The sequence below is a fragment of the Arthrobacter sp. efr-133-TYG-104 genome, from assembly GCF_030208915.1.
In the GTDB taxonomy this organism is placed as follows: domain Bacteria; phylum Actinomycetota; class Actinomycetes; order Actinomycetales; family Micrococcaceae; genus Arthrobacter.
In genome coordinates, this window is the sequence record NZ_JARVTA010000012.1 from 1 (window position 1) to 56,356 (window position 56,356).

The 56,356-nt window shown below is 62.6% G+C and carries 54 protein-coding genes and 1 pseudogene (1 of these 55 cut by a window edge); 31 read left to right on the top strand and 24 right to left on the bottom strand.

The genetic code is table 11. The features are described from left to right. The 6 genes from QRN04_RS10185 to QRN04_RS10210 form a co-directional block, all read right to left on the bottom strand. A partial coding sequence (locus tag QRN04_RS10185) for a SipW-dependent-type signal peptide-containing protein (RefSeq protein ID WP_284975911.1) occupies positions 1-231 on the bottom strand: 231 nt, incomplete at its 3' end. A gap of 142 nt (positions 232-373) precedes the next feature. Next, a complete protein-coding gene (locus QRN04_RS10190) occupies positions 374-1,375 on the bottom strand; it encodes an NAD-dependent epimerase/dehydratase family protein (protein ID WP_284975912.1) in 1,002 nt (333 codons plus the stop codon). Further along, positions 1,372-4,089: an alpha/beta fold hydrolase gene (locus QRN04_RS10195; protein ID WP_284975913.1), complete on the bottom strand. Its 2,718-nt coding sequence runs from the start codon at positions 4,087-4,089 to the stop codon at positions 1,372-1,374. The genes QRN04_RS10190 and QRN04_RS10195 overlap by 4 nt, the downstream gene beginning before the upstream one ends. Next, on the bottom strand, positions 4,083-5,105 hold the full coding sequence (locus QRN04_RS10200) for a 3-oxoacyl-ACP synthase III (protein ID WP_284975914.1): 1,023 nt from the start codon (positions 5,103-5,105) through the stop codon (positions 4,083-4,085). The genes QRN04_RS10195 and QRN04_RS10200 overlap by 7 nt, the downstream gene beginning before the upstream one ends. Positions 5,106-5,395: 290 nt before the next feature. Further along, positions 5,396-6,676 (bottom strand): ABC transporter permease, encoded by a 1,281-nt coding sequence (locus QRN04_RS10205; protein ID WP_284975915.1) that lies wholly within the window; start codon positions 6,674-6,676, stop codon positions 5,396-5,398. Between the two features lies 1 nt (position 6,677). Then, positions 6,678-7,619 (bottom strand): ABC transporter ATP-binding protein, encoded by a 942-nt coding sequence (locus QRN04_RS10210; RefSeq protein ID WP_284975916.1) that lies wholly within the window; start codon positions 7,617-7,619, stop codon positions 6,678-6,680. 206 nt (positions 7,620-7,825) lie between these two features. Between QRN04_RS10210 and QRN04_RS10215 the strand changes: the two genes are divergently transcribed. The 5 genes from QRN04_RS10215 to crcB are packed head-to-tail and all read left to right on the top strand — an operon-like array spanning position 7,826 to position 11,436. After that, positions 7,826-8,362 (top strand): PadR family transcriptional regulator, encoded by a 537-nt coding sequence (locus tag QRN04_RS10215; RefSeq protein ID WP_284975917.1) that lies wholly within the window; start codon positions 7,826-7,828, stop codon positions 8,360-8,362. Positions 8,363-8,365: 3 nt separating this feature from the next. Next, entirely contained in the window at positions 8,366-10,078 is a 1,713-nt protein-coding gene (locus tag QRN04_RS10220; protein WP_284975918.1) for an ABC1 kinase family protein, read from the top strand. Between the two features lie 47 nt (positions 10,079-10,125). Beyond that, the gene (locus tag QRN04_RS10225; RefSeq protein WP_284975919.1) at positions 10,126-10,638 is read left to right on the top strand and encodes a universal stress protein; all 513 of its coding nucleotides are present in this window, start codon (positions 10,126-10,128) and stop codon (positions 10,636-10,638) included. After that, on the top strand, positions 10,628-11,068 hold the full coding sequence (locus QRN04_RS10230; RefSeq protein ID WP_284975920.1) for a fluoride efflux transporter FluC: 441 nt from the start codon (positions 10,628-10,630) through the stop codon (positions 11,066-11,068). The genes QRN04_RS10225 and QRN04_RS10230 overlap by 11 nt, the downstream gene beginning before the upstream one ends. Next, entirely contained in the window at positions 11,065-11,436 is a 372-nt protein-coding gene (gene crcB, locus QRN04_RS10235) for a fluoride efflux transporter CrcB (RefSeq protein WP_284975921.1), read from the top strand. Before QRN04_RS10230 ends, crcB begins: the two co-directional genes overlap by 4 nt. Before the next feature lie 40 nt (positions 11,437-11,476). Here the strand turns inward: crcB and corA are convergent, their stop codons facing one another. Together corA and QRN04_RS10245 are read right to left on the bottom strand one after the other, a co-directional pair. After that, the gene (gene corA / locus QRN04_RS10240) at positions 11,477-12,472 is read right to left on the bottom strand and encodes a magnesium/cobalt transporter CorA (RefSeq protein WP_284975922.1); all 996 of its coding nucleotides are present in this window, start codon (positions 12,470-12,472) and stop codon (positions 11,477-11,479) included. Between the two features lie 32 nt (positions 12,473-12,504). Beyond that, the gene (locus tag QRN04_RS10245; protein ID WP_284975923.1) at positions 12,505-13,008 is read right to left on the bottom strand and encodes an Lrp/AsnC family transcriptional regulator; all 504 of its coding nucleotides are present in this window, start codon (positions 13,006-13,008) and stop codon (positions 12,505-12,507) included. Positions 13,009-13,161: 153 nt separating this feature from the next. On the opposite strand from QRN04_RS10245, the gene QRN04_RS10250 reads away from it, so the two are divergent. After that, positions 13,162-14,397 (top strand): MFS transporter, encoded by a 1,236-nt coding sequence (locus QRN04_RS10250; RefSeq protein WP_284975924.1) that lies wholly within the window; start codon positions 13,162-13,164, stop codon positions 14,395-14,397. 16 nt (positions 14,398-14,413) lie between these two features. Here QRN04_RS10250 and QRN04_RS10255 read toward each other — a convergent pair whose 3' ends face one another. Both QRN04_RS10255 and QRN04_RS10260 read right to left on the bottom strand, forming a co-directional pair. After that, on the bottom strand, positions 14,414-14,920 hold the full coding sequence (locus tag QRN04_RS10255) for an Lrp/AsnC family transcriptional regulator (protein WP_284975925.1): 507 nt from the start codon (positions 14,918-14,920) through the stop codon (positions 14,414-14,416). 68 nt (positions 14,921-14,988) lie between these two features. Further along, positions 14,989-16,242 (bottom strand): MFS transporter, encoded by a 1,254-nt coding sequence (locus tag QRN04_RS10260; RefSeq protein ID WP_284976014.1) that lies wholly within the window; start codon positions 16,240-16,242, stop codon positions 14,989-14,991. 129 nt (positions 16,243-16,371) lie between these two features. Between QRN04_RS10260 and QRN04_RS10265 the strand changes: the two genes are divergently transcribed. Then, entirely contained in the window at positions 16,372-17,346 is a 975-nt protein-coding gene (locus QRN04_RS10265) for a LysR family transcriptional regulator (RefSeq protein ID WP_284976015.1), read from the top strand. Here QRN04_RS10265 and QRN04_RS10270 read toward each other — a convergent pair. Beyond that, the gene (locus QRN04_RS10270; RefSeq protein ID WP_284975926.1) at positions 17,321-18,361 is read right to left on the bottom strand and encodes a nitronate monooxygenase; all 1,041 of its coding nucleotides are present in this window, start codon (positions 18,359-18,361) and stop codon (positions 17,321-17,323) included. The two genes, QRN04_RS10265 and QRN04_RS10270, sit on opposite strands and share 26 nt — an antisense overlap. A 40-nt stretch (positions 18,362-18,401) precedes the next feature. On the opposite strand from QRN04_RS10270, the gene QRN04_RS10275 reads away from it, so the two are divergent. Then, positions 18,402-19,349, top strand: coding sequence for an N-acetylglucosamine kinase (locus QRN04_RS10275; RefSeq protein ID WP_502868785.1), 948 nt, complete (start codon positions 18,402-18,404; stop codon positions 19,347-19,349). A 30-nt stretch (positions 19,350-19,379) separates the two neighbouring features. Here the strand turns inward: QRN04_RS10275 and QRN04_RS10280 are convergent, their stop codons facing one another. Next, positions 19,380-20,411: a pirin family protein gene (locus tag QRN04_RS10280; protein ID WP_284975927.1), complete on the bottom strand. Its 1,032-nt coding sequence runs from the start codon at positions 20,409-20,411 to the stop codon at positions 19,380-19,382. Positions 20,412-20,460: 49 nt separating this feature from the next. Between QRN04_RS10280 and QRN04_RS10285 the strand changes: the two are divergent. From QRN04_RS10285 to QRN04_RS10320, 8 genes and pseudogenes are all read left to right on the top strand, one after another. Further along, a pseudogene (locus QRN04_RS10285) lies at positions 20,461-20,625 on the top strand (beta-galactosidase); the annotation flags it as partial. A 59-nt stretch (positions 20,626-20,684) separates the two neighbouring features. Then, positions 20,685-21,137 (top strand): NUDIX hydrolase, encoded by a 453-nt coding sequence (locus tag QRN04_RS10290; RefSeq protein ID WP_284975929.1) that lies wholly within the window; start codon positions 20,685-20,687, stop codon positions 21,135-21,137. A 183-nt stretch (positions 21,138-21,320) separates the two neighbouring features. After that, positions 21,321-22,415, top strand: a complete 1,095-nt coding sequence (locus QRN04_RS10295; protein ID WP_284975930.1) for an ABC transporter ATP-binding protein — start codon at positions 21,321-21,323, stop codon at positions 22,413-22,415. After that, a complete protein-coding gene (locus QRN04_RS10300; protein ID WP_284975931.1) occupies positions 22,415-23,092 on the top strand; it encodes an ABC transporter permease in 678 nt (225 codons plus the stop codon). Before QRN04_RS10295 ends, QRN04_RS10300 begins: the two co-directional genes overlap by 1 nt. After that, positions 23,089-23,832, top strand: a complete 744-nt coding sequence (locus tag QRN04_RS10305) for an ABC transporter permease (RefSeq protein ID WP_284975932.1) — start codon at positions 23,089-23,091, stop codon at positions 23,830-23,832. Before QRN04_RS10300 ends, QRN04_RS10305 begins: the two co-directional genes overlap by 4 nt. Then, entirely contained in the window at positions 23,829-24,785 is a 957-nt protein-coding gene (locus QRN04_RS10310) for an ABC transporter substrate-binding protein (RefSeq protein ID WP_284975933.1), read from the top strand. The genes QRN04_RS10305 and QRN04_RS10310 overlap by 4 nt, the downstream gene beginning before the upstream one ends. A 121-nt stretch (positions 24,786-24,906) precedes the next feature. After that, entirely contained in the window at positions 24,907-26,127 is a 1,221-nt protein-coding gene (locus QRN04_RS10315) for a pyridoxal phosphate-dependent aminotransferase (RefSeq protein WP_284975934.1), read from the top strand. A gap of 50 nt (positions 26,128-26,177) precedes the next feature. After that, positions 26,178-27,032: a polyphosphate kinase 2 family protein gene (locus QRN04_RS10320; RefSeq protein WP_284975935.1), complete on the top strand. Its 855-nt coding sequence runs from the start codon at positions 26,178-26,180 to the stop codon at positions 27,030-27,032. Here the strand turns inward: QRN04_RS10320 and QRN04_RS10325 are convergent. Both QRN04_RS10325 and xseA read right to left on the bottom strand, forming a co-directional pair. Beyond that, a complete protein-coding gene (locus QRN04_RS10325) occupies positions 27,029-27,292 on the bottom strand; it encodes an exodeoxyribonuclease VII small subunit (RefSeq protein WP_284975936.1) in 264 nt (87 codons plus the stop codon). The two genes, QRN04_RS10320 and QRN04_RS10325, sit on opposite strands and share 4 nt — an antisense overlap. Before the next feature lie 29 nt (positions 27,293-27,321). Further along, positions 27,322-28,599: an exodeoxyribonuclease VII large subunit gene (gene xseA / locus QRN04_RS10330; protein ID WP_284975937.1), complete on the bottom strand. Its 1,278-nt coding sequence runs from the start codon at positions 28,597-28,599 to the stop codon at positions 27,322-27,324. 226 nt (positions 28,600-28,825) lie between these two features. Between xseA and QRN04_RS10335 the strand changes: the two genes are divergently transcribed. Continuing rightward, on the top strand, positions 28,826-29,686 hold the full coding sequence (locus QRN04_RS10335) for a hypothetical protein (RefSeq protein ID WP_284975938.1): 861 nt from the start codon (positions 28,826-28,828) through the stop codon (positions 29,684-29,686). A 27-nt stretch (positions 29,687-29,713) separates the two neighbouring features. Next, positions 29,714-30,799 (top strand): 4-hydroxy-3-methylbut-2-enyl diphosphate reductase, encoded by a 1,086-nt coding sequence (locus QRN04_RS10340; RefSeq protein WP_284975939.1) that lies wholly within the window; start codon positions 29,714-29,716, stop codon positions 30,797-30,799. Positions 30,800-30,902: 103 nt separating this feature from the next. On the opposite strand, the gene QRN04_RS10345 is transcribed toward QRN04_RS10340, so the two are convergent. Beyond that, positions 30,903-32,147 (bottom strand): DNA recombination protein RmuC, encoded by a 1,245-nt coding sequence (locus tag QRN04_RS10345; protein WP_284975940.1) that lies wholly within the window; start codon positions 32,145-32,147, stop codon positions 30,903-30,905. 136 nt (positions 32,148-32,283) lie between these two features. Between QRN04_RS10345 and ychF the strand changes: the two genes are divergently transcribed. Further along, positions 32,284-33,369 carry a redox-regulated ATPase YchF gene (gene ychF, locus QRN04_RS10350; RefSeq protein WP_284975941.1) on the top strand — a complete coding sequence of 362 codons (1,086 nt, stop codon included), beginning with the start codon at positions 32,284-32,286 and terminating at the stop codon, positions 33,367-33,369. A 44-nt stretch (positions 33,370-33,413) separates the two neighbouring features. Here the strand turns inward: ychF and QRN04_RS10355 are convergent, their stop codons facing one another. Together QRN04_RS10355 and QRN04_RS10360 are read right to left on the bottom strand one after the other, a co-directional pair. Then, on the bottom strand, positions 33,414-33,815 hold the full coding sequence (locus tag QRN04_RS10355; RefSeq protein WP_284975942.1) for a (R)-mandelonitrile lyase: 402 nt from the start codon (positions 33,813-33,815) through the stop codon (positions 33,414-33,416). 75 nt (positions 33,816-33,890) lie between these two features. After that, a complete protein-coding gene (locus QRN04_RS10360) occupies positions 33,891-35,108 on the bottom strand; it encodes an MFS transporter (RefSeq protein WP_284975943.1) in 1,218 nt (405 codons plus the stop codon). A gap of 135 nt (positions 35,109-35,243) precedes the next feature. Here QRN04_RS10360 and QRN04_RS10365 point away from each other — a divergent pair, with 135 nt between their 5' ends. Beyond that, positions 35,244-36,143 (top strand): helix-turn-helix transcriptional regulator, encoded by a 900-nt coding sequence (locus tag QRN04_RS10365; RefSeq protein WP_284975944.1) that lies wholly within the window; start codon positions 35,244-35,246, stop codon positions 36,141-36,143. Between the two features lie 22 nt (positions 36,144-36,165). Here the strand turns inward: QRN04_RS10365 and QRN04_RS10370 are convergent, their stop codons facing one another. Then, positions 36,166-37,230, bottom strand: coding sequence for an LLM class flavin-dependent oxidoreductase (locus tag QRN04_RS10370; RefSeq protein WP_284975945.1), 1,065 nt, complete (start codon positions 37,228-37,230; stop codon positions 36,166-36,168). A gap of 119 nt (positions 37,231-37,349) precedes the next feature. After that, positions 37,350-38,375: a DUF6454 family protein gene (locus QRN04_RS10375; RefSeq protein ID WP_284975946.1), complete on the bottom strand. Its 1,026-nt coding sequence runs from the start codon at positions 38,373-38,375 to the stop codon at positions 37,350-37,352. Positions 38,376-38,721: 346 nt separating this feature from the next. Between QRN04_RS10375 and QRN04_RS10380 the strand changes: the two genes are divergently transcribed. From QRN04_RS10380 to QRN04_RS10395, 4 genes are all read left to right on the top strand, one after another. Beyond that, a complete protein-coding gene (locus tag QRN04_RS10380; protein ID WP_284975947.1) occupies positions 38,722-40,359 on the top strand; it encodes a peptide ABC transporter substrate-binding protein in 1,638 nt (545 codons plus the stop codon). A gap of 212 nt (positions 40,360-40,571) precedes the next feature. Further along, a complete protein-coding gene (locus tag QRN04_RS10385; protein ID WP_284975948.1) occupies positions 40,572-41,501 on the top strand; it encodes an ABC transporter permease in 930 nt (309 codons plus the stop codon). Then, positions 41,491-42,474: an ABC transporter permease gene (locus tag QRN04_RS10390; RefSeq protein ID WP_284975949.1), complete on the top strand. Its 984-nt coding sequence runs from the start codon at positions 41,491-41,493 to the stop codon at positions 42,472-42,474. Before QRN04_RS10385 ends, QRN04_RS10390 begins: the two co-directional genes overlap by 11 nt. Positions 42,475-42,485: 11 nt before the next feature. Continuing rightward, on the top strand, positions 42,486-44,201 hold the full coding sequence (locus QRN04_RS10395) for a dipeptide ABC transporter ATP-binding protein (protein WP_284975950.1): 1,716 nt from the start codon (positions 42,486-42,488) through the stop codon (positions 44,199-44,201). A gap of 93 nt (positions 44,202-44,294) precedes the next feature. Here QRN04_RS10395 and QRN04_RS10400 read toward each other — a convergent pair whose 3' ends face one another. Then, positions 44,295-45,170, bottom strand: a complete 876-nt coding sequence (locus QRN04_RS10400) for an SGNH/GDSL hydrolase family protein (protein WP_284975951.1) — start codon at positions 45,168-45,170, stop codon at positions 44,295-44,297. A 247-nt stretch (positions 45,171-45,417) separates the two neighbouring features. Here QRN04_RS10400 and typA point away from each other — a divergent pair, with 247 nt between their 5' ends. Then, positions 45,418-47,334: a translational GTPase TypA gene (gene typA / locus QRN04_RS10405; RefSeq protein ID WP_284975952.1), complete on the top strand. Its 1,917-nt coding sequence runs from the start codon at positions 45,418-45,420 to the stop codon at positions 47,332-47,334. 77 nt (positions 47,335-47,411) lie between these two features. On the opposite strand, the gene QRN04_RS10410 is transcribed toward typA, so the two are convergent. Further along, a complete protein-coding gene (locus QRN04_RS10410) occupies positions 47,412-47,648 on the bottom strand; it encodes a putative acetyltransferase (protein ID WP_284975953.1) in 237 nt (78 codons plus the stop codon). A gap of 134 nt (positions 47,649-47,782) precedes the next feature. Here QRN04_RS10410 and fdxA point away from each other — a divergent pair, with 134 nt between their 5' ends. The 3 genes from fdxA (at position 47,783) to QRN04_RS10425 (ending at position 50,787) form a co-directional block, all read left to right on the top strand. Continuing rightward, complete coding sequence (fdxA, locus tag QRN04_RS10415) at positions 47,783-48,109, top strand: ferredoxin (RefSeq protein WP_144648485.1); 327 nt, start codon at positions 47,783-47,785, stop codon at positions 48,107-48,109. Between the two features lie 14 nt (positions 48,110-48,123). Beyond that, a complete protein-coding gene (gene dapC, locus QRN04_RS10420) occupies positions 48,124-49,272 on the top strand; it encodes a succinyldiaminopimelate transaminase (RefSeq protein ID WP_284975954.1) in 1,149 nt (382 codons plus the stop codon). Positions 49,273-49,503: 231 nt separating this feature from the next. Beyond that, on the top strand, positions 49,504-50,787 hold the full coding sequence (locus QRN04_RS10425) for a citrate synthase (protein WP_284975955.1): 1,284 nt from the start codon (positions 49,504-49,506) through the stop codon (positions 50,785-50,787). Between the two features lie 69 nt (positions 50,788-50,856). Here QRN04_RS10425 and galE read toward each other — a convergent pair whose 3' ends face one another. Continuing rightward, complete coding sequence (gene galE / locus QRN04_RS10430) at positions 50,857-51,900, bottom strand: UDP-glucose 4-epimerase GalE (RefSeq protein ID WP_284975956.1); 1,044 nt, start codon at positions 51,898-51,900, stop codon at positions 50,857-50,859. Between the two features lie 83 nt (positions 51,901-51,983). On the opposite strand from galE, the gene QRN04_RS10435 reads away from it, so the two are divergent. Both QRN04_RS10435 and QRN04_RS10440 read left to right on the top strand, forming a co-directional pair. Next, positions 51,984-52,625, top strand: coding sequence for a TetR/AcrR family transcriptional regulator (locus QRN04_RS10435; RefSeq protein WP_284975957.1), 642 nt, complete (start codon positions 51,984-51,986; stop codon positions 52,623-52,625). A gap of 118 nt (positions 52,626-52,743) precedes the next feature. Then, complete coding sequence (locus QRN04_RS10440) at positions 52,744-53,355, top strand: hypothetical protein (RefSeq protein ID WP_284975958.1); 612 nt, start codon at positions 52,744-52,746, stop codon at positions 53,353-53,355. A 34-nt stretch (positions 53,356-53,389) separates the two neighbouring features. Here the strand turns inward: QRN04_RS10440 and QRN04_RS10445 are convergent, their stop codons facing one another. Beyond that, the gene (locus tag QRN04_RS10445) at positions 53,390-54,232 is read right to left on the bottom strand and encodes a hypothetical protein (protein ID WP_284975959.1); all 843 of its coding nucleotides are present in this window, start codon (positions 54,230-54,232) and stop codon (positions 53,390-53,392) included. Between the two features lie 13 nt (positions 54,233-54,245). Continuing rightward, complete coding sequence (gene dapD / locus QRN04_RS10450; protein WP_284975960.1) at positions 54,246-55,271, bottom strand: 2,3,4,5-tetrahydropyridine-2,6-dicarboxylate N-succinyltransferase; 1,026 nt, start codon at positions 55,269-55,271, stop codon at positions 54,246-54,248. Positions 55,272-55,367: 96 nt separating this feature from the next. Here dapD and dapE point away from each other — a divergent pair, with 96 nt between their 5' ends. After that, positions 55,368-56,356, top strand: partial view of a succinyl-diaminopimelate desuccinylase gene (gene dapE / locus QRN04_RS10455; RefSeq protein WP_284975961.1) — the 5' portion only. It continues 136 nt past the right edge of the window; only the first 989 of its 1,125 coding nucleotides appear in the window; it begins with the start codon at positions 55,368-55,370; its stop codon lies beyond the right edge, outside the window.

Genomic DNA, 56,356 nt, shown 5'->3' on the forward strand with positions numbered 1-56,356 from the left:
TTTTTCGACTTTGTCTCCGGGGAGCAGTCCTGCGACGGGGACGTTCAGGGTGTTGTTTACTCCGGGGGCGCCCAGGGCGATGGTGATTGTTCCGGCGGTGACGGCTTGGCTTGCCGTGGTTGAGGAGGTGAACGCGCCGTAGGTTCCCATGCCTGCGACGGCGGCTGCGGTGCCGACCAGTGCGACGGAGGCGAGGATTTTGCCGGAGGTGGTTTTGAGGCTGATGGCCATGGGAATCAGTGTCCTTTCGGGAGGCCACCGTTTTCGGGCCGGCCATTGATCTCATCCAGCCTCTCTGGCTGATAAGAACTACTGTGCCGGGCCACCATCAAGAACCACTCAGGTGTTCGATCAGGACATGATCAGGAAAAGCTCAAGAAACCCACGACCCAGGCAACCCACCCGGCGAAGCGCGGTAGTAGTCCGCCAGCCGGGCCAACCCTTCATCGAGGGTGACGGCGGGCTTCCAGTCCAGGAGCTCGTGCGTTTGGCGCTGGTCGAACCAGTGGGCAGTGGAAAGCTGCTCAGCGAGGAACTGCGTCATGGGTGGTTCTTCTTGGCGTCCGGCCCAGGTCCAGGCTTTTTCCACCAGTTTTCCTGCCGTACGTGCCAGCTGCCCAGGAACAGCCCAAGCAGGGGCGGGGACACCGCCCGCGGCACATATGCCGGCCAGCAGCTCGCCGATGGGGCGGGGCTCGGCGTTGGTTACCACCAAGGCCTTGCCGTGAACGTAGTCCATGCGGCCGAGGGCTGCGACGATCGCTGCCGCCGCGTTGTCGATGTAGATGGTGTCGATCAGGGCCGCCCCGGCGTCCAGAAGCGGCAGACGACGGCGGCTGGCCCGGTCAAGAACCCGTTCGACCAGTTGGGTGTCACCCGGGCCCCAGACGATATGCGGACGCAACGCCGTCACACGGAATCCTGGGGCGTCAGCAGCCAAGGCCAACAGTTCCGCCTGTGCTTTGGTCCGTGAGTACTCACCGTGGGCATGCACGGGGTCAGCCGGCTCCGCGCCCAGCCCGGCGATCGCAGCTCCTGAGTTCGCCACGGAAGGGGAGGAGATAAAAACGAGGTCGCTCGCCCCTGCCCGTCGGGCGTGGTGGATCAACCGGCTCGTGCCTTGGACGTTGATGGCATCGAACTCTGCGGCCTTGCCGGTGAAGGAGACCTTCGCAGCGAGGTGGATGATCCCTTCTGCGCCTTGGACGGCTTCCCGGACCGCTTCATCGTCCGTGACGGACCCGCGCACGTCAGTAACGCCGTCGACTCCGGAGGCCCTGCGTTGAAAGGTCGTGACGTCGTGCCCATGAGCCACGAGCAATCGGGCCACTTCCCGGCCCAGCAGCCCGCTCGCTCCGGTGACCAGGACCCTCATGGCTTTCCGGGGCGGCCGCCGGCAAGTACGCGCGTAGCCCACCGCGACAGCCGGCTCCGGTCGATCTTGGCGTTGTGCCTGATGTCCGTGGGAAGGGTGGGAACCATCAGGACAGCGGACACAGCGACTCCCGCCTCGCGGGCCGCAGCACGAACCCGCTGTGCGAGTTGGGGCGTGGCGGGACCAGCGGTGCGGCTGGCCGGCTCAGTTTCGACGACGGCGACGACGACTTGGGTCCCTGCGGGCCCGACGCCACCTATGGCTGCCGCCTTGATGCCGTCCAAGCGTTCGATGCATTGCTCGGAGCCCACCGGCGTGACCACAGCGTCCGGCGCGGTAACCACATGTGCCAGGCGACCCTCAACCCACAGGCGTCCTGCCCCGTCGAAGTGTCCAACATCGCCGGTGCGATGCCACCCGGGGACGTCGGTGCTTCCTTGCTGGGTCAGCCAAAGCCGGTCGTACGAGTCCTTCACGTGCGCTGCGCTGACCAGGATTTCTCCCGTCACTCCCGCATCCGTCACGGGTGTGGAGGCGGGAGCGCTGCCGTCGTTGGCCAAAGGCACGATTGCCACCCGGGCGCCGTGAACGGGCCAGCCGACGCACACGCCGTTACCGGCGCCTACGACGGTGCCTGCCGAGGCGTCCGAGGCCGCGGCTTGGATCTGCTCAAGAGTGATGTCGGCGACAGGCAAGGCCTCGGTCATCCCGTAAGGGGTCCGCAGAGACGCCGCGGGCAGCAAGCGCTGGACTTCTGCCAAGAGCGGCTCGGGGATCGGAGCACCGGCAGAGAGCAACAGGTCCACGCCGGCCAGTCCTTTCCGGTCTGCCTCCCGCAGCCCGTCCTGTGTTGCCAGCACGTTGCGCAACGCTGCGGGCGAGGCAAAAACGACGGTCGCGTTGACGGCAGCAATGGCGTCGGCCAATGCTCGTGCCGTCAGTGTGCGGGGGGAGGTGACGTCCATGGCGGGCGTAACGGAGACGGCACCAAGCGCGGGTCCCAACAACGCGAAGGGCGCGAATCCAGCCACCAGCCGCGCACCCGCACGGATTCCGAAGGTCGCGGCCAGCGTGTCCCGGGTCGCGGCCAACTGCTGGTGCGTGTAGACCACGCCTTTCGCCGGGCCGGTGGAACCGGAGGTAAAGAGGACCGCGGCCGGAGCTGTGGGGTCGACGACGGCCGGAGGAGTTTGCCCGTCACGTCCAGCTGAAGGCCTGCCCAGGGAGGTGAGCGAGGTGCGCACCCCGAGGAGCCGACGCCGGGCGGATGGAAGGTCCTTAACGCTGATCCGCTCACCGGGCCAGCCCAAGGCCGAGGCTGCAGCAAGCGCCTTATCGATGCCAATGAGGAAGTCGGGTGTGGCACCTTTCACAGCACGGCTGAGGCCCTTGGTTCCCAGACCGGCGTCGGCAACGATCACGACGGCACCCAACCGCAGGCACGCGTACAGGGCAACTGTCAGATCCACGCCTGGCGGAACCATCAGGCTCACCCGGCTGCCAGGGCCCACTCCGGCTCCAGCGAGTCCGGCAGCGAGATCCAGGACGTTCCGCCGCAGTTGTTCCCGACTTAGGGAGCGGGCGGTGGAACCGTCCGCGGCCATTTCCACGACGGCGGTTTCGCCACCGCCGGGCGACAAAGCCTGCTTGTCCAGGAGGTCCCACAGGGGTCGGAAGCCTTCGGGGTTGGTTGCGCCTGCCAAGCCTGCATCTTCAGCGCCTGCTTCTTCGGGGCCTGCATCTTCAGCGCCTGCATATCCGGCTGCGCCGGGGGATCCCGCGACGGCCTCGTTGGCGGCGAGCCACTGGAAGATTGGTCCGGCAATATCCCGGTCTTCGGCTACAAGGTGCCCTGCACCTTCGAAGCGGTGCACGTCCGCGTGGGGCAGGCGGTTGATCAGGTCCTTGAGGTACCGGTCCGAGAAGATGGGGTCTCGCGGGCCCCAGAGCATGAGGGCGGGGACATCCAAGGTGCGCAGGCCTTCGGCGATGTCCTGCAGCGCCGGAAAACTCGGATGGGACGGGGCGCGCGGAATATCTTCCACGAAGTTCCCCACGCCGGCCCTGCGGTGCCGTCCCCGGTACGGCGCCATGTATGCCTTCCGGACATCGGCGGGCAGCGGCGGGTGGGCCAAAGAGTGTGTCACTCGCAGGAAGGCGTCCGACGTCGTCGTTCCCCATTGGTGCACGGCCGGATGCAGGGCGAGCCGCAGCGCAGCGGGGAGCGGGCTCGTAGCGGGCTGATGCACTGCCGTGTTGGTCAGGACCACGCCCGTCACCAGCTCAGGATGGGCCAATGCCCAGCCCAGGCTGATCACGCCGCCCCAGTCGTGGCCAACCGTTACAACCGGTCCGTCCACACCGAGCGCAGCGGTCAGGTCTCCAAGATCATTGACCCGGTCTGGCAAGCGCCGAAAAGTGTTGGTGCGCGCTGAATAGCCCATGTCCAGTTGGTCCACGGCAATGACGCGCCACGGATGCGCGGGATCGGAACCGGCGGCCAGCAGGGTTCGCCACAAATAGGACCAGGTGGGGTTGCCATGCACACAGAGCAGCGTGCCGACAGGAACCAGGCCACGGCGGGAGAGCTGGGCCTCGTTGTCGAGCAGGTGCCACCGCCGGACTGTGCCCGGAGCATCAACAGCTGTTGTGGATCTTACGGAGACGGTCCGGGACCATTCCGGATCAACGCCTGGCCAATGGGCGGCTACCATACGATTTCCAGCATGCCCGCATTCAGTCCTGAGCCGACACCCATGCACAGGACACGGTCCCCGGCGCTCAGTGATTGGGCCTCCGCAGCCAGTGTCATCGGCAGGGACGCCGGGCCCACGTTGCCCCAGTGGGGGAACGTGATGGGGACCCTGTCCGGGTCCAAGCTGATGGCATTGATGATGGCCTGCGTGTAGGCGTTGCTGACCTGATGGGTGACATAACGGTCCATAGTTGCCCAGTCCCATTCGGGCTGCGCTTCGTGCCACGCGTCGACCACCAGTTGCAGGCCGCCGTCGAGCAAGCCCTTGGTATCGGTGGTCATGCCATCGATGCCGCCGACGCATAGTTCGTGGTGCTCGGTGCCGGCACGCATGACACCGCCCACCAGCCGGTGCCCGCCCTGGTGTTCGTCCGCCGGGCCGAGAACTGCTGCAGCGGCGCCGGATCCAAGCGTGAGGGTGGCAAACTCCCGGCTGAAGTCTTCACGGGTGGTCTCGGGCCTTTGGAGTCGCGCCAAGGTGGCCTCTTGGGTGAGCTGGGAGTCCTCGCCGTTGACGATGATGGCGTACCTGATCTGGCCGGAGTCGATCATGTTGGCTGCCAGGATCAGGCCGTTCACGAAACCGAGGCAGGCGTTGGCCAAGTCAAAGTTCATGGCCGAGGACGGGAGCCCGAGCTCGTGGTGGATCTTCACTGCCACGGACGGTTCGAGGTTGCGCCGGGTCACGGAGGTATTGATCAACAGGCCGATCTCGGAGGCTTCGACGCCGGATTCAGCCAAGGCTTTGGCGCCTGCTTCCACCGCGGCGTCGTCGAAGGACGTGCCGTCGGCCCACCAGCGCCGGTGGGTAACGCCGGCCACCCGCTCCAGTAGGCGGGGAGGGAACTTCAGTCGTCGCAGTGTCGGGGCAAGTTTGTGGTCGAAATCCTTGGAACTCACGATCCTCGGAGCTTCGATGCTGCTGATAGAGAGCAGCGCGGTGTTGCTGTGCCGGAAGGTTGCGTTCCCTGCCAATTCAAGCCCCTGTTCATTTCCGTCCTGCAGTCTTGCGGTGACTGTACCCCGTAAGACTGAGCCCAAGCCCATTGCATGTGGTGCTTTTGGTGGGTGCCCCATCCTCGGCGCAGCCTAGGCAGCCGTTAAGAGCGCCAAGCGGCGTTAACACGCCCAGCGCTTTAACACACCCATCGGCCTTAATGCACCAATCGGCCTTAACGCACCATGCAGGCTTTTAATCATGACAGACAACCGGAGCAGTTCTGACCGGCCGTGTTGGTGGACAGTGCCGGGGACAGTGCCAGCGTCTACTTCCCTGCGAGTTCGGCAGGCCGCCGTCGGAGGGTTTTGGTGATGGAGAGCTTGGAGCCGTACTGGATGGAGCCGTAGCGGAAAAGGTGCACAGCAAGGCGCAGGATGACTATTCCCAAGAGGAAAAGCATGGCGATGACCACTATGGCTTCACCGGTGCTGAGTGTCCCGAACCCGTTCCGGAGCATGGCCGTCACCGGGGCGGAGAGCGGGAAGAAAGTAAAGACCCGGACGATAGGCGCGGAGGGATCGGACAAGATCAGGCTAATGGCGTAAAACGGCACAAAGATCAGGGCCATGAGGGGGCCAAAGACCACTGCCGCCTCCTTGGCTGTGGGCATGACCGCGCCGATCGCCACCAGTACGGCGGTGAAGAGGGTGAAACCGCTGATCAGTAACAGCGCCCCGACGATCATGGGACCGGGTTCGAACGTCAGCGAGGACAAATCCACGTCCGGGAGTGCAAGCCGGTCACGGAAAAAGAGATAACCGATCACGATCGGAGCCAGGAAAACGGTGACTTGGACCAGCCCTACCAAGAACAGGGAGATGATCTTTCCCACGATCAGTGTTGTGGGGTTCAGGGTGGTCAAGATCATCTCGGTGACCCTGTTTTCCTTCTCTTCAAGGGTGCTGTTCAGCATCTGGTTGGAGAGCAGGATGATGACTACATAGAACAGCAGCAGGAACATCAACGGCGGGAGGGCCGCCCCCAACCCTCCTGATGGTTGGCCTTCCCGGAAGGTCTCAGTGTCCACACGGACATCGCCCCCGGTAGCTGCGGTGAGTGTGGGAGAGCCGATCTTTTCCTGGGCCGCGATGGCCAGGACTTGTTTGGCGACTGCCTCGTAGGTGTTGTTGGCGAAGACGCCTTTGTCCACGCCGTACACCTTGACAGGGTCCTTGGCCGGATTCGCCGGGTAGGCAAAGTAGGCCTCGCTGGTGCCGCTTTTTACGGCGGCCAAGGCCGTGGCCGGGTCCTGTGCCTTCCTTCCGCCCATGGCTCCGGCGAGGGATTCAGGGATGATGCCGGAAGCATCGGTGTACATGAAACTCAGCGCCGCGTTCTTCTGCGCCTGGGTGGTTGCACGGGTTGATGAGTTACTGGCAAAGACCAAGACGAAAATGACGGCCATGACCACGGGGATGGCCAACGTGGCGATCCAGAACCGCCTTTTCTTGATGGTGCGGGTGAATTCGAAGCCCACCACTGTCCCCAGGTTGTGGTGCGCTTTTGTGGTTCGCCGTGCACGGGCAAGTCTGGGTGCCGGTGTCATGTCAGGCCTCCGTTAAGGTGTTCTGGTCGCCGTACACGCGGATGAAAATCTCCTCCATCGAGACCCGTTCCGTAGTGAAACGCTTGACCTCGACGCCGGCTTGGATGAGTTCACGAACGACGGCGGCTTCGGTGGCCCCGTGCAACGGAACCAGATCGGCTGTGCCGCTGCTGGTGGATGTGACTCCGGTGGCGCGATACAACGTCGACGGCGGGAGGTCGCCGTCGTACGCCACGCGGTAGACGGTGCCGCCGAACTGTTCCTGAACGGCAGAAATGGTGCCGTACGCCTTGGCGGTTCCGTCTTTGAGGAGGATCACGCGGTCGCAGAGCCGCTCCACCTCTTCCATCTGGTGGGTAACCATGATGACCGTAGCGCCGGCGCGTTTGTGCTCTTCGATGATGTCCATCAATAGGCGGCGGTTGACGGGGTCGAAGCCTTTGGTGGGTTCGTCAAGGATGAGCAGTTCGGGGTTATTCATGATGGTGACGCCAAGCTGGATCTTTTGCTGTTGGCCGCCGGAGAGTTTGTCGATATTCACCGCGGCCTTGTCCGCCAGTTGCACACGTTCGAGGTATTCCAGGGACCAGTTGCGTGCTGCGGCCTTGCCCAGGCCTTTGAGCCGGCCGAAGTAGACCATGACGTCCAGGACGCGCTCCTTCTTATACAGCCCGCGCTCCTCGGGCAGGTAGCCCAAGCGTGCCCCGTCCCGTGGTTCAAACACTTTGCCGGCGAAATGCAACGTGCCGGCAGTGGGCTGGTAGATGCCCAGGAGTGCCCTCAAGGTGGTGGTCTTTCCGGAGCCGTTGCTGCCAAGGAAGCCAAACGTTTCGCCTGCGTAGACGTCGAAGGAGAGGTCCTTGATGACCGTTGTGTCTCCAAAGTCCATCCGGAAATTCTCGATGTGCACCAACGGCTCTTTGGCGCTGCCCCCTGCAGTCATAAACTCACTGTATAAGTTCTTGAAATTTTTGCGTCACGATTCGATGCTGAAGTGCACTGTTCCTTTAAGCATGTTGCATCCGTCGGCACCATCTCTTCCTTGCACTGGGGTGTTTGACGTTTTCCTGACCTTGCTGTGGCTCTTCCCGTTGGGTATGTCGTTGGCTATCGTTGAGTATCGTTATCGATCAAATTGAGGTGGGCGCGATGCGTGATTCATTCCCTGGCACCGGTTTCATTGGAAGCAACCTGGACGGCATGTGGCAGGCGGTCGAAGAGTTCCGTTCAAGGTTCGAAAAGAGGTCGGGTACACGTGCCGGGCGGGGCGAACTGCGCACAGCAGTACTGGCGCTGCTGGCCGAACGTCCCATGCACGGGTACCAGATCATTCGCGAGATCGAGGAGCGTAGCGGTGGCAACTGGAAGCCCAGTGCGGGCTCCGTCTACCCGACGCTCCAGCTGCTCTCGGATGAGGGCTTGGTCAGTTCCGAGGAGTCCAACGGCAGGAAGATCTACTCACTGACGGAGGCAGGACGTGAGGACGTTGCTGGCGCCGAAACGTCGTCGCCCTGGGAGTCCGCGGCCAGTGGACCCGGGTTTGCAGCGTTGCCCAAGGCCGGCGTGGAGCTTGCCCAAGCGGCGGCCCAAGTAGGCCGCACCGGAACGCCGAAGCAGGTGCAGGAGGCAGTGGGAGTGCTCGAGGACGCCCGGCGACGGTTGTACGCAATCCTCGCCCAGGACTGACGGTTGGCGTCGGTTCACCACGCTCGGGCAGATCCGGACACCCGTGCCGGAAACACCCGTGCCCGTTACCGTCGGATTCTGCGCTTCGCGGCCTGGCACCTCGCAGTGGCGTGGTGGTTCGAACTTTTCCTTCCCCGGATCGGCCTGCGCCATGTTGCGGATCGGAACCGGTCCGAGCGGATGCTGCGGTTTGCACGGCGATTCCGCAACCTCGCGGTGGATCTGGGCGGCTTGATGATCAAGGTCGGCCAGTTCATGTCCTCCCGGTTGGACGTGCTCCCGCCGCAGATCACCGCTGAGTTGGAGGGCCTCCAGGATGAGGTCCCGCCTGTGCCCTTCCCGGCAATCCGGGCCCTGGCCGAGGCGGAACTCGGTGCACCACTGGAGGCGGTGTTTGCCTTCGTGGAGGAGAAACCCATGGCCGCCGCGTCCCTTGGCCAGGCGCACCGGGCGCACCTCCTCCCCGGCAACGCCGCAGACACCGGACTTGGAAGCGTTGTGGTTAAGGTGCAACGCCCGGGGATCGCCGCAATTGTCGACGTCGACCTCGCCGCCCTCCGCAAGGTGGGCCGCTGGCTTAGCCGAATCCGCGCGGTAGCCAACCGCGCCGACGTGCCGGCGCTGGTGGAGGAATTCGCGCAGACCAGCCTGGAAGAAATCGACTACCTCAACGAGGCCGCTAATTCGGAACGCTTCGCCGCCGACTTCGCCCACGATGAGCGGGTGACCGTTCCAGAGGTCGTCTGGGAGCGGACCACCCGGCGGGTTCTGACACTGGAAGACGTCACGGCAATCAAGATCACTGATGCCGCGGCCCTCCGCGCGGCCGGCATCGACCCCGCGGAAGTGGCCCCGGTGTTTGCCGCCGTCATGTTCGACCAGCTGTTCACCAACGGCTTCTTTCATGCGGACCCCCACCCGGGGAACATGTTCATTACCCCCGTGGCCGGGTCCACGTCGGGGCATCCATGGAAGCTGACGTTCATCGACTTCGGCATGATGGGGGTAGTGCCGCCACAGACCAGGGCGGGGCTGCGGAAACTGTTGATTGCTGCGGCCGCACGCGATGGCAAGGGACTGGTCGCGGCGATCCGCGACGTCGGCGTGCTGGTTCCGTCCGCGGATCCTGCCGGGCTCGAGCGGGCCATGACCCAGCTTTTCGCCCGCTTCGGCGGAATGGGCTTTGCTGAACTGCGCGACGTCGACCCCGGGGAGTTCCGTGACTTTGCAGCCGAATTCGGAGATGTGGTCCGTTCACTGCCGTTCCAGCTACCGGAGAACTTCCTGCTGATCATCCGGGCAATGTCCTTGACCTCCGGAGTGTGCAGTTCCTTGAATGCACGCTTCAATCTCTGGGACTCGGTGGAACCGTATGCCGCCCAGTTGTTGCGCGAGGAGCGCGGAAATCTGGTCAGGGACGTCGCTGCCCAAACAGTTGACACCGTCTCGCTCGCTTTGCGCATGCCCCAACGCCTCGACAGCGTCCTCAGCCGGATCGACGAAGGCTCGGTGGAAGTGGCCATCCCCAGGCTCGAACGGCAGGTTTCGCTGCTGGTGCGCATGGGTCAACGGGTTGCCTATGCTTTGGTCTTTGGAGCACTGTTGCTGGCTGGCGCTGTGATCCGGGTCAACGATACGGCGCTGAGCAACGTGCTCATGGTCGGCTCCGTGATCCCGCTGCTCTTCGGGCTGGTGCTGGGACGTCGCCGGCCGTAGACCAGCGGAATCCCGAAGGACAGCCAGCGTTCATGAAAGGATGTGCCATGACCGAACCCCCGGCTTCGAGCTCCCCGACCCTCAACGGGCCCATCGTGGTGGGCGTCATGCCCGGGCAGTGGCCCGCCGTCGTCGAACAGGCTGCCAGGCTGGCGGCCAGTGCGGGACTGGCGCTGGTGTTCGCCTATGCGGATGTGACCGTCTATCCGGTGGACGGTACTTTGGGCGGACCTGCAGCCCCGATTGATCCCGACGGCGTTGATGACGTCGCAGCAGGCTTTCCCGAGTCCTTGGCAGATGACCTCAGGCGGCAGTTGGCGCCCTTCGGTGTTCCTTGGTCCACCGTGCTCCTGGCCGGCGAACCCGCTCACGCCTTGGCGCGGGAAGCAGCAAACGTTGGAGCGTCGATGATCGTGGTGGGCACGCGCGGGCACCGGTTATCGGCGACCCTGAAGGACTTGGCGGGCTCGGTGGCACGTCAATTGCTTCGGCGCCAGGACAGGCCGGTGCTTGTTGTACCCGTCGATTCCCGGGGCGCGGACCGTCACGATGAGCACTAAGCCCAGACGCCCGGTCCATCTTCACTGGGGCTTTATAGGAATCGTGGGGCTAGGGGGCATTGGGGGAGCGCTGGTGCGGTATGGCTTGGGCCTGGTGCTTCCAGCGCCCGGTGGTTGGCCGCTACCTACGCTGTTGATCAACCTCACCGGGGCGTTGGCGCTCGGCGCCCTTCTGGAAGGGCTTTCCCTTAGAGGGCCCGACGTCGGACGCCGCCAGGTCCTGCGGCTCGCCTTGGGGACGGGCTTCTTGGGGGCGTACACAACGTACAGCACCCTGTCATTGGACGCCGTGCATTTGTTCGCTGCCGGGGCTGCTCCGGCAGCAGCGGGCTACGTTGCCGCCAGCTTGCTTGGTGGCGTCGCCGCCACCACTACAGGCATTTGGCTCGGCGCCTGGCAGCACAGGCGTGTCCTTGGCCGGGTCCGATGACGGTGGTGCTGCTGGCCCTGGCCGGGGGACTCGGTGCCATCGCACGGTTCGTGGTGGATGGGCTCCTCCGGGCCAAAGTGCGCACAGCCCTCCCGTGGCCCACCATCCTGATCAACATCTCAGGCTCGGCGCTCCTTGGCTTTCTCGCCGGACTGGTGATGCGCGGGGCCGCGCCCCAGTCGCTGCAACTGGTCCTCGGGACGGGTCTTATGGGCGGCTACACAACGTTCAGCACGGCGAGTCTGGAAACCGTTCGCTTGGTGCAAAGCGGGCGGATGGGGCTCGCCTTGGTGAACGCGCTGGGGTCGATGATTGCCGGCGTCTTGGCAGCTGCCTTGGGCCTTGGGGCGGCGCTGATGTTGCCCTGACTCTCCTTAACTGAGGTTGCCCTGACCACTCCGCGGGAAGTTACAACCAGCCCTTGCGCTTGAAGATCAGGAACATCACCAACGCGGCGCCGATCATCATCCCGATCGCCATGGGATACCCGTACGCCCAGTGCAGTTCCGGCATGATATCGAAGTTCATCCCATACACCCCGGCCACAAAGGAGGGGGCAAAGAAGATCGCGGCCCAGGACGAGATCTTTTTGACCTGCTCGTTTTGCGCGGCGCTGGCCTCGTTCTGCCGATTTGCCGTGAGCGTACCGTCAAGGGTCAATGCGTTTTGGAGCAGGTCCCTGAAGGCGTTCGCCCTGGAGATGAGGTGCTGGACGTGGTCCTCCACGTCGCGCAGGGAGCGTTGGAGTTCGATGTCCACCCCATATTTTTGGAAGCCCCCCTCAAGGAGGCCGATAATGCCCGGAATTGGCTGGATGGCCCGCTGGAACTGGATGACCTCGCGGGCGAGCTCGTAGATTCGCCGGGAAACGGTTGAATCTCCGGCGAAGAGCTGGTCTTCAATCTCGTCAATGTCATTTTCGAGCCCGGCGACAACCGGCCCGTAGTCGTCCACCACCTGGTCAAGGAGGGCATACAGAACGGCCTCAGGACCGTGGCACAGAAGGTCCGGACGTTGTTCCAAGCGATGGCGTACTTGGGCGACGCCAGGGGTTTCCGCGTGCCGGATGGTGACCACGAAGTTCGGGCCGGTAAATACGTGCAATTCACCAAATTCGACCGTCTCCGCTTCATCCACGTACCTCGCTGGCCTCAGGACGGTGAAGAGGTTGTTGTCGTAGCGTTCCAACTTGGGTCGCTGGTGTGCGGAGATGGCATCCTCCACGGCGAGTGCGTGGAGCCCGAACTCTGCGGCTACTCCGGCCATCTCCTCTTGGGTGGGCCGGTAGAGCCCGATCCACGCCATGCCTCCGTGCCGGGCAAGGGTCTCGAATGTTTGCTCGAGGCTATCCGGGGTGGCTGTCCGTACACCGTCTACATAGACGGCATTGTCGATAATGGTCACGGAAGAACGCTACTGCATCACTGGGGGCGGTATCACTGGGGCCGGACCGCCCCGGCAGCCATCCGGCCGATCAGCGGCTCGGTCCTGTAAGGGATGTGGGTGTGCAGCGCCAACACGGTTTCAGTCCGGATGACGCCTTTGGTGCGGAGAACCGAGCGCAAGGCCGATTGCAGGTTGTGGGTGTCCGTTGCCACCACCCGGCACCACAAGTCTCCGCGACCGGAGATTTCGTGCACTTCCAGTACCTGCGGTATCAGGCGGAGGGCGCCGATCACGCCGTCGAGCTCCCGGTGCGTCACTTCGATGGTGACGAAAGCGACGACGTCGTATCCCACCTTCTCAAGGTCAACTTCCCGACCCGCTGCGTGCAGCACACCGGAACGAAGCAGTCGCTTCAGGCGGCTCTGCGCTGTGTTGCGGGCAATCCCCAACGCGTCGCTGAGCTCGGCGATCTGGATTCGCGGGTCCTTGATGAGTTCCAAAAGGATCTTCAGGTCCATCGGGTCAAGGGTGTTCAAATGATCACTCCAGCTCATTGGTGAGGCACGTCTTTGCTTCTTTTGATCAATCTTCGCACCTCATTCGTTCTTGCCGCGCAGTGATGCGGCATTCTGTTGCCACCAATACACTGCTGCCCGGAACGTCCCACAAGGACGGAGCCGGTTGCCGATCAGCCCGAGGACATGGAAATGACTGTCTTAAGCGAACTCCGCATGCGTCCGGCCACCGCCGGGCGTGGGGGATGGGACGCGTCCACCACTGCCAGGCTGGTGCTGGCCGGCGTCGTGATCTTCACGTTGCTGGTGGGCGCCAACCTCGCCACGCCCCTGTATCCCTTGCTGCAGGCCAGGCTGGGCATGTCCTCGCTGGATGTGACGGTCGCTTTCTCCAGCTATGTGCTGGCACTCGTGGGCGTCCTCATGGTGGCAGGACACTGGTCGGACCACATTGGCCGGCGAGCTGCCTTGGTGTTGGCCGTGTTGGTGGGCCTTGCAGGTGGCATGATCTTTGCCGGCGCCCACAGCCTGGTGGAACTTTGCCTTGGACGCGCGCTGCAGGGCGTGGCTGTTGCGCTCGCAACAGGAGCCAGCTCAGCTGCTTTGCGCGAGTTACTCCCGCAACGGCCTGACTGGGCTTCCCGGTTTACACTGCTTTCCTCGGCCGGGGGAGTGGCCGCTGGCCCGGCGATCGGCGGCGTGTTGTCGCTTCTTCCCGATCCCACACGGACGCCGTACTACATTCACTCGGCAGTGCTGCTCGCTGCCCTGGTTCCCTTATGGATGCTGAAGGCCAGGCCCGCCATTGCGCCCGCCCCGGCGACCAAGGCGTTCAAAGTCCTGGCGCCACGAAAGCCATCGGTCTCCCGGGACGCCCGCGGAGCCTTTTGGATGGCGGCCTCCACAGGCTTCCTCAGCTTTGCCGTTTTCGGATTCTGCTTGTCCTTGGCACCGGGCTACTTCGCCGTCGTGGTGCATGCAGACTCCCGGCCATTGATCGGTGTGCTGGCCGGAGTCACGCTGGGCTCGTCGGCCCTCAGCCAACTGCTCGGCGTCCGCGGCCGATTGGTTGTTCCGGTCAGCTTGCTGGTGCTCGGAGTGTCCGTTGTCCTGGTTGGCGCTGCAGCAGCCTGGTCCAGTCCTTGGCTGCTGGTGCTGTCAAGCATCACCGCCGGCATGGGCCAGGGAATTGCCTTCCGCCAGGTTTTCAACGAGGTGGCCGGAAAAGTGGAGGCGGCACGGCACGCACAAGTCATCAGCACGGTCTATGTGATCACCTACCTGGGAAGTGCTGTTCCGGTGATCGGCCTCGGCGTGGCCGTTTCCACGGTAGGGCTCCAAGCCGCCGTCGTCGGATTCACGGTGCTCTGCGGTGCGGCAGCGCTGCTGCTTGCCGCTGTCTCCTTCCGGCAAACAGCACGCGCCTAAGCGGCCCTCAACCAAACTATTCCGGCAGCGGGCCTCGGTTGCCGGGGATGTGCTGGAAGACCATGGTGGTTTCCGTGTGGCCCACCACGGGGTCGGTGGCCAGGTTGTCCAGCAACCAGTTGCGCAGGTCATCGGTGTTTGCGACGGCGATGTGCAGCAGGTAGTCCACGGAACCCGTTGTGTGGAAGGTCGAGATGACGGCGGGAAGTTTGGGCACCCGGGCCGTGAAACGATCAATCTGGTCACGGTCGTGAGCCCGGAGGCGCACCGCGATCAGCGCCTGCACGGAACGGCCGATCGCCGGAAGGCTGAGCACCGCCTCGAAGCCTTCAATAATGCCGCGTTCCGACAACGCCCTGGTCCGCATCAGCGCTGTGGACGGCGCGATCCCCACCAGCTCGGCGAGTTGTTTGTTGGAGATGCGGGCATCATCCACCAAGGCTGCCAGGATCCGTTCGTCGATAGCGTCCAGCGGTTCTGCAGCGCCCGTGTTGGGGCGAATATTCTTCGCGGGGTTGCTCACGAATCCTCCTGAAAGTGCGTTTGATTCATCCTAGTGGCTCATTTCAGGCAATCGTCCCACCGGGCGGATCAGGTGGCGCGGCGTCCCGGGCGGTGCACTACCCAGATGACTGCCGCCGTCGTGCAGGAAAGGACGATGACGCCGCCCGCCAGGGCCTGCCAACCAAAGGCTTGGAATGCCAGTCCGCCTGCCCAGCCGATGACACTGGAGCCAAGGTAATAGGACAAGTTGTACAGCGAAGCTGCCTGCGCGCGCCCGGTCGTAGCAATGGCTCCGGTCCAGCCTGAGCCGACGCTGTGGGCGGCGAAGAACCCGCCAGTGAAGATCACCAGCCCGGCCAGGATGGCTGGCAGGTGGCCGGCCAGCGTCAGGGCCAAGCCTGCTGACATGATCACGATCCCGCTGACCAGGACGTTACGGCGTCCGTAGCGCGTGGTCAGTCCCGCGGCCCATCGGGAGCTCAGGGTCCCGGAAAGGTAGGCCACGAAGATGAGGCTGACAAGGGAAGCAGGAAGGGCGAACGGTTCTGCATGGAGTCGGAAGCCGAGGTAGTTGTACACGGCAACGAAACCGCCCATGAGGAGGAACGCCTGCAGGTAGAGGGACAAAAGCCGGGGGTTGCGGGCATGGCCTGCCAGAGTCCGTAGCGCTCCGCGAAATCCCATCGCCGCTACCGGGCTGAACCGGCGTTGCTTGGGGACAAGCACCAGGAACAGGATGGCCGAGATGGTTGCGAGCACCGAGACGGCCTGGGTGGCCGCACGCCAGCCCCACAATTCGCCCACCGGGCCGGCCACCAAGCGGCCGGCAAGGCCGCCAAGGGTGGTCCCGGCTACGTAACTCCCTGCGGCGAGGGCCGTGTGCATTTTGGTGACTTCCTCGTTGAGGTAGGCAATGGCAATTGCCGGGATCCCTCCCAACGCCATGCCTTCCAAGGTCCTGATCGCCAGCAGCAGGGGCAAGCTGGGGGCTAACGGAACCAGCAGGCCAAGCAACGTTGCCGCCGCGATGCCGATAGCCATGGCACGGACCCGTCCAATCCGGTCCGCTACGAAGGACCACGGCAGTACGGCGATGGCCAGGCCGACGGTTGCCAGGGAGATGCTGAGAGCGGCCTCGGCCGCAGTGATCCGGAGATCGCTCGCCATGATCGGCAGGATCGCTTGCGTGGAATACAACTGCGCGAATGTCGCCACACCGGCCAAGGCCAACGCAATCAGAACCCGGCGATACCCGGAGGAGCCTTTTGCATGGCCGTCCCACTTATCGACGCCGGTTTCTGCTGTACGGGCCTCTGCTGTGCCGACCTCTGCTGTCCTGATCCCGGCTGCACCGAACTCTGCTCTACCCACCCAACAAGGCTAGGCGGGGCCGAATCTGCTTTCCAATGCATGAGTTGCCTAGAATTGATGCTCTAATGCATGAATAATTTCAGTTGGCAGGGGAGCCTCATGGAACCGGATCATCAACAGCTCGTACAACTCCTACCCCTCATGCCCTTACTGGCCGAGCTCGGGCGCACGGAGCACATGACGGAAACCGCGGAGGCCCTGGGAGTTCCACAATCGACCGTCAGCCGGGCGGTGTCCCGTGCCAGCGCGATCATCGGCATGGACCTGCTGGTCAGGGACGGACGGGGAATTCGCCTTACTCCCGCGGCAAAAACACTGTTGCCCTATATCGAAGCAGCGCTGGAGGACTTCCAAGCCGGGCTGGACAGGGTCCGACAGGAATCGGACGTAGTGCGGGGACGCATTGGAGTCTCCTTCCAACACACCTTCGGTGAGGCAACGCTCCCACTGCTTATCAGTGCGTATCGCAGTGACCATCCGCAGACCCTTTTCGAACTGCGGCAAGGGCCCCGGGATGATTGCCTGAAGGAACTGGCCGCGGGCGAAACGGACTTTGCCCTCACTGCACCCATTGCCGCCGAAGGTAAGGGCGTCCGCTCGCTGCCGCTTTACCGTGAGCCGTTGCGGGTAGTCCTGCACTACCGCCATCCTTTGGCGGAGCGGTCCAGCATCCACCTTTCTGAACTGCGGCACGAGCCCTACGTGACACTCCCGGTGGGCGTGGGCCTGCGGTCATTGGGTGAAGCGCTCTTAAGGGAGGCCGGCTTCCGTCCCCGCATCGCTTTCGAAGTCCAGGAGTCCACCTCTGCGCGGGGCTTGGTTTCAGCCGGGCTGGGATTCAGCATCCTGCCACCCGCTGGCCCTGGTTACGGGACCGGCCAGTTCTTGCCCAAAGCGGAACTCGGCCTCGTTGAAGTAGCTATTGAATCCGACATGGCGTTCCGGCAAATCGGCATTGCGTGGCGCGAACGGAGCTTCGAGCCGGAAGCGGTCCGCCTGTTCCGCCAATTGGTGGCCACGCGGGGTGAAGCCTTGTTGTCAGAGTTGGTCAGAGCCCGCTCAGGAACTCACTGACAACCACCCGGGCAGGTCGTGTACCGGCACTCCGCCAGCCAGTCCCGGCCCAGAGGTTCAAACGGTGCGGATCGCCTGCCGCGGACGCCGCGGCGCGGATCGAAGATGTCAGGTGATGTATAGCCGGGTAGCCCTCCGGCGCATCCTCATGGTCACGCACGAAGTCGTTGACCAACGCACGCGCCCAGCGCCCGGTGAAGGCCCGGGTCATGGTTGTCTGCGTGAAAGCAGGATCACCCAGCGCGTCCTTATGCAGCTGTCTGGCACCACTTTCCGGGGTCCGAACCAACGCAGTTCCTATTTGCCCGGCCACGGCTCCCGCTGCCAGCACCTTGCTCAGGTCAGAGCCGCCCATGATCGAACCCGCCGCTATCAGCGGAAGTCCGACGGCGGCACGCACTTGGGCGACCAGTTCCGCCGTCGTGCCGGCAGCCTGCGAAACCGCAGATCTGTCCGCCGCAAGGAAAGCTGCGGAGTGCGCGCCCGCAGAGGCGTGCTGCACAACGAGGGCGTCAGGATCCTCCTCCGCAGCAGCCAATGCCTCGGCCACACTTGTGACGCTGGATATGACGCGGGAACCTGCTTTCTGCAACGCGCGGACCACGTCCCTGCCTGGCAGTCCGAAAGTGAAGCTCACAGCTTCCACAGGGTCTTCCAAGAGGGCGTGGATCTTATCGCGCCAAGCGTCGTCATCATCGAAGCGGAGAGCGGGTAGAGGCACCCCGAACCTGGCGGCCTCAGGCTCGAGCATGGCCCGGTAGGCTGCAAGCCGGGCCTTGGTTTCGCTCGACGGGGCAAGTTGGACCATATCCGGCACGAACACATTCATGCCAAACCGGATGCCCAGCGCCTTGGCCGCGGCGATGTCCGCCGTCATCGCCGTCGGACTCTTGTAGCCGGCGGCAAGGAAACCGAACCCGCCGCCGTCGTGAACTGCCTGGACCAACGCGGCGGTGGAGGTTCCACCTGCCATGGGCGCTCCAATGAAGGGCGTATCAAACAAGGAATCAGACATGGCGGTTTCTCCTCCGGGCGCTCCACGCTAGTCTTTCACGGTGAACAATCCTGACTCCTCAACGCATTCCCGCACCCAGCCGGACTCTACCGACACCTCGGTAGGCAGCACGGTCATCGGACTCGACATCGGTGGCACCAAAACCCGCGGAGTGCGGTTCGAACACGGCACAGCGGTGCGGGATGAGAGCGCCGGAAGTTCCAACGTCCAAAATGTCAGCCGTGATGTGGCCGCAGCGAACCTCGCCGAGCTGTTCGGCAAGATCGGCGGAGGCCAAGTGGACGAGGTCTACGCGGGGGCCGGCGGTATCGACACGGACGAGGACGCCCAGGCGCTCGCAGACTTGATCGCACCACACGTGCCCGGAGCGCGGATCACGGTGGTTCACGACTCACGGCTGCTGCTTGCAGCCGGTGGCGCGAGCACCGGCGTCGCCGTTATCGCCGGTACCGGCTCGGCCGCTTGGGGAAGGAACGACGCGGGAGAAGAAGCCCGCGCCGGTGGCTGGGGCTACCTGCTGGGGGATGAGGGAAGCGGGTACTGGCTGGGACGCGAAGCGGTACGGCACAGCCTCCGGCTCATGAACAAGGGCCTCGCGCCGGACTGCCTGAGCAGTGCGCTCCTGGAGTCCTGCGGGTTGGACGAGCCAGGGAAGCTGATCGCACTCTTCCATTCGCCGGCAACGGGCCGCCGGTACTGGGCGCAGCAAGCCAGGGTCGTTGTGGAGGCCGCGGACGACGGCGACCCGACGAGCCAAGAGCTGGTGGACCAAGCCGGGCGGGACCTGGCAGTCCTGGCTGAGCAGGTGGTTCGCCAACTGGGCCTGGACGGACCTGTCATCTTGGGCAGCGGGCTAGGGATGAACGTGCGGCGGCTACAGGAGGCGTTCATTGCCACATTGTCCGGGAAGGGCATTGAGGACGTGCGGATCCTCGCCCAGGACCCCGTGTTCGGCGTCCCCCGGCTGGTGGCCGAGCAGCGGGGCTAGCAGGCCAGACCGGACAGCCCGCCAGCACACTCAGGCGCGGGTCCGTGGACGAAGCTTGACCCCGGGGAGCTGGGGGGCGGGTATGCGGCCGGCCTCCGGGCCTGCGTCCGGGCCGTGGCCCGGTACCAGGCCGAAGCGTGAGGCGGCGGCAGCGTCGTCGTCGAGCAATCCCTCGGCTTGCCATTCTTCCCGGGCTTTCTCCACTTCCTCGTGCGTGCGCCCCACGAAGTTCCACCACATGAGGAGGTCTTCGCCGAACGGCTCGCCCCCGAGCAGCATGAAGCGGGTCTCCGGAGCAACATCCAGCCGGAGGTTGGAACGGCCGGCGCCCAGATGGGCTAACGGGCCGGGTTGGACGTCCACGCCGTCGATCACTGCGCTGCCGTCCAGAATCAAGATTGCATGTTCGAAATCCGGGCGCAGCGGCAGTTCCAGGCTTCCGCTCCCAGTGATGTCCGCTCCAACGATAGGGCTGAACATCGTGGCAGGTGAGCTCTTCCCGGCGAATTCGCCCACCACGACCGTTGCGGTGAAACCGGGGCCCTCGGCCACCGGGAGGTCGCGCTGCTGCTCGAACGACGGCGCGCGGTGCCGGTGCTCCTCTGGGAGGGCCACCCACAGCTGAAGTCCGCGGGAGACCGGGATCTCGTCCACCAGGGGGCTGGATCCGTCCGGGGTGGTGGCAGGCAGGACCGAAAATTCGGAGTGGGAAATTCCGTGGCCCGCGGTCATGATGTTGAGCTCGCCGGGCTGGACCACGACGTCGCTCCCAACGCTGTCCCGGTGGCGCACTGCGCCCTCGAGCGGCCAAGTGACGGTTTGCAAGCCCATGTGCGGATGCGGCAGGACACTCATGGCCACGCGATCCGGACCAAATCTATCCAGGAAGCACCAAGCGCCCACGGTGGGAAGCCCGCGCTGGGGGAGGGTCCGGAAGACGTTCATGGCGCGAACACCACCCAAGGGAACCTCGCGCTCGGGCCACAACTGGACGCATGGTCCTTGACCCTCGGGCGCAGCGGGGCAAACTTCCTGCGCCGGGGAAATGTCGAGATTGGTCATTGTTCATCACCTGTGCATAAATGTTATATTTTGAGCTAATCTGCTCACTATGAACAACGCCCTGCTGAGCTATGGTGACGCTGTCCTTTACCGCTCGGGTGAACCGTACCGCATCCTCGCAGGAGCCATCCACTATTTCCGTGTCCACCCGGAACTCTGGCAGGACCGGCTGCGTCGGCTCAAAGCGATGGGCGCCCACACCGTGGATACCTATCGCGGCAGCGGAACTCCCTTAACGTCCGGCCGCCCAAAGCGCACCCCTAAGCTGGCATCATGAGCCTGGACTTCGACACCCGCCCTGCCGCCTACGCTGTCATCATCCGCGATGGCCTGATTCTGTTGGCCTATTGGAAGCAGGACAACAAAGAGGGCTGGACCTTGCCCGGCGGCGGGCTGGACCTCGCCGAACATCCCGTGGACGGGTGTCGCCGGGAAGTTTTCGAAGAAACCGGATATCACGCCAAGATCGAGCGGATGCTGGGAATCGACGTCGGGCACTGGCCCGGGGACGTTCAAGCGGACGGTTCCGTCAGGGACTTCCAAGCTCTTCGGTTGGTCTATGAAGCCACGGTGGTGGGCGGTGAACTAACCCATGAGGTGGACGGCAGCACCACGCATGCGGCCTGGATTCCCTTGGAGAAAGTGCCGGGGCTACAGCGCGTGTCCTTGGTGGATGTCGCCCTACGGCTGTACTGGGAGCGTCCGGTGGACGGAAAACTCGCCTGAAAGCAGCAGGAAGATTGCCGATTCATTACGGAATACGTGGCGCCGCTGACATCCTCGGCCGGGCTGGTTACTCTGGGGGAAGATTTTACTGTGCGGCCAGATAGCAGCGTCGCGGCCTCTCAATAAGCGTGACGGTCGTTAGGCTCCACCAAAGTTGTCCTCCACAGATAGGTAAGCCCGGGTATGGCTGAAGCCATGATTGAGTTCCAGAGCGTCACCAAGCAATACCAAAGTGGGCAACCGGCCGTGGACGCCTTGACCATGTCCGTGGACAAGGGCGCTATTACCGTATTCGTGGGTCCCTCGGGGTGCGGCAAGACCACCTCCTTGCGGATGATCAACCGTATGGTCGAGCCCACCAAGGGGACCATCACCGTGGGCGGCAACGACGTTTCGCAAGTGCCCGCGGCTGAGCTTCGCCGCTCCATGGGCTACGTGATGCAGTCGGCCGGGCTGCTGCCGCACCGTTCGGTCCTGGACAATGTGGCAACAGTTCCGCGGCTCAACGGAGTTTCGAAGGCCGTGGCGCGCAAGCGGGCCGCGGAACTGCTCGACGTCGTGGGGCTCGATCCGGTACTGGGCAAACGCTACCCCTCCCAACTCTCGGGCGGCCAACAACAGCGCGTCGGCGTTGCCAGAGCGCTGGCGGCGGATCCGCCTGTGTTGCTCATGGACGAGCCTTTCAGTGCAGTGGATCCCGTTGTCCGCGACGAACTCCAGCAGGAGTTGCTGCGCCTTCAACGCGAACTTGCCAAGACCATCGTCTTTGTCACGCACGACATCGACGAAGCGACCGTCCTCGGTGACAAGGTGGCCGTGTTCGCCGTCGGGGGCAAACTCGCGCAGTACGCAGCGCCCGAGGAGATCCTCCGGGCCCCCGCCAACGACTTCGTCGCCTCATTCGTCGGTCGCGACCGAGGGTTCCGCCACCTTGCTTTCAACGTGGCAGACGCCGTGACGCTTCACCCCGTTGCAACGGTCAGCGTGGCCGACGGAACAAGCGCCGGCCGGGAAACGGGGGAGTGGGCGCTGGTTGTGGACGCGGACTCTCGTCCTTTGGGTTGGTCCTCGCCCCGGGATGGCGCCGGACTGATTCCCGGTGGCTCCCTCTTCCGCAAGGGAGACACCTTGCGCCGCGCGCTGGACGCAGCGTTGTCCTCGCCGTCGGGCCTCGGTGTAGCGGTGGACGACGACGGCCGGGTGGCCGGAGTCTTGAAGGCGCCCGAGGTCCTGGCGCTGATCGAAGAAGTCCGCCACCACAGGGAGGATGCCACCTGATGGAATGGTTCCTGGCTAACAGCGGCATGATCTTTGGGTTGGCCGGACAGCACTTGCTTCTGGCCGTCATCCCCATGGTTTTGGGACTCGTGATCTCAGTTCCCTTGGCTCAGTTGGCCAGGCAAAACCGGGTCCTGCGTTCGGTGGTCACAACGGCCACCTCGCTGCTTTACACCATTCCTTCGCTGGCCCTTTTCATCATCCTTCCCACGATCCTGGGCACGAGGATCCTGGACCCCCTCAACGTGGTGGTGGCCCTGACGATCTACGCAGTCGCACTGCTGGTCCGGGCTGCCATGGACGCCTTCGACTCCGTGGATGACCAACTCCGCAACGCCGCCGTGGCCATGGGCTTCAAACCCACCGCGCGCTTCTTCCGGGTGGATTTGCCGTTGTCACTTCCCGTGCTGTTCGCTGGCCTGCGGGTTGTCTCGGTCAGTAACATTTCCTTGGTCAGTGTCGCTGCCCTCTTGGGCGTCGGTAACCTCGGTATCCTCTTCACGGACGGCCTCCAGCGCAACTTCGTCACCGAGGTGGTGGTTGGAATCCTCGCCATCCTTGTTCTTGCCCTGCTCATGGACGCGGTCCTCGTTGTCCTGGAGAGGCTGCTGACGCCTTGGACACGGGCACTTGGGGGCAGCAACGCTGTGCCTAAACCCGCAGGAGCGCCAGTATGAACATCTTCGCCGACACTCTTGCCTGGCTGGCTGATCCCGCACACTGGCGGGGCATCAGCGGTATACCCAACCGTCTTCTTGAACACCTTCAGTACAGCGCCTTGGTATTGGTTATCGCAGCCGTGATCGCGGTTCCGATCGGCCTGTTCATCGGCCACACCGGCCGTGGCCGTGTGGTTGCCGTCGCCGTGGCGGGTGCCCTGCGCGCACTGCCCACTCTTGGGTTGTTGGTGCTCTTCGCCTTGCTGGCCGGGAGTGGGCTGATGCCGCCTGTCTGGGCGCTCGTCATCCTAACGGTGCCGCCGTTGTTGGCAGGAACGTACGCCGGCATATCCAGCGTTGATGCCACAGTGGTGGACGCTGCCCGGGCCGTGGGGATGACCGAACTCCAGGTCTTGTTCCGGGTTGAGTTGCCCAACGGGCTTCACGTGATGTTCGGCGGCATCAGGACGGCTGTCCTGCAAGTGATTGCAACAGTGTCTGTAGTGGCCTACCTGCCGTTGGGCGGATTGGGACGCTACCTGTTCGATGGCCTTGTCCTGCAGGACTTCCCCAGGATGCTGGGCGGCTCGTTGCTGATCGCTGCGCTGGCGATCGCTGTAGACCTCATCCTTGCCGGGGTGCAGAGACTCGTTCTCTCGCCTGGCTTGACCCTCGATTCACGCGGACGCCAGACGGCGGCCGACGATCTCGCAGCCCCAGCTCCCGCCGGAGCTGTCCTTCAAGGAGGTACACCATGAAAAACCCTGTATCCACGCCCCTGACCCGCCGTGGGTTGGCTGGGCTCGCCGCCGGAGTCGGCGTGGCTCTCGCCTTGAGCGCCTGCGGTGGCAGCCCGCTGGCTACGCCCTCGACGTCGGCAGCGAGCGGGGGCGCCGCCGGCGGTCCGTTGGTTGTCGGCTCTGCCGACTTTCCGGAAAGCCAGATCATCGGTGAAATCTATGCCGGTGCCTTGAACGCCGCGGGCATCACTGCCACCACCAAGCCCAACATCGGATCCCGGGAGATCTATTACAAGGCCGTCCAGGACGGGTCCATTGACCTTGTTCCGGACTATTCCGGGAACCTGCTGTCCTATCTGGACACGTCGGCTACCCAGGTCTCCGCCGATGACGTGTACAAGGCGCTCCAGGGGAAGCTGCCGTCCGGTCTTGGGGTACTGGATCCGGCGAAGGCTGAGGACAAGGACGCCATGGTGGTGACCAAGGCGACGCAGCAAAAGTACCAGCTCAAATCCATTGAGGATCTTGCCAAGGTCTGCAAGGACCTCACCATGGGGGCCCCCGCAACTTTCGAGACACGGTCCTACGGGTTCCCTGGCCTGAAGGCCAACTACAACTGCGAGCTCAAGGGCCTGCAGCCGTTCAACGACGGCGGCGGGAACCTGACCCTGCAGGCTCTGCTTTCGGACCAGGTACAGGTGGCAGATATCTTCACCACCACACCGTCAATTGCGGATAACGACCTGGTCATCCTTGAAGATCCCAAGAACAACTTCAAGGCCCAGCAGGTGCTGCCCCTCTACAGCAAGGCCAAGATGACGGACAAGGCCAAGGATGCACTCAACAACGTGTCCAAGATCCTCACCAGCGATGACCTCGTGAAGCTGAATCGCGCCGTCAGCGGCAACCAGAAGCAAAGTGCCAAGGATGCAGCTGCCGCTTGGTTGAAAGACAAGGGAATCGTTAAGTAGGTCCCCTAAAAAACAGCGTACGACGACGGCGACGGACCCAGGCGGGTCTGTCGCCGTCGTCGTACGCGTGTGTGACGGACATCTCCGAAGGAGTCCATCACCCATGTGGCATATTTGAGGAATGGCGAATTTCAAGCAGTCCACGAAGCTTCATAATGTCCTCTACGACATCCGTGGACCGATCCTGCAGGCCGCCCAGCAGATGGAAGCCGAGGGTCACCGGATCCTCAAACTGAACATCGGCAACCCGGCGCCCTTCGGTTTCGAAGCGCCCGACGCCATCTTGGTGGACATGATCCGCCACCTGCCCAACGCCCAGGGCTACAGCGATTCGCGAGGTATCTTTTCCGCGCGCACGGCGGTCTCGCAGTACTACCAGACGCGTGGCATCCAGAACATCCACGTTGACGATATCTACCTGGGAAACGGCGTCAGCGAACTGATCACCATGTCCCTGATGGCACTTTTGGATGACGGTGACGAAGTCCTCATCCCCACGCCCGACTACCCCTTGTGGACCGCCTCGGTGGCCTTGGCCGGCGGCCGTCCTGTGCACTATTTGTGCGACGAGGACTCCGGCTGGCAGCCCGACCTTGAGGACATGGAGTCAAAGATCACGCCCCACACCAAGGGAATCGTGGTCATCAACCCCAACAACCCCACGGGCGCCGTCTACCCCGAAGAGACGCTCAAGAAAATTGTGGCCTTGGCAGAGAAACACGGGCTTGTGGTGTTCGCCGATGAGATCTACGAAAAGATCCTGTACGAAGACGCTGTCCACGTAAACCTGGCATCGCTCACCGGCGATGACGTCCTCTGCCTGACGTTCAGCGGATTGTCCAAGGCGTACCGTGTGTGCGGTTACCGCGCAGGCTGGATGGCTATTTCCGGCCCCAAGAAAAATGCTTCGGACTACCTTGAGGGCATCAATCTCTTGGCCAACATGCGTCTGTGTGCCAACGTTCCGGCACAGCATGCCATCCAGACGGCGCTCGGCGGGTACCAAAGCATCAATGACCTCATCCTGCCCGGCGGGAGGCTCCTGGAACAGCGCAACAAAGCCTACGATCTCCTCAACGCGATCCCGGGCGTCAGCACCCAGCAGGCACGGGGGGCGCTTTACCTCTTTCCGAAGCTGGACCCCGAGGTCCACCACATCAGGGATGACGAGAAGTTCGTCCTGGACCTTCTCAAGGAACAGAAGATCCTGGTATCACACGGCAGGGCGTTCAACTGGGTCCGCCCTGACCACTTCCGAATGGTCACTTTGCCCAACGTCAAGGATATTGAAGAAGCCATCAACCGCATGGCGGACTTCCTGTCGAGGTATCCGGGCAACTAGCCTGAGGTCCATGGCGAGCCAAGGGGGCCGCCGGGCAGAAAGGCATGCCAATGGTAGATGCACTTGAGTTCGCCAAGAGTCCCGCCAAGACCCTGAAAGTGGAGCCCGGGTTCTCGCTTGCCGGCGTCGATCCGGACTCCACACCCGGTTACAAGGGCAAGAAGTCCGATGGCAAGCAGCTTCTGGCCGCCCAAAAGACCCGCCTCGCCGGGCTTCAGGAACGGCTCTTTGCCGAGGGCAAGTTCGGCAGTGACAAACGGCTCCTGCTCATACTCCAAGCCATGGACACAGCGGGCAAAGGCGGGATCATTGGCCACGTCGTGGGTTCGATGGACCCACAAGGCGTGCAGTTGGCGGCCTTCAAAGCCCCGACGGATGAAGAGAAGTCCCATGACTTCCTTTGGAGGATCGAAAAGCGGTCCCCTGAGGCCGGGATGGTTGGCGTTTTTGACCGTTCCCATTACGAGGACGTCCTGATCCACAGGGTCCACGGGTGGGCTGACGCCGCCGAACTGGAACGAAGGTACGCCGCCATCAACGACTTCGAGGCCCGGCTGGTCGAGGATGGCACCACCATCATCAAGGTAATGCTCAACATTAGCCAGGACGAGCAAAAGAAGCGCCTGATTGCCAGGCTAGACGATCCCAGCAAACACTGGAAATACAGTCAGACTGACCTGGCCGAGCGAGCGTTCTGGGGCTCCTATATGGATGCCTACAGCGTTGCTTTCGAGAAGACCTCCACCGGGATCGCGCCGTGGCATGTGGTCCCGGCCAACAAGAAATGGTACGCGCGCATCGCCGTGCAGCAGCTTTTGTTGGAGGCTCTCGAAGGCATGTCCCTGACGTGGCCGTCCGCAGAGTTCGACGTGGCGGCCGAACGCGCGCTCGTCATGAACTCCTAGGGCTGCGGCTTCGTCCGGTCTGCGTTGGGGTCCATCTGGGCGTCCCGCGCGCTGGCCAGGCGCTTGCGGGCGCCCTCGAGCCAGTCCTCGCAACGCTTGGCCAGTGCTTCGCCCCGTTCCCAGAGGGCGAGTGACTCCTCCAAGCTCGCGCCGCCGGCTTCGAGGCGACCCACGACGGCGACCAGTTGTTCGCGGGCTTCCTCGTAGCTGAGGGCGTCCAAGGAGTCGTGGGCCGGTGCCGCCGGAGTGTTCTCAGTCATGGTGATCCTTACGTCAGGTGTTTCGAAATTCATGGTTCGGCGATTTCGCCATGACCGGACGACACCGCCCGGAAACGGCCTTCGGCCACGCGTATGGCCAATTCAGTGCCTTCAGGGGCTTGCCCCGGGCTGCTCACCACCGTATGCCCTGCGTGGTCTGCCCCGACCACCTGGACCACCGCGTAGCCCCGGTCCAAGGTCTTTTGGGGGGACAGTGCCCTTACTTGGGCGCGCAGGTGATGCACTTGGTCCAAAGACCGAACAAGCGCAGTGGACACTGCTGAATGTGCCCGCTGTTGGAGGCGTGCAACGTCATCCGCGCGGGTGGCCACCATCGAATCCGGCGAGGCCAGGACAGGCCGGGACGTCAAGGAGTGGAGCCGGTCCGTCTCCCGATCCACCATGCGGCCCACACTGCGCCTCAAGTGCTCGCGCGCTTGGCGCACCACAGCCAGTTCCTCGCTGACATCGGGCACGATGCGCTTGGCGGCGTCCGTGGGCGTGGAGGCGCGGAGATCAGCTACGTCGTCCAGGATAGGGCGGTCCGCTTCGTGGCCGATTGCGCTCACCACAGGAGTGGAGGCGGCGGCTACGGCCCGGACGAGGTCTTCGTTGCTGAACGGCAGGAGATCCTCCAAAGCGCCTCCACCACGGGCCAGTACGATGACGTCAACGTGTGGGTCGGCATCCAGCGATGTGAGGGCGGCAATGATCTGCGCTACGGCTGTATTTCCCTGCACCGGAACCTCCCGGACATCGAATTCGACGGCGGGCCAGCGGAGTGCCGCGTTACGCAGCACATCCTTTTTCGCGTCGGAATCACGGCCCGTAATGAGCCCAATTCGGTGGGGAAGGAGGGGGAGCTTCCGTTTTCGGGAATCCGCGAACAGTCCCTCTGCCGCCAAGGCCTGCCGCAGGCGTTCGATCCGGGCAAGGAGGTCGCCGAGACCGACGGGCCTGATGTCTTTGACGGACATGTTAAGGCGACCAGTCTTTACCCAGAAGTCCGCCTTCACCAACGCCACCACCCGTGAGCCTCGTTCCAGGGGTACCGGCTGGCGGTCCAGGACAGTGGACCAAACAGAAGCAGGCAATGAGATTTCGGCGTCGACGTCGCGCAGCGTGAGGAACGCATTGCCGCCCCGGCGGTTCAGTTCGATGACCTGGCCCTCGATCCAAGCGGCCGGTGCCCTTTCAATATGGGCTTTCAGCTTGCGTGAGAGCAACTGAAGGGGCCATGGGTTGTCCGGGCTGGTCTCGGCCGCGGTCCCAGGCAGCGTGGATTCCGGGGAGGCGTCAGCGGACATGTCTGCTCCGAACCTGAGCCAGGGGCCGCAACGGTGATTCCATGGGTGATAGTCCTTGCTAGGGGTACGGCGCTTGATCCAGGGCGTTTGTGTGAGTGCGCTTGTCTTGGGGTGCTTGGGTGCCGGTCAGTCTTCCAACTCTATCCAGCTATAGCGTGTGGCTCAGACATTTTTTTCCAATCCTGTGGACAGTCCTAGGATGGTTCCTTGACCCCCGACTCAAAGGATGGCTTTGCGAACTTTTGTCTCAGCGTTGGGAGTGGTGGTTGCCTTGCTGCTCACCGCCGTCGCAGTTCCTGCGGCTTGGGTGGACCAGAACATCGTCAAAGAGGACGGTTTTGTCCATCTGGCGGGTTCATTGGGTAGCGATTCCGATTTCCAGGGCCGCCTGGCCACGGCCGCCGTCGGCAGTTTTGAATCCTCGGTCAATCTTCCCGAGCCGGTCCGATCCCTCGCCGCGGGAGTCCTCAAAAGTGCCACTGAGGGAATGCAATCATGGAGCGACTACCCCCAGGCGTGGCAGGACACGGTGAGGAATAGCCATCGCCTCAACTTCGGCGCCGCCGGCCAACCGGGGAATGGTGCGTCCAGTACGGCCCTTGTCCTCGACGTCGGACCCTTGGTCAGACTGGTACGGGATCACGTCGCCGGCACTACTGGAATCAAACTGGACGTCCCATCGGAAAATCTGGTCACCTTGGGCCAACCCTCGCAGAGGCAACTCGTTGAGCGGGTCTCGGCCTTCGCGCCACTGTGGTGGGTGGCGGCACTTGGCGCCGTCGTATCTGCCCTGTTGGCGTTGGTGACCGCCCGTCGGCGCGCCCTGGTATTGCTGTTCTTGGGCCTCGGAGGACTCGCGTTGGCCGCGCTCTGGACGGCCGGAGCCCAACTTGCCGGTGGAGTGGTAGGCAATCTGTCGAGTTCGAATGGTGTGGCGGAGCTTTTCAAACAGGAGTTCCTCTCAGCAGCAACAAAGGGCTTTGGTGAATGGGTGTGGGACGCTGCGTTGGCCTCGGGCATCCTGCTCGTCGTAGGCCTCGTAGGTCTGATCCTCTCAAGGCGACGATGGTCACGTTCCGCCCGTTAGCAAGGGTCGGGCCGCTACCATGGAAGGATGACCAGCACAGCCGTTTCCATTCCCATGCCCACGGTGCCCCGCCGGCGGCGTTCCCCGGAGGAGATTCAGGCGGCGGCTCCCGTCACAGGACCCAAGAAGGTTCTCCTGGCAGCCCCCCGGGGTTACTGCGCCGGCGTTGACCGGGCCGTCATCGCCGTCGAAAAGGCTTTGGAACACTACGGCCCTCCTGTGTACGTCCGCAAGCAGATCGTTCACAACGTGCACGTCGTGTCCTCGTTGGAAGAACAGGGCGCCATCTTCGTTGACGAAACGGATGAGGTGCCCGAGGGCGCCTTGGTGATCTTCTCCGCGCATGGTGTTTCTCCTGCCGTGGTGCAATCAGCGGAAGATCGCGGGCTGCGCACCATCGATGCCACGTGCCCGCTGGTCACCAAGGTTCACCGCGAGGCTGTTCGCTTCGCCAAGGAGGACTACGACATCCTTTTGATCGGCCATGACGGCCACGAGGAAGTCGAAGGAACCGCCGGCGAAGCCCCGGAGCATATCCAAATCATTAACGGGCCCCATGAGGTAGACAAGGTCACGGTCCGCGATCCTGAAAAGACCATCTGGCTATCGCAGACTACCCTCAGCGTGGACGAAACCATGGAGACTGTACGCCTGCTGAAGGACCGGTTCCCCACTCTGCAGGATCCGCCCAGCGACGACATCTGCTATGCCACTACCAACCGCCAGGTGGCCATCAAGAAGATCGCCCCGCAGGCCGATCTCGTCATCGTGGTCGGTTCGGCAAACTCCTCCAACTCGGTCAGGTTGGTGGAGGTAGCACTTGAATACGGTGCGCGAACCTCCTACCGGGTGGATTTCGCCAACGAGGTGGACGAGTCGTGGTTTGAGGGCGTGGCCACTGTCGGCGTGACATCAGGGGCCTCCGTTCCCGAGGTGCTCGTCCAGGACGTTCTGCGGCTCTTGGCCGACTACGGCTATGGCGAAGTCCAGGAAGTGGTCACAGCTGAGGAAGACCTGCTCTTCTCATTGCCCAAGGAGCTGAGGGCAACCCTGAAGAAGGCTGGCGATGTGTCCAGGGCACTCGGCGGCCGCGGAAGCCGTCCGACGTCCTAGAGCCACCGTGCCGACGTCCTAAGAACCACCGTGGCAGAACCACCCGCAGTGCAACTGCCCGCAGTGTGTCCCCGTTTCCGGGGACGCACTGCGGGCGAGTTCGTTAAGCGGCTGATTCCTCGGTGTCCACCGTGAGCAGTTCAGGGGCGGCCAAACCGCGGGGGACCGCCTCCACGGACATTGGCGTGACCAAACCGGAGTCATCCATGCTGTTGAGCTTCCGGGCCGTCGGAAGAACCCGGGCCTCCAAGGTCCCTACAAGGGCGTTGTAACGGTCGACGGACGTCTTGAGGGAACTTCCGAGTTTCCCCACATTTTCCCCGAGGGTGCCCATGCGCTCATACAGCTGCTTGGCCAGCTCGAAGAGTTGGTGGGCGCTGTCCGTCAGGACATCCTGGCGCCATGTGAAGGCCACAGATTTGAGGACTGCCAGTAGCGTTCCCGGCGATGCGAGCACCACGTTTTTGGACAAGGCGTACTCAAGCAAAGCGGGATCGGCTTCGAGCGCCGCAGCCAAAATGGACTCCGCCGGGAGGAAGCAGATCACCAGCTCCGGTGAGCTCCCGGGAATGTCCCAGTACTTCTTGGCTGCCAGGGCATCGATGTGTGCTTTGAGTGCCTTGGCATGCTTAGCAAGGAGCACCTTGGGGTCACGAAGTCCGGAGTTAAGCTGCCCGGCCGCCGCCACGGATTCGCCTGCGGAGCCGCCGTCGTTGATTTGCTCTTGTGCCTCCAAATAGGCAGAAAGCGGAACCTTGGCGTCCACTACCAGTTGCTTGCCGCCTGGCAGTTGAACCACGAGGTCCGGCCGCAGGGTGTTCTCCGTGCTGCCTGAGTGGACCTGCTCATGGAAGTCGACATGCCGGAGCATTCCGGAGGCTTCCACCACCCGGCGCAGCTGGACCTCGCCCCACTGTCCGCGTGCACTGTTGGACCGGAGTGCAGAAGCCAAAGCATGCGTGGATCGCAGCAGTTGTTCGTCTGACAACCGGGCATCCTGGAGCTGCTGGGCGAGCTGACCATATTGCTCTACCCTGTCCCGTTCCAGGAGTGCGACTTGTTGTTGAACGGCCGTCAGCTTTTCAGCGACCGGAGCCAGGGCCTGGAGCACGTTGCTGTCGGTGTTCCTCGCAGCGCTGAGTTCACGATTTTGGGTAAACAACAGGCGCCGTTCGGCGTCGGCTGCAGCCAGTTGCGCCGTTACCTCCGAAAGCCGCGACGATACGGCGTCGAAGTCTTCCTCCAACCCCGCGCCCCGACGCCTGAAGAGCACGTAACCGGCAACGAGACCGACGACGGCGCCGATCAGCAGCATCAACAGGGCCAAGACCAATCCAAATCCATCCATGGAGCAACCCTGTCACAGGGGTACGACAGTTTTAGCAAAGCGACCGGACCGTGGCACCGCGGCGTGGCACTGCGCCGGGGGCGTGCTTTGGGGGCGGTAGGCGCCGAGAACACCCCAACGGGTAGAATCTATGCTCGTGGCTCTTACTATTGGCATCGTCGGACTGCCCAACGTCGGCAAATCAACTCTTTTCAACGCACTGACCCGCAACCAGGTGCTTGCTGCGAATTATCCGTTCGCAACGATCGAACCGAATGTCGGCGTCGTGAACCTGCCGGATCCCCGTTTGGCTAAGCTCGCGGAGATCTTCGGTTCGCAGCGTCTTTTGCCGGCGCCGGTCTCCTTCGTGGACATTGCCGGCATCGTTAAGGGCGCATCGGAGGGTGAGGGCTTGGGCAACAAGTTCCTCGCAAACATCCGCGAGGCCGAGGCTATCGCGCAGGTGGTGCGCGTGTTCGACGACCCGGATGTCATCCACGTGGATGGCAAGGTAGATCCGCGCTCGGACATGGAGACCATCAACACCGAGCTGATCCTGGCCGATCTCCAGACCATCGAAAACGCGATCCCGCGCATCGAAAAAGAAGTCAAGATCAAGAAGCGCGACGCAGCGGAACTGGCCGCCATCAAGGCCGCCCAAGCTGTACTCGAGCGCGGTGACACCATTTTCTCGTCCATCAAGAGTGACAAGTTGGAGATGGCACACCTCAAGGAGTTGGGCCTCCTCACCGCAAAGCCCTTCATCTATGTCTTCAATGCGGATGAAGGGATTCTTGGAGATCCGGCAAAGCAGGACGAACTCCGGGCCTTGGTGGCCCCTGCGGACGCCATCTTCCTTGATGCCAAGCTGGAATCGGACCTCGTTGAACTGGACGAGGACGAAGCTCGCGAGATGCTGGAAATGAACGGTCAGACCGAATCCGGCCTCGACCAGTTGGCACGGGTCGGTTTCCACACGCTGGGCCTGCAGACCTACCTGACGGCTGGCCCCAAGGAAACCCGTGCGTGGACTATTCGCCAAGGCGACACCGCACCCCAAGCCGCTGGCGTGATCCACTCCGACTTCCAACGCGGGTTCATCAAGGCCGAAGTTGTTTCCTTCGATGACCTCATCGACGCCGGTTCCATGTCCGAAGCCAAATCCCGGGGCAAGGTTCGGATCGAAGGCAAAGAATATGTGATGGCCGACGGCGACGTGGTGGAGTTCAGGTTTAACGTCTAGCCCAAACCTCCTGGAGCTTTTGCGATCGCCGCTGGAGTGGCCCTCTACTTGCCGTTGTACTCATCGTCGCTAACGTGCTCTCCCCAAGTTGTCGTGGTGGAGGGATCTTCGCCGTTCTGGAGCATGGCGATGTGTTCCATGAAGCAACCGGGGGCGGCCGCATGCCAGTGCTCCTCGCCGGGCGCCGTGTACAGCGTCTGTCCTGGGTGAACTTCGATGATCTTGCCGTCGCGGCCCCCGAAGCGGGCCACGCCTTGGGTCACGCGAAGGTACTGGCCGTGTTTGTGGGAGTGCCAGGCTGTGCGGGCTCCGGGAGCGAAGCGCACAGTGGCAACTACCATCGTCTGGTCCTGCTCGTGGGGAACTGCGATCGGGTCGAGCCAGACATCGCCGGCGAACTGCGCGGCCGGGTTTTTGGTGGTGGGGTTGGTGGGTTCGATATTCATGGTTTTCCTACTCTTTATCGCTGAAAAATTCCTTTGCCACACCCATTTCGGGCATGCCCTTGGGTTGGTCGGACGTCATGGAACTTGTTTCGGTGAGGGGCTGGGGAGGAACGCCGTACCGCGTCCGTAGATGGTCAGTAGGAGTGCGGCCAGACCGGCGACGATCATCACGATCGTGAGCACCAAGGCGCTGAAGTTCGTTAGCAACGCGGCTCCGAGAACGCCGGCGGCGAAGATGGCCAGGTTGAACGCTACTGGCAAGAATGAATTTGCGACGTCGGATTCCTCCCCTCCAGTGACGGTCAGGGCAGCCTGCAGCTGGGCAGGAGCCCCACCGAATGTGATGCCCCACAGAATGGTGGCCGCGATGATCGCCCGGGCCGACGTATTGCCGAATAGCAGCACCACCGCTGCCACAATGAACGCCACGACGCTTCCGTGCAAAAGGGGGCGGGGGTGGCGGTCAAGGACCGCACCGGTAATGATGATTCCGGCGATCGAGGCCACCCCGAAGATGAAGAGTTCGACGTCGGCGGTGAGACTGGTGCCTGTGGTCCTCAGGTACGGGGCGATGTAGGTGTAGATGGTGTTGTGGGCCAGCATCCACGTGAAAATGACCGCTAGGATCACGGCGATACCCGGAATGCGAAAGACCCGGACCAGGGGGAGCCGTGAGGTCCCGGATTGCCCTGGTGCGTCGGGCGCGATCACGGCAATGAACGCGGCAACGATGAGGGCAACCGCTGTCAGCCCGGCGAAGGCCCAGCGCCAGCCAAAGCTCGTTCCGATCCAGGAGCCAAGGGGTGTGCCCAGTGCGAATCCGACGGGCGCCCCGACGGAGACGACCGCCAAGGACAGCCCGGCTCGGGAGGGAGGGCTGATCTTCCGGCCGTAGGCGGCCAGCGTTCCCCAGATGATTCCGGAGAACGCCCCAGCGAGGAAACGCGATGCCAGTGACAGGGCTACGTCGCTTGAAAGGGCAGTGATGGTATTAGCCAGGATGAGACCGCCGATAGCGCCGAGGAGCAGTGGCTTACGGCGCATACCCCGGGTCAGCGTAATTGCGGGGATGGTGACGATCACGGTGCCTAGGGCATAGGCGCTGACGAACAGTCCGACGGTGCCTTCGCGGATGCCCATTCCGGCGGCAATGACCGGCAGAAGCCCCGCCGGCATGGTCTCCATCGCGACCAGTACAAAGCCGATGACGGCAAGGGCGGCCAAGCTGGCTAAGGGCAGCCTTTTCGGCTCGTCGGCTAACTTCAGGGACGGTGCCGGAGCGGTGGTGGTCATTCTTCTCCTTGTTCGCGGCTCAGGGTGTCGGATCCTTATCCAGTCAACACGTGCCCCCTCAGGGCTGGGAGTCTCCATCAAACGGTGTACCAGCAGGGGACCCCAGCGGACTTCGGAGGGACGTATTCTCTTGGCATGGACAATAAAGCCGAGGTACGCGAGTTCTTGATGTCGCGCCGGGCAAAGATCACCCCCGAGCGGGCCGGGCTTCCTGCCGGCCCGAACAGGCGCGTTGCCGGGCTTCGCCGCACTGAGGTTGCCGCGCTCGCGGACGTCAGCGTCGAGTATTACGCAAAGCTCGAACGTGGTGCCCTCGGAGGAGCCTCCTCATCCGTGCTCGACGCTATTGCGCGCGCACTTTTCCTGGATGACACGGAGCGGACCCACCTCTTCGACCTTGCCCGCGCGGGCGACGGCATTCCGTTGTCGGGGCGCCCCCGCCGTCGATCAACGAGCAATGTCGCCAGCCGACCCAGCTTGCACTGGGTACTCAACACAATTACCGACGGCGTTGCCTTCGTTCGGGACCAGCATCAGGATCTCCTTGCCACGAACGAGCTCGGACGTGCTTTCTACGCACCCCTGATCGGGTCCGGGGGTCGCACTCCGAATCTGGCCCGGTTCCAATTTCTTGACCCTGCGTCCAAGGACTTCTATCCGGATTGGGAGCTCTTCGCCGGGATGTGCGTGGCGATCATGCGGACCGAAGCCGGACGGGACCCCAACGACAAAGACCTCCAGAACCTCGTTGGTGAGTTGTCAACGCAGAGCGACGTATTCCGGCGGCTGTGGGGCGCGCATGACGTCCGGACCCACGGGGCGGGCACAAAGCGGTTCAACCATCCCGTGGTGGGCGAGCTCACCCTTGCTTACGAAGAACTCGTTATGACGGCCGATCCGGGGTGCGTGCTCATGATCTACACTGCGGAGCCAGGCTCGCCCAGCGCTGAGCGGTTGCGGTTGCTGGCCAGTTGGGCAGCTAGTGGAGCCGTAGCAGAACCGCCCCATCAGGAAACCTCCAAGACAGTCAGCTGATGTGTGGGGCCTCGTGGCCAGGCTACGCGTCGGCTCGCGCCGGAGAGGTTGCTGCGGGGGCCCACCCGAGGGCTGGCCCTAGTTTGGTGGCGATGTCAGAAAGTATTTGTACGTAGTCTTCGTGGTCGAAACTAAAGGGCAGCGCGAACGCCACCTCGTCCACCTCTTGGAAGCCCGCGTGCGCGTAAAGCTGCTCCGCGATCTCATCACTCGTACCAATAAGGTCCGGCGCGAACAGCATGCCTTTGGGCCCTTGGGGAGCCAAGGTCCGGGGAGTCCGCTCGTCAACGTATCGGTGGTACTTCTCCCGTTGTTGCGCCGTGGCTGAATCGGTGGGGATGACCACCAAGCCCTGCGAGACGCGGGCTGGTCCCTGTGCTTGGGCCGATGCCGCGGCGGCTTCGCGGTAGGCACGGATCTGGTCTTGCTGGATGCTGGCGAACACCGGCTCCTGATCGCGCTCGGCGAAGACCACACTGCTGGAGAGTAGGTTGAATCCGTGGGCACCGGCCCACGTTGCTGATTGCCTGCTGGCCGCCCCGTACCAGAGGCGTTCGCGAAGCCCCTTCGAGTGCGGTTGCACGCGGTTCGAGAACTCCTCAACCACTCCCTGCTTGCCGGAAAACTCCCGTACCGGTTGGCCCGCAACCAACCGTGCCAGGCGTTCCAACCGTGTGTAGCTGAAGTCTTCCAGCTCCGCCGAATCCGGGTACAACTCGTGCTTCACAGTGCCGTAGTGCATGGGTTCGCCGACGCTCAGGCCCGCATTGATTCGGCCGCCCGCGAGAAGGTCCACGGTGGCTAGATCTTCGGCCAAACGCAGCGGGTTTTCCCATCCCATGGGGGTTACCGCGGTTCCAAGTTCGATGCGTGAGGTGCGCTGGCTGGCCGCCGCCATGATGGCAATCGGGGAAGAGATGCCAAACTGCAGGTGGCGGTGGCGCAGCCAGGCGCTGTCGAACCCGAGCTGCTCACCCAACTCGATGATCTGCAATGTCGATTCGTGCCCCGCGCCTGGATCCGCGGGATCGAACAAACCAATGGTGAGGAATCCCAATTTGCGTAGCGGTTGCGAGGAGTGGGGCATGGCTTCCTTCGACGATGGACCGGCGACTGATCATCATCATAAGGCGGCGGCCGCCGTCGTGAATCCGTCAAGCGGCGCCCAGCGGCGGCGCCCGGTGCTCCACGACGGCGGCTCCGTATTCACTGGGCGGGGGCGACCGTTGCTTCGTAGGTGAGGATCTCGGTGCCGTTGCCTTCGTCGCCGTTGTCCGGAGCGACCTTCATGGTGAGGTGGTTTCCGTCCGCGGTCATTTTGAAGGGATTGCGGGTGGCTACGTGCCCCGCAGTGGACCATTGCTGGAACGGAACGTCACGAACCACGTTGTGCGACTTGAGGTCGATCATGGCGATGCCACCCAATTCATATGTCGCGCTGGTTCCGCCCGCTGCAGGCGTCTGCGGGAGGTTGGTGATCCCGGCGCACAACATCTTGGACTGGGGTACGTACTGGCAGTCCTGGTAGTCGATGAAGTAGTTGGGGTTGTCCCAAGTAGCGAGCTGCTTGCCCTGCAGGTCCCACTCAGCGAAACGGCGCGAACCCCAGGTGTTGCCGACAAGGTGGCCCGTCTCTTTGTCCATGACGATGCCGCCGAAGTGGTCCTTCACCTCGAACTGCTTGTGCACGTCCATGGTCTTAGCATCGATCCGGTAGATGATGGCGCTGCTGTTGGGCCGGTACTGTGCCACCGGGACCCATACATTGGTGCCGTCGAAGTCGATACCACCTGGGTGGTACATGTCGCCCTCACCCAGGACAATGTCCTTTTGCAAATTTCCCGCCTTGTCCATCACGAACAAATGACCGATGCCCTTGCCGGGAGTGCGGTCAAAGCCGCCTTGCGGAGTGGCGAATTTGACCGTCGGCTCAATGATCTGGACGGACGACAGGAAGATGTGGTCCTGGCCGAAGGCGATTCCCTCGGTGTGAAACGTGGGGAAGTTCAACTTCAGCTTTGATGTCTGTTGCCACGAGGTATTGCGGTCGACGCCGCCGAAGGCAGTTGCCAGAGCGGTGTCCGTTTGGCCGCGTCCTTCGGACTGGTCTTTCCTGCCGTTCTGATCGTTTCCGTTTGACGCCTGCGCAGCGGCAGTGCCAACGACGGCGGATGCGGCCAGAATGATCGCGGCGACGGACGTGATGATGGTACTGGTTTTTTTCGTGCTCATGCGGAGGCTCCCAAGATGGTCTGGCAAGAGCCTTCGACGCTACTGACCAGTAATTAATCTCCGGGTGCGGCAGGGCAAACTGTGGGTGAACACCGCAGGAGGTGCCCTGTCCTGCTGTCAGACAGCGAATGCTACCACCGAGTAACGTTTGACTTGAAATCCCCGACAATTTAGGCATCCGGAGGTTGCGGAACGGTTACGGTTTGCCCAGCATGTTCCAACATTCGGACACAATGTGGGTAGGCTTACACTCACATGTAGGCAACGTCACAGTAGCTAGCTGTGTCCGCGCCTGGGGGAGATCATGAATTTTCCCTCCTCAACTCCACGACTCATAGGAGGCGGAATGCGTTTCTCGCGCACTTCCAAAGCTCTAGGCGTAGCGGCGATCCTCGCCCTCGCAATGTCCGGTTGCAGTGGCGGCTCCGGTAACAGCTCCAGTTCATCAACGGGCAACAGCAATAAGGTCATCATCGCCGACGGCTCCGAGCCGCAGCGACCGATCATGCCCGCCGACATCAACGAAGTGGGCGGCGGCAAGATCGGCACCCTGATCTTCGCCGGCCTGGTCAGCTACGACGCAAACGGCAAGTCCGTCAACGAGTTGGCCGACTCCATCCAGGCGCCTGACGCCCAGCACTTCACCATCAAGATCAAGAAGGACCAGAAATTTACCAACGGCGAAGCCATCACGGCCAAGACGTTCGTTGATTCCTGGAACTTCGGTGCCGCTGCGAAGAACGCACAGTTGAGTGCGACCTTCTTCGAGAGCATCAAGGGCTACGACGAGGCGAGTGCTACGGGCTCCACCGTGACAACGATGTCCGGCTTGAAGGTTGTTGACGACACCACCTTCACCGTTGAGCTCAAGCAGCCCGAATCAGACTGGCCGCTCCGCCTGGGCTACACAGCCTTCATGCCTGTTCCGTCCGCTGCCTTGGCTGACCCGAAGACCTACGGCGAAAAGCCGGTAGGTAACGGTCCGTACAAGATGGCCGAGAACGGCTGGCAGCACAACGTTCAGATCTCGCTTGTTCCGAACCCGGACTACAACGGTCCGCGCAAGGCCAAGAACGGTGGCATCACGTTCAAGATCTACCAGAACGACGACGCCGCGTACCAGGACCTGCTCAGCAACAACCTGGATGTCCTTCAGACGATTCCCACCAGCGCTGTCGCGAACTTCAAGTCTGACCTGGGCGACCGTTCAATCGAAAAGCCCTACGCTGGTAACCAGACCATCGCGATCCCGGAGTACCTGCCGGCCTGGAGCGGTGAAGCCGGTAAGCTTCGCCGTCAGGCCATCTCGATGGCGATCAACCGCGACGAAATCACCAAAGTCATCTTCAGCGGTGGCCGCCAGCCCGCCAAGGACTTCACGTCCCCCGTGCTGGATGGCTACAGCGACAACGTTCCGGGCTCTGACAACCTGAAGTTCGATGCGGCCAAGGCAAAGGAACTCTGGGCCAAGGCAGACGCCATCCAGAAATGGGACCCGAACACCACCTTCACCATCGCGTACAACGCGGACAAGGGTGGCCACAAGGCTTGGGTCGATGCTGTTACGAACCAGCTGAAGAACAACCTCGGCATCAAGGCGGAAGGCCTTTCCTTCCCGACCTTCAAGGAAGCACGCGACCTGGCTACCTCCGGCAAGCTGACGGGCGCAATCCGTGCCGGCTGGCAGGCTGACTACCCGTCGCTGTACAACTTCCTCGGCCCGATCTACAAGACCGGCGCAGGATCCAACGATGCCCGCTATGACAACCCGGCCTTCAACAAGGCAATCTCCGACGGTCTCTCCGCATCCTCCGTGGCTGACGGTAACAAGGCCATGAACAAGGCGCAGGAGATCCTGCTGCAGGACCTCCCCGCCATCCCGCTGTGGTACCAGGTTGCCCAGGGCGGCTGGAGCACCAACGTCAGCAATGTCGACTATGGCTGGGACGGCGTCCCGCTGTACTACGACATCACCGGTAAGTAAGTAGGGAACGACGGCGGGGGTGCTCACGTGAGTACCACCGCCGTCGTGCCAAGCCCCACATCAATAACGCCCAACTCCGGTTGGGCGTCCTTGTGCAGGCGGCACTTGCCGCGGCAGGTCCCGCCCGCACATCAGACGAAAAAAGGTTCTTCGATGAACAACTCCGCTGCACTCTTGGATCGGGTGCCTGCAGACAGGGGTGTGACGCGCTAATGGCGACGTACATCCTCAAAAGATTCCTCCAGTTGCTGCCGGTATTCATAGGCGCAACATTCCTGGTGTATTTCCTGGTTTTCAGCCTTCCCGGTGACCCTATCGCTGCCCTGTTTGGCGATAAACCGGTCAATGCCGCTGTTGCCGCCAAGCTGCGCTCGCAGTACCACTTGGACCAGCCCTTCATTGTCCAGTACCTGCTCTACCTCAAGAGCATCTTCACTTTTGACTTGGGTCAGGACTTTTCCGGCCGATCGATTGCGGCCGTCCTCGGTGAAGTCTTCCCCGTCACTGCCCGGTTGGCCGTCATGGCGCTCATTTTCGAGGGTGTCTTCGGCATTGCCTTTGGTCTGGTCGCTGGACTGCGTAAAGGCAAGTTCTTTGACGGAACAGTTCTCATCGCGTCCCTGATCGTGATCGGCATCCCGATCTTCGTTCTGGGCTTCCTCCTGCAGTTCTTCATCGGCGTGCAGCTTGGCTGGGCGAAACCGACAGTGAGTTCCGCCGCTTCAGTCCAGGACCTGATCCTGCCCGCGATTGTGCTTGGACTGGCATCGTTCGCTTACGTTCTGCGCCTGACCAGGACGAGCGTTATCGAAAACATGAACGCCGACTACGTCAGGACGGCCACGGCCAAGGGATTGTCCCGGTTCCGAGTGGTTAATGTGCACATCCTGCGCAACTCGTTGATTCCAGTGATCACCTTCCTTGGTGCGGACCTCGGCACGCTCATGGGCGGGGCAATCGTCACGGAGGGCATATTCAATGTTCCCGGCGTCGGCAACCGCTTGTATCGCGCGGTGCTGTCCGGAGAAGGTCCTACCGTGGTCTCGATCGTCACCGTTCTGGTGCTGATCTACTGTGTTTCCAACCTTATTGTTGACCTTCTCTACGCTTGGCTTGACCCGAGGATCCGCTATGACTCCTGAAAATAACCTGACCGGTCAGGACACTGGCCGCCGGCACATCGAGCACTTTGTCGCCGACCTCGACGAGACCCCGCTGCAGGCCACCGACAAGGTCAAGGAAGAGAACGCCCCCTCGAGCTTGTGGGGTGAAGCGTGGAAAAACCTCCGCAAACAGCCACTGTTCATCATTTCCGTGATCATGATCCTCGTGGTGGTTGTCGTTTCGCTGTTTCCCGGGCTTTTTTCCCCGATCGATCCTTCCTCTGAGGCCTGCCAACTGGCGAACTCGAATGGGGGATCGATAGCGGGCCATCCCCTGGGGTTCAACAAGCAAGGTTGCGATGTCTATGCTCGCGTTATTTTCGGCACCCGCTCCTCCGTCACGGTGGGCCTCTTCACCACAGTGGGCGTGGTGGTCTTCGGTGGCATCGTAGGGTCTTTGGCCGGTTATTACGGCGGCTGGCTTGACGCCTTGCTGGCCCGGCTCACGGATATCTTCTTTGCCCTGCCCCTGATCCTGGGTGCGATCGTCATGATGCAGCTTCCCGTCTTCCGTGCCAACCGCACCGTGTGGACGTTGGTACTGATCTTGGTCATCTTCGGGTGGCCTCAAATTGCCCGCATTACCAGAGGCGCGGTGATCGAAGTCCGGAATGCTGACTTCGTGGTCGCAGCCCGTTCCCTGGGTGTGTCCCGTTTCCGTTCGTTGCTGCGGCACGTGCTTCCAAACTCGTTGGCTCCGATTATCGTCGTTGCCACTATTTCCTTGGGCACGTTCATTGTTGCTGAATCGACGCTTTCATTCCTCGGCATTGGTTTACCTGCGAGTGTCATGTCCTGGGGTAACGACATCCAAGCCGCCCAAGCGTCACTTCGGTCCAACCCGTTGCCGTTGCTGTATCCGGCTATCGCCCTATCCCTCACGGTCTTGAGCTTCATCATGCTTGGCGATGCTCTTCGTGATGCTCTTGATCCGAAGGCGCGCAAGCGATGAAAGGCGAAGCCATGAATGCATCAGTCCACATCAGGGAAGAATCTTTCGACGCCGAGCGTCCGTTGTTGGAGATCAAGAACCTCGCCATCAACTTCGTCACGAGCAACGGCGAAGTCAACGCGGTACGCAACGCGCACCTGACCGTGATGCCAGGGGAAACCGTGGCCATCGTGGGGGAGTCCGGTTCAGGGAAGTCCACGTCTGCGCTTGCTGCCATCGGGTTGCTTCCGGGCAACGGTCGTGTCGCCGCAGGCGAAATACTGTTCGACGGCGAAGACATCGCCCATGCTTCCGAGAAGCGCATGATTGAGCTCCGCGGAAGCCACATCGGCATGGTTCCGCAAGACCCGATGTCAAACCTGAACCCGGTCTGGAAGATCGGCTTCCAAGTGCGGGAGACGTTGAAGGCCAACGGTCTTCCCTCCGGACCCGAGGACGTCGCCAAAGTCCTTTCCGAGGCTGGGCTTCCGGACGCCGCTCGGAGGGCAAAGCAGTACCCGCACGAGTTCTCGGGCGGCATGCGGCAACGTGCGCTGATTGCGATCGGCCTGTCCTGCCAACCGCGGCTGCTCATCGCCGACGAGCCGACATCCGCGCTGGATGTCACAGTGCAGCGCCAGATCCTTGATCACTTGGACAAGATGACCACTGAGCTCGGCACAGCTGTGCTGCTCATCACCCACGACCTTGGGCTGGCCGCTGAGCGTGCAGACAAGGTGGTGGTCATGTACCGCGGCCAGGTGGTGGAAGCAGGGCCTTCCCTTGAGTTGCTGCAAAACCCGAGGCACCCTTACACCAAGCGCTTGGTTGCTTCGGCTCCTTCGTTGGCGTCACGGCGTATCCAGGTAGCCAAGGAGCAAGGCATCGAGTCGGAAGATCTTCTGGCTCCGACGGAACCGGTTGTTGTCAAGGAGGCCCTTCCTGAGGATGTCCTGGTTGTCGAAAATCTGACCAAAGTGTTCAAGCTGCGCGGGGGAATCGGTAAAACCACGGACTTCACTGCCGTCGACTCTGTGTCGTTCGCGGTCAAGCGTGGAACCACCACCGCGATCGTTGGCGAGTCAGGCTCCGGAAAGTCCACAGTGGCCCAGATGGTGCTCAACCTGTTGGAACCGACCTCCGGAAAAATCACTTTTGATGGAGTGGACACCTCCACGCTGAACAGCAAGGATCTGTTCAAATTCCGGCGCCGTGTACAGCCGATCTTCCAGGATCCATACGGTTCGTTGGACCCGATGTACAACATCTTCCGGACCATCGAAGAGCCGCTGCGAACCCACAAGATCGGCAACAAAGCGAGCCGGGAAAAGAAGGTCCGGGAACTCTTGGACCAAGTGGCGCTGCCGCAATCGACCATGCGCCGCTACCCCAACGAGCTCTCCGGTGGCCAGCGCCAGCGTATTGCCATCGCCCGCGCCCTCGCGTTGGACCCCGAAGTGATCATTTGTGATGAAGCGGTCTCGGCACTGGATGTCTTGGTCCAAGCGCAGGTGCTCAACCTGTTGGCCGACCTCCAGGACAACCTCGGCTTGACGTACCTCTTCATCACCCATGACCTGGCGGTGGTTCGGCAAATCGCCGACCACGTCTGTGTGATGCAGAAGGGCAAGCTCGTGGAAACGGGCAGCACGGACGACGTGTTCGATAACCCCCGTGAGGCATACACGCAGGCACTGCTGGACGCCATCCCGGGTGGTTCCCTGCTCTTGCCGCCTGAGGTGGCCTGACCGACGTCGTGCGTCGCTAGCGCCGCGACATGAGAGCAACGCCGTGATACGAGAGCCGGTGGTTCCCCACAAGGGGAGCTGCCGGCTCTCTTGCTATTTCGGCGTTTTACCGGTTCCGTCCTGGCGGGCGGCCAGTCCTAAAGCCAGGAGTTGCTTGGCCAGGGCACTTCCGAGTTTCGCGTGGCCTGACGGCTTTACATGGACACCATCAATGAGGTCTCCAACGGCGTTGTAGCGGGTCAACCAGTCACCGGTGCTTACAAATGGAATTCCGTGCTTGGCGGCAATCCGGCCCATCAAGGCGTCCACCTCCGTGCGGCGTCCGCCTCCGTTCCCGGCACCGCGGGCCAAGGTGCCAATCATCGCCACCGCGGCATCCGGGTAGCGCTGCTTGAGCGCGGTGAGCAATCGCTCGGCGTTCGCAGTGATCTGGCCGTCCGTGGCGTGCTGCGTGGCATCATTCCCACCGCCCTCGACCACGATGAGGGGTGGTTCACCGTAGGGGAGAACCCAGTCACCGTGTTGCAGCGCATCGATATAGTTGGCGGTCTTCCCGTTGCCAGCGACGTAACCTGTGCCGCCCATGCCTGCGACGTAGAGCTTGTACCCCAAGGCTGCTATGCCTCGTTGCGGCCAGGAGTCCTTGGGCATTGCTTGGGAATCGCCAATCAGGACGGCTGTATGGTCGACGTCGGCCAGAACCACTTCGCTGCGCTTGCTGACGTGATTTTTGAACAAACCACCCACAGGCACGTTGAGGGGCACGAGCTCGGAGACGACCCTTTGGGCGCTGCCGGCCGAGGCGGCTTGCCCGGAGGGCGAGGCAGGGGAGGAGTGGGGTTGGGACTGGGGGCTGGGTCCGCAGCTGGCCAAGAGAACGCCGACGGCGATCAATGGAGCAAGCATGCGGAGCCGGGCCGAAGCTGGGGGCATCGAGGGGTCTCCGTGGGGCACTGGTACTGCTGCCATAATGGTCCACCGTTGCCCGGAAATCCAGCATCAAGACGTGAGGTTTCGGCCACACAGCCGCATGTGAGCAGCGCCACATCCGGGGGGTGGATAGCTTGCTTTTTAGGCTCAGAAATGCAACTGCGTTTAGACTTGTGCTAGGTGCCCTGTGTCCCGGGGTCTTTTCGCTGTGTGTTCCGATCAAGTCGATCAGGTATGCGCGCGGATACAAACAGCTGATTTCACCACTGAATCGAGTCATTACCGCATGTCTGAAACCATCACCAACACTGCGTCGCGTAGCGATCTGCGCAACGTCGCGATCGTCGCACACGTTGACCACGGCAAGACCACCTTGGTCGACGCCATGCTCAAGCAGACCAACTCCTTCGCTTCCCACGGTGAGGTTGAGGACCGCGTCATGGACTCCGGTGACCTGGAACGCGAAAAGGGCATCACCATCCTCGCGAAGAACACCACGGTTGCCTACAACGGCCCGTCGTCCAACGGCGAGACCATCACCATCAACGTCATTGACACCCCTGGCCACGCTGACTTCGGTGGCGAGGTGGAGCGCGGCTTGTCCATGGTTGACGGTGTTGTTCTGCTCGTGGATGCATCCGAGGGCCCGCTGCCGCAGACCCGCTTCGTTCTCCGTAAGGCGCTGGCAGCCCACCTTCCCGTGATCCTCCTGGTCAACAAGACCGACCGTCCCGATGCCCGCATCGATGAAGTTGTCCACGAGTCCATGGACCTCCTCCTCGGTTTGGCTTCGGACCTTGCCGACGAGGTGCCGGACCTTGACCTGGACAAGATCCTTGAAGTTCCGGTCGTCTACGCTGCTGCCAAGGTTGGCCGCGCATCCCTGGACCAGCCTGCTGATGGGCTGGCTCCGGAAAACGAGGACCTTGAGCCGCTGTTCAAGACCATCATCGAGCACATCCCGGCTCCTACGTACAACCCGGACGGCGTGCTGCAGGCACACGTGACCAACCTGGACGCTTCCCCGTTCCTTGGCCGCCTCGCCCTGCTCCGCATCTACAACGGCACCCTCCGTAAGGGCCAGACGGTGGCCTGGGCGCGCGCCAACGGTGAACTTAAGAACGTCAAGATCACTGAACTGCTGGCCACCAAAGCCCTGACCCGTGTTCCTGCCGAGTCCGCAGGCCCCGGCGAGATCGTCGCCGTCGCCGGTATTGAAGACATCACCATTGGTGAAACCCTCACGGATGCCGAGAACCCGCAGCCGCTTCCGCTGATCACTGTTGATGACCCCGCGATCTCCATGACCATCGGTATCAACACTTCCCCGTTGGCCGGCAAGGTCAAGGGCGCCAAGGTCACCGCCCGCCAGGTGAAGGACCGTCTGGACAAGGAACTGATCGGTAACGTCTCCATCAAGGTACTTCCCACCGAGCGTCCTGACGCTTGGGAAGTCCAGGGCCGTGGCGAGCTCGCCCTGGCTATCCTCGTGGAGCAGATGCGCCGCGAAGGCTTCGAGCTGACTGTCGGCAAGCCGCAGGTTGTCACCAAGACCATCGACGGCAAGATCCACGAGCCGATGGAACACATGACCATCGACGTTCCGGAAGAGTACCTCGGTGCCGTCACGCAGCTCATGGCAGCCCGCAAGGGCCGGATGACCAACATGGCAAACCACGGTACCGGCTGGTGCCGCATGGAATTCATCGTTCCTGCCCGTGGCCTGATCGGTTTCCGTACCAAGTTCCTCACCGACACCCGTGGTGCCGGTATCGCTGCTTCCATCTCCGAGGGTTACGAGCCGTGGGCCGGCCCCATCGAATACCGCACCAACGGTTCGATGATTGCCGACCGCGCCGGTGTTGTGACCCCGTTCGCCATGATCAACCTCCAGGAGCGCGGTTCCTTCTTCGTGAAGCCCACCTCCGAGGTTTATGAGGGAATGATCGTCGGCGAGAACTCCCGCGCTGATGACATGGACGTGAACATCACCAAGGAAAAGAAGCTCACCAACATGCGTGCCGCTTCTTCGGACACCTTCGAGAACCTGACGCCGCCGCGCGACCTCACCCTTGAAGAGTCCCTCGAATTCGCCCGCGAAGACGAGTGTGTCGAGGTGACCCCGGATTCCATCCGCATCCGCAAGCTCATCCTTGACTCCAACGAGCGTGCCAAGGCTAACCGCGCCCGCGCCAAGTCCTAAGTGAACGAAGGAGCCGCCAGAACGCTCCGGGGCATTGCCTCGGCCGTTCTGGCGGCTCTTTTCGTTGCTGCTCGCCTTTAGCGGGCCCCACGGCGCTGCGGTGGGGGCGGAACTTCTTTAGCCGCGACCACCAGCGCCAGGGGGATTTCGACGTCGGACGTCCGCGTTCGTACGGTGCAGCTGCTATCGCTGGTCTCCAGCAGATAGCCCAACGCGTCGGTGAGGCCGCCCTCGATTTTGTACCTGACCACCAGCCGAATGCCTGGCTCGGCACTGAGGAGAAACTGTCGGGGCGGTGCATGCGGGGGAGTCACCGTTTCATACTAAGACGCGGGCTAGGTTGGCGTGAGCGCACTGTTGGATAATAGGCTCAGAAGTTGAGTGCCCGGCATGCTGCCGGCAGTATCACCCGGCCATGGCCGGGACTAACCGTGGAGAGGTCTGGGACGTGACGTACGTAATCGCGCAGCCGTGTGTGGATGTCAAGGACAAGGCATGTATCGAAGAATGCCCTGTGGACTGCATTTACGAAGGTGAGCGTTCCCTCTACATCCACCCCGATGAATGCGTCGACTGTGGTGCCTGCGAGCCTGTGTGCCCCGTCGAGGCCATCTACTACGAGGATGACACCCCGGAAGAATGGGCTGACTACTACAAGGCCAACGTCGAGTTCTTCGATGATCTTGGCTCGCCGGGTGGCGCCGCCAAGATCGGCAACACGGGCAAGGACCACCCGTTCATTGCTGCGCTGCCCTTGCAGAACCAAGACCACTGAGGGCGGTTGCTTCCTTGATTTCCGCTGCACCGGCATTCGGCCTGAACCTGCCTGACTACCCGTGGGAGGCTATGGCTCCGTATGTTGCCACGGCTGCCAAGCACCCCGGGGGAGTGGTAAATCTTTCCATTGGGACTCCCGTGGACCCCACTCCGGGGCTCATCCGGGACGCACTGGACGCGGCCTCCGACGCCCACGGGTACCCGACCGTTCACGGCACCGAGGGTCTTCGCCAAGCTGTGGTGGAGTGGTTCGCCAGCCGCCGCGGCGTGCCGGGGCTGGACCCCAAAGACGTCATGCCCACCGTGGGATCAAAGGAGTTGGTGGCCTGGCTGCCGTTCCTGCTTGGACTGGGCAGCGGAGACGTGGTGGTCAGGCCCTCCGTCGCCTACCCGACGTACGACATCGGAGCATCCCTGGCCGGTGCCACTGCCATCGCTGCCGATGACTTGGATGAGCTCGACGCCGCTACCCGCGCGAAGGTGCGGTTGGTGTGGATCAACTCCCCGGGGAATCCCACGGGAAGTGTCCGGGACGTCGAGTCACTCCGGAAGATCGTGGCACAAGCCCGGGAGATTGGTGCCGTGGTGGCCTCGGATGAGTGCTATGCGGAGTTGGGCTGGGGCGAATGGGACGTCCAACGTGGGGGCGAGGCAGTCCCCAGCGTTCTCGATCCCCGTGTTACCGGCGGATCCACAGAGGGTTTGCTCTGTGTCTACTCTTTGAGCAAGCAATCCAATGTCGCGGGGTACCGGGCCGCCTTCGTGGCCGGAGACTCGGCAATCATGGCCAACTTGGTCAACAGCCGTAAACATGCCGGGATGATTGTTCCCTACCCCGTCCAAGAGGCCATGCGCGTGGCCTTGGGCGACGCCGCACATGTCGTGGCCCAGAAAGATCTCTACCGTGGACGCCGCGAACGGATTGTTCCGGCCTTGGAGCGGTTCGGCCTGCAGATCCACGAATCAAAGGCGGGCCTCTACCTCTGGTCCACGGCAGGCGAAGCGACGTGGGACACTGTGGCGCGGTTCGCAGACCTGGGCATTGTGGTGGGCCCCGGGGTCTTCTACGGCGATGCCGGCGAGGGCTTCGTTCGCGTTGCCCTGACAGGCACGGACGAACGCATCGACGCAGCTGTTGCGCGCCTGGGTGCCAGCTCATAACAAGGCTGTGACTTAGGGCACTAACAGGACCATTCCGCCGGTAACGGGACCTCACGGATTAGTTCCGTGGGGTTACTGGCGGTAGCTTTTAACTGACTATCAATGGTGGCCTTCGCTAAGAAAGCACTTCGGCCGTTGGAGCCCTGCAACAGTAGGGCCGGGGGCCGCGACACCAGACGTTGGTCGGACAAGCGTTCGATAGAGGCCTTGAGGCCTCATGAAGGGGACTCCATGACTGAGACCACCAGCGCGACACTGCGCCATGCCGGCGGCGAACTCGAACTGCCGCGTATCAAGGTTGTAGAAGGAAACGAAGGCTACGACGTTTCCAAACTGCTGAAGCAGACGGGCGCCGTCGCTTATGACCCCGGCTTCATGAACACTGCGGCCACCACCTCGGCCATCACCTACATCGACGGCGACGCAGGCATACTGCGTTACCGCGGTTACCCCATCGAGCAGCTCGCACAGCACTCGAGCTTCCTTGAGGTTTCATACCTCCTCATTTATGGCAACCTGCCGACTCCTACTGAGTTGGAAGAGTTCGATCAGCGCATCCGCCACCACACCCTCCTCCACGAGGAATTGAAGGGCTTCTTTGGTGGCTTCCCGAGGGACGCGCACCCCATGCCGGTGCTTTCCTCAGCCGTTTCCGCGTTGTCCACGTTCTACCAGGACTCGCTGGATCCCTTCAACGCCGAGCATGTGGAAGTTTCCACCATTCGTCTGATGGCGAAGCTGCCGGTGATTGCCGCTTATGCGCACAAGAAGTCGGTAGGGCAGCCGATGCTCTACCCTGACAACTCGATGAACCTCGTGGAGAACTTCCTCCGCCTCAGCTTCGGCCTTCCCGCCGAGCAGTATGAGATGGACCCTGTAGTGGTCAAGGCATTGGACCTCCTACTGATCTTGCACGCTGATCACGAACAGAACTGTTCCACGTCCACCGTTCGCTTGGTGGGCTCGTCCAACGCGAACCTCTTTGCTTCGGTGTCAGCCGGTATCAACGCCCTCTTCGGACCCGCTCACGGCGGCGCCAACGAAGCTGTGCTCAAGATGCTTCGCCAGATCCAGGCCGACGGCATCAAGCCGGAGGATTACATGGAAAAGGTCAAGAACAAGGAAGACGGCGTCCGCCTCATGGGCTTCGGGCACCGCGTGTACAAGAACTACGATCCCCGCGCCAAGATCATCAAGGCAACGGCTCACGAGGTACTCGGCAAGCTGGGTGGCAACGATGAACTGTTGGACATCGCCATGCGCCTCGAAGAGAAGGCCTTGGCCGATGACTACTTCATCCAGCGCAAGCTGTACCCGAACGTGGACTTCTACACCGGCCTGATCTACAAGGCCATGGGCTTCCCGGAGAAGATGTTCACCGTCCTGTTCGCCATTGGCCGCCTCCCGGGCTGGATTGCCCAGTGGCGCGAAATGATCAACGATCCCCAGACCAAGATCGGCCGCCCGCGGCAGCTCTACACAGGGGAGCCGGAGCGCAACTACCCGGTCAACTGATACGGCGAAAACGTCATTAACGACGTCGGCCGCCCACCTCGCGCGAGGTGGGCGGCCGACGTCGTTAAGCTACAGGGCTGTGACCGCGGAGGCGGGCTGGGCCACGTTGTAACCGAAGGGGTTGTTCTTCTGCCAGCGCCAGTGGTCCTCGCACATTTGGTCCACGGTCTTGGTGGTGGACCAGCCAAGGTCGGCCAGGGCCGAGGAGGCATCGGCCCAGAATGCGGGCAAATCGCCCGCTCGGCGGCCTGTGATCTCGTACGGGAGCTCGTGCCCCACAGCCTTCTCAAAGGACCGGAGAACCTCAAGCACGGACGATCCCTTGCCGGAGCCCAGGTTCCAGCGGCGCACACCGGCGTGTGAGGCGATGAAGTCCAAGGCAGCAACGTGGCCTTCGGCCAAGTCCACCACATGGATGTAGTCCCGCTGGCAAGTACCGTCGGGGGTGTCATAGTCGCCGCCGAACACCATCAGCTTCTCGCGACGTCCCACTGCCACTTGGGCGATGAACGGCACGAGGTTGTTCGGGATGCCCTGAGGGTCCTCGCCGATGCGTCCGGACGGGTGGGCGCCCACTGGGTTGAAATAGCGCAGCAGTGCGATATGCCAGCGGTCATCGGCGTTGCCGAGGTCGGAGAGGATGTCCTCGATTTGCTCCTTGGTACGGCCATAGGGGTTGTTGGCGCCGATCTCCATCTTCTCGATGTAGGGGATGGGGTTGTGCTCGCCGTACACAGTGGCCGAGGAGCTGAAAACGATTGACCTGACGCTGTGCTTGTCCATGGCGCGGAGCAGGTTCAGTGTTCCCACGATGTTGTTGTAGTAGTAAGCGAGCGGCTCCTGCACGGATTCGCCCACCGCCTTCAATCCGGCGAAGTGGATGACGGCGTCGATCAGGTGCTGGTCGAACACGGCCTCGACAGCGGGCTCGTCCACGAGGTCAACCTTGTGGAACACGGCGCTCTTGCCGGTCAGCTCCGAGACGCGGCGGAGGGATTCTTCGCTGGAGTTCACGAGATTGTCCACCACGACGACGTCGTGGCCAGCCTCTTGCAGGGACAAAACGGTGTGGGAACCGATGTAGCCGGTGCCGCCCGTGACAAGGATTTTCATGGGTCCTACGCTATCGGAAAGTGGAGCCACGCCGCTCGCCCGCCGTTGACCAGCGTAGAAGCACATTCGTGCTAAAAATACTAGTGCCCAAAATTGTTGATGCCGAAGCCCGGCGCCAGGAAGTTGTCCACGCTGTGTTTCGAATTATTGCCAGTGATGGCTTGGAACGGGCCTCCCTCCGAGAAGTAGCTGATGAAGCAGGGCTGGCAGTGGGCTCAGTACGGCACTACTTTGCCAGCAGCGACGAACTGCTGGTCTTCTCTTTCGGGGTTGTCGTGGACCGGATCGTAGGACGGTTGGAGTCCGCCATGGTGGCCGTGGAAGGGGAACGCTCCGGAAGCCCGGAGCAGCACGCCGCTATCCTGTCCCTCCTCGGTCAACTCCTGCCGTTGGACGAAGAACTGGCAGTAGATGCCTGTGTGTGGATGGCATTCCGCAATGCGGCGCGCATCAAACCGGTGTTTGCACCCGAGGCCGAGCGCAGTCACCGGGCTGTGGCCGCCGTCGTCGGACGACTGGTCATGATCCTGAACAGGGAGTCCACCGACGGCCAGCATGCCGACGGACATCAGGCACTGGTCAACGAGGCCGAAAGGCTCTTGGCCACCATGGACGGCCTCTGCATGCATGCGCTCCTTCACCCCGAGTGGATGACGGCACGGATGTGCAGCGACGTCCTCACCGCACACCTCAGGTCAATGGAAAGTGCGGCCGCTCCCGTGTGAGGCCCGTCCCGCGCAGAAAGGCCCGCATTCCAAGTAAGCGCAACTTTCCCGTTCCGCCTGACGGCAACGGGAATAGACTTGGATTTGTTGGGAGTCTGCTGCCAAGGGAGGCATTCGGATGCACGAAACGGGCGGCCCGGGGTGGCGAATTACCTTGGACACATCGGGGCCAATGCTCATCGCACTGTACCTGCGGGATGTAGCGGGATTGGACGGTGCGGGCAAGCCCACCCTCTCCCACGCCGCTCCCAAGGTCAGGCACGCGGACCACACCCACCTGACTGCCGACGTCGGCGGCCTACCGGCCCTGAAGACAGAATGGGAGGCCTGGTGGGAGAACCTCGTGAAGTCCTACCCGAACGAAGCCCTCGAGCTTTCGCCCCCGGGTTTCCAGGCCTTCGGTAACTCTCCTGCCTTGCAACGGGTGCTTCAGGCCCACTTTGGTTCAGCGCTGGACTGGGCTACTGACCGGATCGAAGAGTACGCAGACATTGAGGCTGCCCGCGAAGCCAATGGCGTGACCGAAGTGCTCGGTGAGATGGTGGAGGACAGGCTCCTGGAGGTGGGGCGCAGCTCCCGGGACTTCGACCTCACCATCATCGAGCTGCCGCTCGCCGAACCCCGCGCCTGGTATCTGGAACCCAGCACCATGATCATGAGCCACCGGCTCTTGTCCCAACCGGATGTGTTCCGAAGCTACGTCCAACCCGTGGTGGAGTTGCTCGCCTGAGGTTCGAATGCTCGCGTGACGTTCGGAAACTCGTCTACGTGGGTGGCGCCGAGACGGTGATGGTCACTGATTCCGAAGGAGCCACTGAGGCTTGCCAGCCGTCGCGCTTTTGACGGTTCCACGTTTGTCCTGCGACATCCACTTGGGTGATTGACAGGGTCTTTGCGTTGGCCACGGCCCACTGGGCCACCGCCCACCCCTGGACACCGGAAATCCCGAGGTGGACCGAGCGGCCCTGGACGGTCGCCTGTTGGGTGCCGAACGCCGTCGTAATACCGTCGACGACGGCGCTTGGGTCACCAGCCGCGTCCGGCATACGAAGCTCGCAGTTCAGTGCGGATTCCGAGTGGCCGGACAGCGCGGAGGCAAATGCCCGGGCCATGTCCTCGTGCTGTGAGTAGGCCTGGGGAAACGCGGAGCGTTGGACGGCTTGGGCGGCCTGGGTAATGTCCATGGTTTGGTATCCGGGCACCTTCACCAAACGATCGAAGAAAGCGTTGGTGGCATACACGGGGTCCATCACCTGGGCTTCCGTGCCCCAGCCTTGGGAAGGACGTTGCTGGAACAGACCGCGGGAGTCGGGGCCGGCCTGGTCGCCATAGTTGATGTTCCGCAGCATCGATTCCTGCATGGCCGTCGCTATGGCGATGCTCGCAGCCCTGGGTGGCAGTCCGCGCTGCACGGAGATCGCCGTGATCAGGGAAGCATTCGCGGCTTGGTCGGTGGCGAGCTCGTGGCTGGCCGTTCCGGCAACCGCCACGCAGCGCTCCGAGACCAGTGTTTCGGAGCGCTGCAGGACAGCGAAGACAGCGAAGATGGCGCTGGCAACCAAGGCCAACGCCAACACCACAATGACGGCGCGGCGCAGGCGGCGCATGGGTTTTCTCCTGCTAGTTGGCGTGGAGCGCCTCATTCAACTCAACAGTCTGGCCCTTACGGGGCAGGACCTCGACTCCGCCAGTGGTGGAGTTGCGGCGGAAGAGCAGGTTGGGGACGCCGGAGAGTTCCACTGCCTTGATGATCTTGCTGGTGTCTTCACCGTTCTCGTCCTTGGGCCCGGGAACGCGAACCCGGGTTCCGGCGGTGACGTAAAGGCCGGCTTCCACCACGGAGTCATCACCAATGCTGATGCCCACACCCGAGTTCGCGCCCAGCAGGACGCGCTCACCCAGGGCGATCTTCTCCTTGCCTCCGCCGGACAGCGTGCCCATGATGGAAGCACCGCCTCCGACGTCGGTCCCGTCACCGGCAACGACGCCGGCAGAGATCCGTCCTTCCACCATGGAGGTGCCGAGGGTCCCGGCATTGAAGTTCACGAAGCCTTCGTGCATGACGGTGGTGCCTTCGGCGAGGTGCGCACCGAGGCGTACGCGGTCGGCGTCGGCAATGCGCACACCGGTAGGAACCACGTAGTCCACCATCCTGGGGAACTTGTCCACGCCGTAAACCACCACGTTACCGCGCTTGCGCAGGCGCGCGCGGGTCAGTTCGAAACCCTCCACCGCGGCTGGACCGAAGTTGGTCCACACCACGTTGGGAAGCATGCCGAAGAGGCCGTCGAGGTTGATGCTGTTCGGTGCAACCAAGCGGTGGGAAAGGAGGTGAAGGCGCAGGTAGGCGTCGGCGGTGTCAGCCGGTGCGGCGTCGAGGTCGATCTGTGCGAAGACGACCCTTTGTTCTGTGCCGCGATCGGCATCCTTGCTGTCATCGGCGAGGGCAAGCAGCGAGGGATCGGCGTTCTCGACGTCCCGCAGGGTCTCCGCAGCAACGCCGAGGGCCGGGGCCGGATACCAAACATCCAGCACCGTTGCTTCGCCGGAGGCTGAGGTGGCGATGGTGGCAAGTCCGAATCCATAGGCTGATCGATCGTTGGCGGGCGCGGTCGCGGGCGCAGCGGAGGAAGCAGTTTCAGTCATGGGCCAAGTCTATCCAGCAGGCCAACGGCGGCTGAAACGAGTCTCATCCTGAACAAGTCGCATTTGTGGCATATTCGTGGGCGTTAGGGTGGAAGGGTGACCCAGAATCCTGCCTTCGCGCCTCTTGACCTACGCCAGGACGTGGCCGTGCTCACGGCCGCACTTATCGATATCAACAGTGTGTCCGGTAACGAAACCGAACTGGCCGACGCCGTCGAGGATGCGTTGCGTGCCATCGGCGAATACTCGGTGGTTCGGGATGGAGATGCCATTATCGCCCGGACCGAACTTGGCCTACCCGAGCGCGTGATCCTGGCCGGACACCTTGACACTGTCCCCTTGCCCACCGTAGAGGGATCGCTGGGTACAGTGCCTGCAACCTGGGAATCCGGGCGTGCGGGGGAGGGCGTGCTCTACGGCCGCGGAACAACGGACATGAAGGGCGGCGTGGCTGTGCAGCTCGCTCTTGCTGCGACACTGTTCGACGCCGGGCGGCAGCCCGACAGGGACGTCACCTTCGTTTTTTATGACCATGAAGAAGTAGAGGCCGTTAAGAGCGGCCTCGGCAGGTTGGTCCGCAACCACGGGAACCTGCTGCAGGGCGATTTTGCCATCCTGCTGGAGCCCACCCACGGCACGGTGGAAGGCGGCTGCAACGGCACGAGCCGTTTTGAGGCCACCACCACCGGCGAAGCAGCCCATTCTGCCCGCGCCTGGATGGGCAGTAACGCCATCCATGCAGCGGCGCCCATCTTGGCCAGGCTCGCGGCTTACGAGCCGCAGACCATCACTGTCGATGGGCTCGACTATCGGGAAAGCCTCAACGCGGTGAAGATCAAGGGCGGGACGGCAGGAAACGTCATCCCCGATCGCTGCGTGGTGGAGATCAACTACCGTTTCGCCCCGGACAAGACGCCGGATCAGGCCGAAGCCCATGTGCGTGAGCTCCTGGAGGGCTTCGACGTGGTCCGAACCGACGCCGCTGCCGGTGCCCGGCCCGGCCTCAACCATCCTGCTGCTGCCTCCTTCGTGGCCGCCGTCGGCGCCGAGCCGAAACCGAAATACGGTTGGACCGACGTCGCGCG

What these genes read in the sequence shown, in the direction of transcription:
- QRN04_RS10190 (WP_284975912.1), bottom strand. Translation starts at nt 1,375, where the DNA reads ATGAGGGTCCTGGTCACCGGAGCGAGCGGGCTGCTGGGCCGGGAAGTG.
- QRN04_RS10295 (WP_284975930.1), top strand. Translation starts at nt 21,321, where the DNA reads ATGGCTGAAGCCATGATTGAGTTCCAGAGCGTCACCAAGCAATACCAA.
- QRN04_RS10270 (WP_284975926.1), bottom strand. Translation starts at nt 18,361, where the DNA reads ATGTCTGATTCCTTGTTTGATACGCCCTTCATTGGAGCGCCCATGGCA.
- QRN04_RS10370 (WP_284975945.1), bottom strand. Translation starts at nt 37,230, where the DNA reads ATGCCCCACTCCTCGCAACCGCTACGCAAATTGGGATTCCTCACCATT.
- QRN04_RS10375 (WP_284975946.1), bottom strand. Translation starts at nt 38,375, where the DNA reads ATGAGCACGAAAAAAACCAGTACCATCATCACGTCCGTCGCCGCGATC.
- QRN04_RS10345 (WP_284975940.1), bottom strand. Translation starts at nt 32,147, where the DNA reads ATGGATGGATTTGGATTGGTCTTGGCCCTGTTGATGCTGCTGATCGGC.
- QRN04_RS10355 (WP_284975942.1), bottom strand. Translation starts at nt 33,815, where the DNA reads ATGAATATCGAACCCACCAACCCCACCACCAAAAACCCGGCCGCGCAG.
- typA (WP_284975952.1), top strand. Translation starts at nt 45,418, where the DNA reads ATGTCTGAAACCATCACCAACACTGCGTCGCGTAGCGATCTGCGCAAC.
- QRN04_RS10360 (WP_284975943.1), bottom strand. Translation starts at nt 35,108, where the DNA reads ATGACCACCACCGCTCCGGCACCGTCCCTGAAGTTAGCCGACGAGCCG.
- QRN04_RS10340 (WP_284975939.1), top strand. Translation starts at nt 29,714, where the DNA reads ATGACCAGCACAGCCGTTTCCATTCCCATGCCCACGGTGCCCCGCCGG.
- QRN04_RS10210 (WP_284975916.1), bottom strand. Translation starts at nt 7,619, where the DNA reads ATGACTGCAGGGGGCAGCGCCAAAGAGCCGTTGGTGCACATCGAGAAT.
- QRN04_RS10400 (WP_284975951.1), bottom strand. Translation starts at nt 45,170, where the DNA reads ATGGCAGCAGTACCAGTGCCCCACGGAGACCCCTCGATGCCCCCAGCT.
- QRN04_RS10230 (WP_284975920.1), top strand. Translation starts at nt 10,628, where the DNA reads ATGAGCACTAAGCCCAGACGCCCGGTCCATCTTCACTGGGGCTTTATA.
- QRN04_RS10395 (WP_284975950.1), top strand. Translation starts at nt 42,486, where the DNA reads ATGAATGCATCAGTCCACATCAGGGAAGAATCTTTCGACGCCGAGCGT.
- dapD (WP_284975960.1), bottom strand. Translation starts at nt 55,271, where the DNA reads ATGACTGAAACTGCTTCCTCCGCTGCGCCCGCGACCGCGCCCGCCAAC.
- QRN04_RS10380 (WP_284975947.1), top strand. Translation starts at nt 38,722, where the DNA reads ATGCGTTTCTCGCGCACTTCCAAAGCTCTAGGCGTAGCGGCGATCCTC.
- QRN04_RS10335 (WP_284975938.1), top strand. Translation starts at nt 28,826, where the DNA reads ATGGCTTTGCGAACTTTTGTCTCAGCGTTGGGAGTGGTGGTTGCCTTG.
- QRN04_RS10385 (WP_284975948.1), top strand. Translation starts at nt 40,572, where the DNA reads ATGGCGACGTACATCCTCAAAAGATTCCTCCAGTTGCTGCCGGTATTC.
- crcB (WP_284975921.1), top strand. Translation starts at nt 11,065, where the DNA reads ATGACGGTGGTGCTGCTGGCCCTGGCCGGGGGACTCGGTGCCATCGCA.
- QRN04_RS10195 (WP_284975913.1), bottom strand. Translation starts at nt 4,089, where the DNA reads ATGGTAGCCGCCCATTGGCCAGGCGTTGATCCGGAATGGTCCCGGACC.
- QRN04_RS10245 (WP_284975923.1), bottom strand. Translation starts at nt 13,008, where the DNA reads ATGAGCTGGAGTGATCATTTGAACACCCTTGACCCGATGGACCTGAAG.
- QRN04_RS10445 (WP_284975959.1), bottom strand. Translation starts at nt 54,232, where the DNA reads ATGCGCCGCCTGCGCCGCGCCGTCATTGTGGTGTTGGCGTTGGCCTTG.
- QRN04_RS10205 (WP_284975915.1), bottom strand. Translation starts at nt 6,676, where the DNA reads ATGACACCGGCACCCAGACTTGCCCGTGCACGGCGAACCACAAAAGCG.
- QRN04_RS10290 (WP_284975929.1), top strand. Translation starts at nt 20,685, where the DNA reads ATGAGCCTGGACTTCGACACCCGCCCTGCCGCCTACGCTGTCATCATC.
- QRN04_RS10250 (WP_284975924.1), top strand. Translation starts at nt 13,162, where the DNA reads ATGACTGTCTTAAGCGAACTCCGCATGCGTCCGGCCACCGCCGGGCGT.
- QRN04_RS10390 (WP_284975949.1), top strand. Translation starts at nt 41,491, where the DNA reads ATGACTCCTGAAAATAACCTGACCGGTCAGGACACTGGCCGCCGGCAC.
- QRN04_RS10325 (WP_284975936.1), bottom strand. Translation starts at nt 27,292, where the DNA reads ATGACTGAGAACACTCCGGCGGCACCGGCCCACGACTCCTTGGACGCC.
- QRN04_RS10310 (WP_284975933.1), top strand. Translation starts at nt 23,829, where the DNA reads ATGAAAAACCCTGTATCCACGCCCCTGACCCGCCGTGGGTTGGCTGGG.
- galE (WP_284975956.1), bottom strand. Translation starts at nt 51,900, where the DNA reads ATGAAAATCCTTGTCACGGGCGGCACCGGCTACATCGGTTCCCACACC.
- QRN04_RS10320 (WP_284975935.1), top strand. Translation starts at nt 26,178, where the DNA reads ATGGTAGATGCACTTGAGTTCGCCAAGAGTCCCGCCAAGACCCTGAAA.
- QRN04_RS10300 (WP_284975931.1), top strand. Translation starts at nt 22,415, where the DNA reads ATGGAATGGTTCCTGGCTAACAGCGGCATGATCTTTGGGTTGGCCGGA.
- QRN04_RS10215 (WP_284975917.1), top strand. Translation starts at nt 7,826, where the DNA reads ATGCGTGATTCATTCCCTGGCACCGGTTTCATTGGAAGCAACCTGGAC.
- QRN04_RS10280 (WP_284975927.1), bottom strand. Translation starts at nt 20,411, where the DNA reads ATGACCAATCTCGACATTTCCCCGGCGCAGGAAGTTTGCCCCGCTGCG.
- QRN04_RS10425 (WP_284975955.1), top strand. Translation starts at nt 49,504, where the DNA reads ATGACTGAGACCACCAGCGCGACACTGCGCCATGCCGGCGGCGAACTC.
- QRN04_RS10225 (WP_284975919.1), top strand. Translation starts at nt 10,126, where the DNA reads ATGACCGAACCCCCGGCTTCGAGCTCCCCGACCCTCAACGGGCCCATC.
- QRN04_RS10265 (WP_284976015.1), top strand. Translation starts at nt 16,372, where the DNA reads ATGGAACCGGATCATCAACAGCTCGTACAACTCCTACCCCTCATGCCC.
- QRN04_RS10365 (WP_284975944.1), top strand. Translation starts at nt 35,244, where the DNA reads ATGGACAATAAAGCCGAGGTACGCGAGTTCTTGATGTCGCGCCGGGCA.
- xseA (WP_284975937.1), bottom strand. Translation starts at nt 28,599, where the DNA reads ATGTCCGCTGACGCCTCCCCGGAATCCACGCTGCCTGGGACCGCGGCC.
- QRN04_RS10305 (WP_284975932.1), top strand. Translation starts at nt 23,089, where the DNA reads ATGAACATCTTCGCCGACACTCTTGCCTGGCTGGCTGATCCCGCACAC.
- QRN04_RS10315 (WP_284975934.1), top strand. Translation starts at nt 24,907, where the DNA reads ATGGCGAATTTCAAGCAGTCCACGAAGCTTCATAATGTCCTCTACGAC.
- QRN04_RS10440 (WP_284975958.1), top strand. Translation starts at nt 52,744, where the DNA reads ATGCACGAAACGGGCGGCCCGGGGTGGCGAATTACCTTGGACACATCG.